This is a genomic window from Sinorhizobium kostiense, assembly GCF_017874595.1.
Classification (GTDB): Bacteria; Pseudomonadota; Alphaproteobacteria; order Rhizobiales; family Rhizobiaceae; genus Sinorhizobium; species Sinorhizobium kostiense.
In genome coordinates this window covers 283,470-339,456 of sequence record NZ_JAGILA010000005.1, presented here as the reverse complement: position 1 = coordinate 339,456, position 55,987 = coordinate 283,470, and the positions used below count along the sequence as shown (strand labels likewise).

The window sequence follows — 55,987 nt, the reverse complement described above, 5'->3', positions numbered from 1 at the left end:
TCGAAGCCTTTGCCGCACGAACCGGCGCGATCGACGTCATCTTTAATTGTGCCGGCTTCGTCCATGCGGGTTCTATCCTCGAGGCGAGCGAAAAGGACTACGACTTCGCCTTCGACCTCAACGTGAAATCGATGTACCGCATGATCCGCGCTTTCCTGCCGGGCATGATCGAGAAGGGCGGCGGCTCGATCATCAACATGTCCTCGGTTGCTGGCGTGCCGATGGGCGTGCCGAACCGCTTCGTCTATTCGGCCAGCAAGGCAGCGGTCATCGGACTTACCAAGTCTGTGGCGATCGATTTTATCGGCAAGGGCATCCGCTGCAACGCGATCGCCCCCGGCACCGTGCAGTCGCCGTCGCTCGAGGAACGGATGCGGGCGCAAGGCAATTACGAGGAGGCGCGCGCCGCCTTCATCGCCCGCCAGCCGATGGGCCGGCTCGGCACCCCCGAGGAGATCGCGGCGCTCGCCGTCTATCTCGCCAGCGACGTTTCGGCCTACACGACCGGCCATGTACACGTCGTCGATGGTGGCATGAGTCTCTAAGGTATTCGCAATTAGAGAAATGACCCGCGGCGCGAGCTGGTCCCCTGGTAAGCGCAAAACCACTGACGTTTTTCTGCGCGCCGCTCTATGCTCCGGCGCATGACGAAACCCGAGAACGAACTTCGCCCCGTCCTGCGCATCGATTTCCCGCCTGAGGATCGCCTCGGGCGGGGCAAGATCCTGCTATTGGAACTCATCCGCCAAACCGGGTCCATCTCCGCCGCCGGCAGGGCAATGAACATGTCTTACCGGCGCGCTTGGCTGCTCGTCGATGCACTAAACCGCATGTTCAGGGAACCGGCTGTCGAATCGCAGCGGGGCGGCAAACAGGGCGGCGGCGCCGCGCTCACCGCTTTCGGCGAAGAATTGGTCGAGCGCTTTCGGGCGATGGAGGCGAGAGCCCGCGCTGCGATCGCCGACGACCTCGATTGGCTGGAAACGGCGCGCGCCAGGGATGGCGCGCGCCGATGAAGGCCAACCGCCGGGGATGAGCGACGGCGCTCAGCGCGCCGGCCTCAGCGGGAATCAGTCGCTCACTTCACCGGGATCATCAAATGTTCATACGGGGTTCCCGCCCACATCACCCAGGGCCGCGCCATGTCCGGATTTTCGCCGGGTTTGGGGTAGTCGGCCGGCGGCTCGGGCAGGTTGAGAATCATTACGTGCGGAGGCTCCTGCGCCAATTCCTTGCCTTCCGGCGGTTTGTCGGCAAAGGGATCGACATTGCTCGGCGTGGCTCCGCCTGCCAGCATGTAGCCGAAACCAACCTTGTTCTTGGGCGGTTCGGTCTTGCCCATCCAGGCTGCCGCCCATTCCATGGCGTTCTTGTCGAGGCACATCGGATTGTTGCCCGGACCCGGATCGTCGGCGATGCAGGTGAAGTTGTTGGTGCCCTCTCTTAGGGTCCTCATCTTACCGTTTTCGTCCATGGCCATGATCGTGGCATCACGCGCCACCGCCTCGGGCGCGGCCGACATCGCATTCTTGATCAATTCCTCGTCGCCCATGTCCGCTGACAGGGCGGTCGCTGCGGCGCCGAGCCCGGAAAGGCCGGCAGCAAGGGCAATTATCCATAAGCGCATGTCATCCTCCCATCGAAGCCGTGGTCAGGCGCCAGCGCTTGCAATTCCACTGGCCGCCCGCACCAACGGACGCGCCAAAATGACATTATACCATATTCAGAGGTTCGCGACGGAGGGATCGCCAAAGGCGGGATATCCGGCACCGGCTCGTGACCCACCCTAATAGTCGAGAGCGACAGTCTTTATGATTGCGTGCACCGCTTTTCCCGGTTCGAGCTCGAGTGTCTCGCGCGACAGGGCTGTGATACGAGCGAGGACGAGGTTGCCGCCGCAGGCGATCCGGACGTCGACGCTGCCCTCGTGGGCTGGCGTTAGGTCGACGATCGTTCCCGGGAGAATATTGAGCGCGCTGATCCCCTGCGGCCGTGTCGTTGCCAGCATGACGTCGCGTGCTGCAATATAGAGTCGAAGGGGGTGTCCTGGCGGTGCGAACAGGTGCGGGACGTGCAGGAGGTATTCTCCAGCGCGCACGAGCGTCAGACCATGCGCGGAGTCATGGCGCTCGACGAGGCCCTCGATCAATGCGCCGGTCTCCCGTCGGGGCAGGTGTGCGGTTGCCTGGCCGAGGATGGCGGCTGCTGCTCCGGATGCTTTCACCCGGCCGTTGTCGATGACGATCACCTGCTCGGCAAGCCGCGCGACCTCCGCCACGCTGTGGCTGACATAGACGATCGGGATCCCCGTCTCGTCGCGAAGCCGTTCCAGATAGGGCAGGATCTCGGCCTTCCGCGCATCGTCGAGTGCCGCGAGCGGCTCGTCCATCAACAGCAGCCGTGGCGCGGCGAGCAGCGCCCGGCCGATGGCGACGCGCTGGCGCTCGCCGCCCGAGAGCGTCTCGGGGCGGCGGTCGAGCAAGTTTCCAACGCCGAGCATCTCGACGATTTTCGCGAATTCGGCTGGCGACGTGCCGATCCCGGCGAACCAGCGCCCATAGGCGAGATTCTTTCGAACGCTAAGATGCGGAAAGAGGCGAGGCTCCTGAAACACATAGCCGAAGCGGCGGCGGTGAACGGGGGTGAAGAGGCCTCGCCCGCTGTCGGCGATCACCTCGCCGTCAACCACGATGCGGCCGCTGTCGGGGCGGAGCAGCCCGGCGATGATGTTGATCAGCGACGTCTTGCCAGATCCGGAACGGCCGAAGAGTGCCGTCACGCCCCCGCCGGACTGGAAGGCGGCATCAATGGCGAAGGTGCCGATCCGGTGGCGCGCTTCGACTTCGAGGTTCATGCCGCCACCGTCCGCCTTGCCACCGCCGTGGCAAGAAGTTCCGAGAGCATCAAAGCGGCCATGGAGACAATGACCGAGATGACGGTGAGGCGCATGGCGCCGGCGTCACCGCCCGGCACCTGCGTCAGGCTGTAGATCGCCAGAGACAGCGTCTGCGTCTCGCCTGGAATGTTGGAGACGAAGGTTATCGTTGCACCGAATTCGCCCATCGCCTTGGCGAAGGACAGGACCATGCCGGCGACGATACCAGAAAGGATCAGGGGGAGTGTCACGGTCAGAAAGATCCACGCCGAGTTCGCACCCAAAGTCGCAGCGGCATCCTCGAGTTTGCGGTCGACCGCCTCGATCGACAGGCGGATGCTGCGCACCATCAGCGGAAAACCCATGATGGCCGCGGCAAGGGCTGCGCCGGTCCATCGGAAGGAAAAGACAAGCCCGAGATACTCGGCAAGGAAGGCGCCGATCGGTCCGCGCCGCCCGAAGACCAGCAGCAGCACGAAGCCGGTGACGACCGGGGGCAGGATCAAGGGCATATGGACAAGGCCGTTCAGAAACGACTTGCCCCAGAAGCGCCCGCGTGCCAGTGCCATGGCGACCGCCAGCGCGAGTGGCAGGCTGAAGATCATGGCAACGGTCGCCACCCTCAGACTCAATCGGACCGCTGTCCATTCCGCATCGCTGAGTGCCATCCAGTCCAAGGTACTGCCCCACGTTCACCGAAACATACGATCTTTGAATTCCCGCCCATCCGGGAGCAGGCTGGCCCAGCCTACTCCACCAGCACGGTGAAACCCTGCGCCTCGAACAGGGCCGCAGCCTCGGGCGATTTGATGAACTCGAGATAGGCAGCCGCTGCGGCGTTCCTGCTGTCGGCGGTCAAGGCGATCGGGTAGACGATCGGGGGGTGGCTGTTTTCCGGGAAGATGCCCACTACCTTGACGCCCGGGTCGGCTGCAGCATCGGTCTGGTAGACGATGCCGTAGGGCGCCTCGCCGCGCGAAACGAGCAGGAGGGCGGCGCGCACGCTTTCGGCGCCGGCGACCTTTTTGGCGACTTTTGGCCAGATGCCGAGGTTTTCCAGCGCGGCCTTGCCGTATCTGCCGGCGGGAACAGAATCCACAGCGCCCATCGCCAAGCGGCCATCGTTGAGCAGGCTGGCAAGATCGAGGCCGGGTTCGATATTGACCGGCGCGGCCACCGTCTCTGCGGAAACGAGGACGAGGCGATTGCCGAGCAGGTTCGTGCGACTAGCCTTGTCGATCAGATGCCGATCGGCAAGGTAATCCATCCAGGCGAGATCGGCGGAGATAAAGATGTCGGCCGGCGCGCCCTGCTCGATCTGCCTTGCGAGTGTGGAGCTTGCCGCATACGAGACGGTCGCCTCCTCGCCGGTCTGCCGCTGCCATTCGTCATTGACCGCATCGAGTGCGTCCTTGAGGCTCGCCGCAGCGAAGATCGTCACCTTCTCGGCGGCCCGGACCGGAGCGAAGGTCGCGCTCGATAGAAGAATGCCGAGCGCCAGCGCCAAGCCCTTCAGCCAATCTCTGCGTCCGAACGCCATCAGGATTGCCTCATGTCCTCGTAATATTTCAGAATATACAACGCACGTCCAATTCGTTAGCGCTATATCCAGAGAAATACAATGCCGTCGATGAAGGCAATCAAAACAGTGAACCGAACGGGCAAACACCGCGGGGAAGCTTGCGATGGGTGCCAAGGCGGCTAAATTCCCGAACCGGAACGAAGGAGGTTTGGGGCCCCATGGATGCGACGATAAGGCTTGAGGAAAGTTGGATGGCGGCATTGGCGCCGGAGTTTCGCCATGGTTACATGGCCGATCTCAAGCGCTTTCTTCTCGAACAGAAGCAGGAAGGCCGGCAGATTTTCCCGAGGGGCAGCGAGTATTTTCGGGCGCTCGACCTGACCCCGCTCGACGGGTTGCGAGTCGTTATTCTCGGCCAGGATCCCTATCATGGCGACGGGCAGGCGCATGGGCTCTGCTTCAGCGTGCGGCCGGGCGTGCGCATTCCGCCTTCGCTCGTCAACATCTACAAGGAACTCCAGGACGACTTAGGTATTCCGCCGGCGCGCCACGGATTTCTCGAAAGCTGGGCAGGGCAGGGCGTGCTTCTCCTGAACGCCGTGCTCACCGTCGAGCGGGGCCGCGCCGCCTCGCATCAGGGCCGGGGCTGGGAGCGCTTCACGGATGCGGTCATTCGCGCCGTCAACGAGCAGGAACAACCGGTTGTCTTCATGCTGTGGGGCTCCTATGCGCAGAGGAAAGCGGCATTCGTTGACCGATCAAGGCATCTGGTTCTGACCGCGCCGCATCCTTCGCCGCTTTCGGCGCATTCCGGCTTCTTCGGTTGCCGGCATTTTTCCAAGGCCAATGCCTTCCTCACGTCGAAGGGCCTCGATCCTATCGACTGGCGGCTCCCGGAAGATCCGCCCTTGCGGACTGACTACGCGTGACGCGCTCGTATCTTCTGCCGTCGCGGATGGGCCTTGCGTCCATCACCTCGATCCGCCAATGACGGGGCAGCGGCGCAGCACCGATGGAGAAACGGCATGCGGCATATCCTCGTCATCGGCATCGGCGCCGGCAATCCCGAACACATGACGATCCAGGCGATAAACGCGCTCAATCGCGCCGACGTGCTCTTCATTCCGACCAAGGGCGCGAAGAAGGCGGAACTTGCCGAGGTGCGGCGCGAGATCTGCGGCCGCTACGTGACACGCAGCGGCAGCCGAACGGTCGAGTTCGCCGTGCCGGTGCGCCGGACGGAAGGGCGGAGCTACGCCGGAAGCGTCGACGAATGGCATGCGAGCATAGCGGCCACCTATGAAAGGCTGCTCGAAGGCGAGCTCGGGGAAGACCAGACCGGCGCCTTCCTCGTCTGGGGCGACCCCATGCTCTATGACAGCACGATCCGCATCATCGAAAGGGTTCGGGCGCGCGGGCGCGTCTCCTTCGAGTTCGAAGTCATTCCCGGTATCACCAGTCTTCAGGCACTCTGCGCCAGCCATCGAATTCCCCTCAACCTCGTCGGCAAGCCGCTAGAGATCACCACCGGACGTCGCCTCGCGGAGAGCTTTCCGCATAGAACCGAAACCGCGGTCGTCATGCTCGACGGTGAACAGGCCTTCCAGCACATAGAGGATTCGGAAGCGGAAATTTATTGGGGCGCCTATCTCGGCACGCCCGACGAGATCGTCATTTCGGGACGTCTTGCGGAGGTGAAGGACGAGATTCTTAAGACACGTGCCGCAGTGCGAGAGCGCATGGGCTGGATCATGGACATTTATCTCTTGCGCAAGGGCGCCGATTTCGACGATTGAAATGGGTTCTGTGACAGGCGCGGCAATCGGTGCGCGGCCCCTTTGATCTCTCTCAAAGAAATCGCCTGTGATATAGGTCCATCTAGGCCGAGGGTTTTTTAGGTTGATCCAGAGCCTAGGGCACATTTACGGAGCATGACGGGGCGCAGCCCCGGCGGGAGTGACTGGAGCGATGACGAGCTGTGCCGAGGCCAAGCCGGACCCTTCGATGCGCCGTGGCGCCTGCCCTTCGCTGGCGAGCCCGATGCAGACCGGCGACGGGCTGCTCGTGCGCTTGCACCCCGCAGGACCGCTGACGCCGGCGGAACTGCGGCTTCTTGCGGCACTCGCCGAGCGCTTCGGCAATGGCCTCCTGGAAGTGACGGCCCGCGGCAACCTGCAGATTCGCGGTTTGACCGTGAGTACGGTCGGATCGCTCGGGGCGGCAATCGCCAATGCGGGAATCGCCATTGCCGAAGGGGTGGCGATCGAGACGCCGCCGCTAGCCGGGTTCGATCCGGGTGAAATCGTCGACCCTCGATCGCTCGCCGACGCACTGCGCGGCGCGATTGCAGGGCAGCCGGCGCTGACGCTCGCACCGAAATTGTCGATCGTCGTCGATGGCGGCGGGCGCTTCCATCTGAAGGATGTCGCCGCCGACCTGCGCCTCGATGCGCTCGACCGAGGCGATGGTGTCCGTTGGTTGCTGTCGCTCGGCGGTACGGCCCGTACGGCACGACCCGTTGCGCTGCTCTCATCGGAGCGGGCCGTGCCCGCGATGATGACGCTCCTTGTGGAGCTGAGCTCGCTTGGGCCGAGCGCGCGTGGCCGCGATCTCGACGCGGACCACATCCGGCGGCGATGGTCCGATGCCGCCCCGGCCGTGCCTGACGAGAGTCCCCGCTGGCTTCCGACCGGCATTCACGATTTCGGCAGCGGCCGCATCGTGCTCGGTCTCGGCTTGGCTTACGCTCAGACGGATGCCGGCAATCTCATCGCTTTCCTGGAGCAGGCGGAGGAAATGGGCGCGACGGAAGTGCGCCTGGCGTCGCGGCATGGACTGCTTCTCCTTGGGCTTGACCGCGAAGCCGCAGCGATTGCACGGCAGCTGGCGCTTTCGCACGGGTTTCTGGTTGCTCCCGACGATCCGCGTAACCACATCGCCAGTTGCGCCGGGCGAGCCTGCGCGTCGGCACTGTTGGACACCAAGGCGGTGGCAAGGCTCGCGGTGGAGGCGGGGCGCGAATTTCTCGATGGCTCGCTCATGCTTCACCTGTCTGGCTGTGCCAAGGGGTGCGCCAGGCCGATGGTCTCTCCGCTGACACTCGTCGGTGCGCCATCAGGATATGCGCTTGTCGTAAATGGCACCGCTTCCGTCGCGCCGAGCGCCTACACGGATGAAAGCGGAATAGGATCCGCGCTTGCGCGCCTCAATGCGCTGGTGCGGGAGAACAAAGACGCTGGCGAATCGGCACACTCCTGTCTTACACGGCTCGGGACCGGGCCGATCGCCGCAGCGTTTGAACAGGGATAGAAATGCCTGATTACGATTATATTCGCGATGGCAGCGCCATCTATGAGCGTTCCTTTGCGATCATCCGAGCCGAGGCCGATCTTTCCGCCTTCTCGGAAGAGGAAGCGGATCTCGCCGTGCGCATGGTGCATGCCTGCGGCTCCGTCGAGGCGGCGCGCCAGTTCGTTTTTTCGCCGGACTTCGTATCCGCCGCGCGCACGGCGCTGAAGAACGGCGCCCCGATCTTCTGCGATGCGGAGATGGTGGCGCATGGCGTGACGCGGGCGCGACTCCCGGCGGGCAATGAGGTGATCTGCACGCTTCGCGATCCGCGTACGGCCGAGATTGCCACCCAGATCGGCAATACGCGCTCGGCCGCGGCGCTGGAGCTCTGGGGCGAGCGGATGGCGGGATCGGTGGTCGCCATCGGGAACGCGCCGACGGCGCTCTTCTATCTGCTCGAAATGCTGCGAGATGGCGCGCCGAAGCCGGCGGCAATCCTCGGTATGCCGGTCGGTTTCGTCGGCGCGGCGGAATCGAAGGAAGCGCTGGCGGAGAATTCCTACGGTGTTCCATTCGCGATCGTCCGCGGCCGCCTGGGCGGCAGCGCGATCACCGCCGCGGCGCTGAATTCACTCGCGAGGCCTGGTCTGTGAGCGGGGCGGGCAAGCCCATCGGCGTCGGCAGGCTCATAGGTGTGGGCACCGGGCCGGGCGACCCTGAGCTGCTGACGGTGAAGGCGGTTCGGGCGCTCGGCGAGGCGGAGGTCGTCGCCTATTTCGCCAAGGCAGGGCGCAGCGGCAATGGCCGCGCGGTCGTTGAGGGCCTCATCAGGCCGGGGACGCAGGAGCTACCGCTCTACTATCCGGTGACGACCGAGATCGACAAGGACGATGAAGCCTACAAGCGCCAGATCACCGACTTCTATAACTCCTCGGCAGAGGTGGTCGCCGAACATCTTCAGGCGGGGCGAACAGTGGCGATCCTCAGCGAGGGGGACCCGCTTTTCTACGGATCTTACATGCACCTGCATGTACGGCTCGCCGGCCGTTTCCCCGTTGAGGTCATTCCGGGCATCACCGCCATGTCCGGCTGCTGGTCGCTCGCCGGGCTGCCGCTGGTGCAGGGTGACGATGTGCTCTCGGTTCTTCCCGGTACGATGGGGGAGGGCGAGCTCCAGCGCCGCCTTGCCGATACCGAGGCTGCGGTCATCATGAAGGTCGGACGCAACCTGCCGAAGATCCGCCGCGCGCTCGCCGCGGCAGGCCGGCTCGGTGCCGCCGTCTATGTCGAACGCGGCACCATGAAGAATGCGGCAATGATCCCGCTCTCTGACAAGCCGGACGACGCGGCGCCCTATTTCTCGCTAGTGCTGGTCCCCGGGTGGAAGGGCAGGCCGGCTCAAAATGACAGCGTCCGGGAGGTAAGGGCATGAGCGGCAGGCTTTTCATCGTCGGCACCGGCCCGGGCAACCCGGCGCAGATGACGCCTGAAAGCCGCGACGCGATTGCGGCTGCGACCGAGTTCTTCGGCTATGGACCCTATCTCGATCGCCTGGAGCTTCGTCCCGACCAGATCCGTATCGCCTCGGACAACCGCGAAGAGCTCGATCGGGCCGAGGCCGCGCTCGCACGCGCGGCTGCCGGAGCCGATGTCTGCGTGGTTTCCGGCGGCGATCCCGGCATTTTCGCGATGGCGGCTGCCGTCTGCGAGGCGATCGACAAGGGGCCGGAAGAGTGGCGGCGAGTCGATCTGCGGGTCACTCCCGGCGTTACGGCGATGCTGGCGGTGGCAGCCCGCATCGGTGCCCCGCTCGGACATGATTTCTGCGCCATGTCCCTGTCGGACAATCTGAAGCCTTGGGACGTCATTACCAAGCGCCTGAGACTTGCCGCCGAGGCGGGGCTGGTGATCGCCCTTTACAATCCCATCAGCAAGGCCCGCCCGTGGCAATTGGGCGAGGCGTTCTCGATCCTGCGTGAGGTTCTGCCGGCCTCTGTTCCGGTCATCTTCGGACGGGCTGCCGGCCGGCCGGACGAGCGCATCACCGTGATGCCGCTCGGCGATGCTGATCCGGATCACGCCGACATGGCGACCTGCGTCATCATCGGCTCGTCGGAGACGCGCGTCGTTTCGCGCGACGGCAGCCCGGATCTGGTCTATACGCCGCGATCCTTCACCGGGGCCAGCCATTGATGGATGCATTCGAGCGCCTCGCCGCAATCGTTGACCGTCGGCACATCGATGGGTTTGCGGCGCTCGACCATTACGACCTCGAGGCCGAGCTTGCGGGCGGCCGCGATCTTGGCGTAAGTCGCCGTTCCGCCGCTGTTCTTGGTGACGATCACGTCGATGCGGCGCTCTTTGAGCAGGTTCATCTCGTCGGTCTCGGCAAACGGGCCGGAGGAAAGGATAGCGGTGACGTCGGGGAGAGCGAGCGGTGGCGTCACCGGATCGACGCTGCGCACGACGTAGCTGTGTTGCGGCGCCCGCTCGAAATGGAAGGCTTCCTGCCGACCGATCGCCAGGAAGACGCGGCGCGGCCTTTCGCCGAGAGCCGTCACGGCCTCCGCCACGCTTTCGACGTGCGTCCAGCGATCGCCCGCCTTCGGCTCCCAAGCCGCTCGGCGCAAGGCAAGGAGCGGCGTTCCGGTCGCTGCCGCTGCGGCGGCCGCATTCTGCGAAATGCGGGCGGCAAAGGGATGTGTCGCATCGACGAGCAGCGAAACAGCTTCCTCCTCGAGAAAGGCAGCGAGACCCTCGGCACCGCCGAAGCCGCCGATTCGGGTCGGCAGGGGCTGCGGTCGCGGGTCGGCCGTGCGCCCTGCAAGCGACATCGCGGCATCGAAGCGGCGATTGGTCGCGAGGCGTTCGCCGAGCTGTCGCGCTTCTGTCGTTCCCCCCAGGATCAGTATGCGAGGTCTGCCGGTGGCTGATCTGTCGAACAACGGCTCGGCCATGGCTACTCCCTGGCTGACTATCATCGGAATCGGCGAGGACGGTGTAGCCGGTCTCGGCGACGAGGCCAAGCGCCTCATCGAGACGGCGCCGGTCGTTTTCGGCGGTAGCCGCCATATCGAGCTTGCAGCGCCGCTGATCAGCGGCGAGCGGCAAGTGTGGCAGAGCCCCTTCGAGAAGTCCGTCGAGGCGATCCTCGCGCGGCGCGGCGACGCCGTGGTCGTGCTCGCCTCCGGAGATCCGTTCCTGTTCGGCGTCGGCGCCACCCTCGCTCGCCGCATCGACAAGCGCGAGATGCGCACGATCCCCGCACCCTCCGCATTTAGCCTGGCGGCATCTCGGCTCGGCTGGGCTTTGCAGGAGGTCGCGACCATCTCGCTGCATGGCCGTCCGCTCGATCTCATCCGGCCGCACTTGCAACCCGGCACGCGCGTGCTCGCACTGACCTCTGACGAGGATGGCGCAAAGGCGATCGCCGGTCTCCTCACCGAAAACGGGTTCGGTCAGTCGCAGCTTACAGTTCTCGAAGCACTCGGAGGAGCACAAGAGCGCGTTTCGCGGCATGTTGCCGCCGGCTTTGCGCTCGAGAAAATTCATTCGTTGAACATCTGCGCCGTCGAGGTCGTCGCGGATGCCGATGCGCGCGTGCTGCCGTTGGCTTCCGGGCTCGATGACCGGCTTTTCGAGCATGATGGCCAGATCACCAAGCGGGAGGTGCGGGCGCTGACGGTTTCGACGCTGGCGCCCCGCAAAGGCGAACTTCTCTGGGACATAGGTGCCGGATCCGGCTCGATCGCCATCGAGTGGATGCTCCGAGACACGGCGATGAGGGCGATCGCCATCGAAGCCTCCCCCGAGCGCGCCGCACGCATCGGCCGCAATGCCGCACGCTTCGGCGTCCCTGGTCTCGCCATCGTTGAAGGGCAAGCACCGGACGCGTTGCGCGGACTTCTACAGCCGGACGCGATCTTCATCGGCGGCGGCGGCAGTGAGCTCGGGGTGATGGATGCGGCAATTGCTTCACTGCGACCGGGCGGCCGACTGGTTGCCAATGCCGTCACAGTGGAAATGGAAGCGGTGATCCTCGCTCATCACGCACGGCTTGGCGGCTCCCTGATCCGGATCGACATTGCACGGGCACTGCCTGTCGGCAGCATGACCGGCTGGCGTCCAGCAATGCCGGTCACGCAATGGTGCTGGATCAAGGCGGGTCTGGATCAGGTTCAAGAGGATAGATCATGACGGTTCATTTCATCGGCGCAGGTCCAGGCGCGGCAGACCTCATTACCGTTCGCGGCAGGGAACTGATTGGCCGGTGCCCGGTCTGCCTCTATGCCGGCTCGATCGTTTCGCCCGAGCTTCTTCAATATTGCCCACCCGGCGCCCGCATCATCGATACGGCGCCGATGTCGCTCGATGAGATCGAGGCGGAATATGTCCGCGCGGCGGAAGCGGGAGAGGACGTCGCGCGGCTGCATTCCGGCGACCTCTCCGTCTGGAGCGCGGTCGCCGAGCAGATCAGGCGGCTCGAGAAGCATCGGATCGCCTATACGATGACTCCGGGCGTGCCATCCTTTGCCGCGGCCGCCGCGGCGCTCGGCCGTGAGCTGACCATTCCGGCGATTGCGCAGAGCCTGGTTTTGACGCGCGTTTCCGGGCGCGCTTCGCCGATGCCGAACAGCGAAACGCTGTCCGCCTTCGGCGCTAGCGGCGCGACGCTTGCGATCCACCTTGCCATCCATGCCCTCGACAGCGTCGTCGAGGAGTTGATGCCGCTCTATGGTGCTGACTGCCCCGTGGCGATCGTCGTCAAGGCATCCTGGCCGGACGAGCGGGTGCTGCGCGGCAGGCTCGGCGACATTGTTGCCAGGGTCGCCGCAGAGCCAATCGAGCGCACGGCGCTGATCTTTGTCGGGCCGGGGCTCGAAGCCGCCGATTTCCGTGAAAGCTCGCTCTACGACCCTGCCTACCAGCGTCGCTTTCGTGGGCGCGAATAGACGAATTCACTGAGAATCCGCCATGGACAGCGGAACGGGCTTTTGCGGAACGTCCCGCGGCTTCTCCAACCGGTCGCGATAAAGGGCGGCCTGGCCGAGCAGCATCAGCATCACTGGCGTCGTTGCCGTGATGAAGAAGATGATCAGCAGTTCGTGGAAGATCCAGCGACTCTGCAATATCGCAAAGCAGAGGATCGAGGCGAGGCAGACGAGGAGCGTACCGCCGCTCGTCGTTATCGTGGGCGCATGCAGTCTGTCGTAGAAGCTCGGGAGGCGTATCAGGCCGAGGGAGCCGATCAGCGTCATCGCCGCTCCTAGAAGCAGGAGTGCGCAAACCAGGATCGCCGCCCACGACGGCAGGTCGGTCAGGTGGCTCATTCGATCACCTCGCCGCGCATCAGGAACTTAGCAAGTGCTATCGATGAAACGAAGCCGATCACTGCTACGATGAGGGCGGTTTCGAAATAGACGGTATTCGCGGTGCGGATGCCGAAGGCCACGAGCATCAGCATCGCGTTTATGTAGAGCGTATCCAGTCCGAGGATACGATCCTGTGCCCTTGGGCCCTTGACCATCCGGTAGAGTGCCAAGCCCATGGCAAGAGCGAGCATGACCTGCGCGAGCAGGATGGACCAGAGGATTGCAAGCTCGGTCATTGGAATATCTCCTTCAGCGATGCTTCGTAGCGCTCGAGCGTTCGCCGCCAGGCAGGCTCGTCCTCAAGGTCGAGAAGGTGAACGAGCAGCTTCTTCTGGCGACTGTCGTATTCGAGCCAGGCGGTGCCCGGTGTTGCGGTGAGAATGCAGGCGAGCACTGCGAGGGCATTCTCGTCCTGGAGGTCGCAATCGACGGACACGAAGCCTGACCTGACCGCCTGGCCTCGGGAGCGCAGGATGATCCCGGCAACCGCAATATTCGAGCGGAGGATGTCGACAGCAACAAGCAGCACAAACCCGGCGATCGTCCGCAAGCGATTGAGATGCGATCGCTTCGGCTGCAGCTTCACCGCGACCCAGGCGAGAACCGTGCTGAGAACGAGACCGACGAGCAGCGTGCCGGGCGCCACAGACTGGTTCAAGAGGAGCCAAATGCCAAGGAGGGCGGTGGAGAGCAGCGGATAGGGAAACCAGGCGCGCACGTCTATTGACCTCCCGCCCGCGGTGCGGTCAGCACCCGATCGCTGTAGCCGCCGGGGTTGAGCAGGTCATCGGCGGTCGCCTGCATGTAGCGCATTGCGGGCCCGGCCTGGAAGCTCAGGAAGATGCAGGCGGCGAGCAGCACCACGACAGGCGTGATCTCGATGACGACGACGCGGGGTACGGTGCCTTCGATCGAGGCCCAGAACGTGCGGATGCCGATGCGGTTCATTGCGATCATCGCCGCGAGGCCCGAAAGAATGATGAGGGCGACATAGGTCCAATCGGCGGCAGAGATCGTCCTTGCCTGGCCGGCCGCCGGCACGTCGAAGAGGCCGTGCAGAAGCGTGAACTTGGCGATGAAGCCTGAGAGCGGCGGAAGGCCGGAGAGGAGCACGGCGCAAACCAAGAAGCAAAGGCCGAGTACGGCCATGGTCCCCGGGATGGCGACGCCTACTTCCTCCTCCTCTTCGTTTTCGTCGAAGTCGCCAAAGGCCTCCATCGTCACCGCCAGCACGTCGGCGGCGGCATCGCGGCCGCGCTCGACGAGCTCGATCAAGAGGAAGAAGGCCGCAATCGTCAGCGTCGAGCTGACGAGATAGAAGAGCGCGCCGGCAATCATCTCGGGATGTCCGAGCCCGATTGCGGCAAGCAGCGTTCCCGAGGAGACGAGGACCGAATAGCCGGCGAGCCTGCCCATCGCCTGGGAAGCAAGGACGCCGATGGCGCCGAAGGCGATCGTCGCCATGCCACCTGCCAGCAGCCAGCTCTGGCCGAATCCTGCCGATGCGCCCGCGGCGGTGCCGAAGACAAGCAGACCGAGACGGATGATGACGTAAATCCCGACCTTCGTCAGCACCGCAAAGATCGCGGCGACCGGAGGAGTTGTCGCGGCATACGCTGTCGGTAGCCAAAAGCTCAGCGGCCACATTCCCGACTTCACCAGGAATGCTATCCCGAGGACGGCGGCGCCGGTCTCGACGAGCATCCTGCTTTCAGGCGCAAGCGCTGGGAGCTTCGTCGCGAGATCGGCCATGTTGAGCGTGCCTGTGGCGCCGTAGATCAGGCTGACCCCGACCAGGAAAAGCGAGGAGGCCGCAAGGTTGATGGCAACGTAATGAAGCCCGGCTTTTACGCGCAGAGGGCCGGAGCCGTGCAGCAGCAGCCCGTAGGAAGCGGCGAGCATCATCTCGAAGAAGACAAAGAGATTGAACAAATCCCCTGTCAGGACGGCGCCGTTGATCCCGGCGACGAGAAGCTGCAACAGCGAATGAAAATGGTGTCCGGCCGTGTGCCAGCGCGCCATCGAGTAGACTTGCGCGGCGAGCGCCAACCCGCTCGTCAGGCACAGCATCAGGGCCGAGAGACGGTCGACGACGAGAACGATGCCGAACGGCGCCGGCCAGTTACCGAGCTGATAGACGCCCGCCCCCGGTAAGGCTCCTTCGCCCGCAGCCGAAAGGCGCATGAGAATCATCGCGACCACGAAGACGGCGACCGTCGAAAGGAAGCTGATCGAACCTTTCAGCGTCCGCTCGCGCTCGTCGACCGGAATCAATGCGGCCGCAACCGCGAGCGGCACTATGACCGGCAGGACCGGAAGGTGTTGCAGCCAATCAGTCACCGCGCTGCTCCCTGCCGTCGACATGGTCCGTGCCGGTGAACCCACGCGAGGCGAGCAGCACGACCAGGAAAAGCGCGGTCATGGCGAAGCCGATGACGATCGCCGTCAGTACGAGCGCCTGCGCTAGCGGATCGGTGTGGCGCGCCAGGTCGCCGACGCCGCCGGGCTCGAGAATGGGTGGGGCGTTCACACGCAGCCGGCCCATGCCAAAGATGAAGAGATTAACCGCATAGGAGAGCAGGGAAAGTCCGATGACCACCTGATAGGTTCGCGGTCTCAGGAGTAGATAAACCCCCGATGCGGTCAGAGTTCCGATACCGGCCGAGAGGATGAGTTCCATTACTGTGCCGCCTCCTTCCCGGTGCGCGCCATCCTGACATGAGCGCGCGGAGCGCGGATCGACTGGTGCGCGATGGCGATCAGCATCAGCACCGTGGCGCCCAGCACGAGCGAGAAAACGCCGAAATCGAAAAGAATGGCGCTTGCGAGCGGCACCTCGCCGATGATCGGCAGCATTGCATATTGCGAATGCGAGGTCAGAAAGGGATAGCCGAAGAGCCAGGAGCCGATCCCCGTGGCCGCCGCAACCAGCAGACCGATGCTCATCCAGCGGAGCGGATGGATGCGCAGCCGCTCTTCGACCCAGCGGGTGCCGCCGGACATGTATTGCAGGATGAAGCCGATCGACATGGCAACGCCCGCGGCAAAGCCGCCACCTGGCAGGTCGTGGCCACGCAGGAAAAGATAGGCGGCGAGCATGGCGGTCACAGGGAACATCCAGCGCATGATCACCGACGGGATATGCAGGTATTCGGCAATGCTGTCGCCGGCGGTTCTCCCGGGGTGCCCGGCGTCGAAGGCGTTCTGCAGCCTCTGCTGTTCCGGAGCTTCGAGGCTGTCCGCCTGAGGGCGGAAACGCAAGAGGAGCGCGAACACCGTTAGTGCGACGATCGACAGAACGGCGATCTCGCCGAGCGTATCGAAGCCGCGGAAGTCGACGAGGATGACGTTGACGACGTTGGTGCCGCCGCCTTCGCTATAGGCGCGCTCAAGGAAGTAACTGGCGATTGTCTCGGATGCTGGTTGCGTCATCACGGTATAGGCAAGGAGGGTCATTGCGCCACCGGCGAGCGTCGCGAGCAGAAAGTCGCGCAGACGCCGGAAGCGTGTCTTCATCGGGATGTCTTCCCTCTCCGGTTCCTTGATGCGCTTCGGCAGCCAGCGCAAACCGAGCAGGATCAGGACGGTGGTGACGATCTCGACGAGAAGCTGCGTGACGGCTAGATCCGGCGCGGAAAGCCAGACGAAAGTGAGGCAGGTGACTAGCCCCGCGCCGCCGAGCAGAACCAGCGCTGCAAGGCGGTGGAATTTCGCCTGCAGAGCCGAGCCGACGGCGCAGGCAATGCCGATCGCCCAGAGCAGAGCAAAGGCCGGATCAATGCCGCGGATGACGAGAGGCGGCATTTCGAAGCCGCCGGCAAGGAGCGGGAGTGCCCCGGCCGCAAGCGCCAGGAAGACGAGGAGGCGCATCTGCGGCTGCAGCCGGCGCGTGCCGAGCCTTTGTTCGATCGAGCGAGCCCATTTCCACGAAAGTGTCACCAGCACGCGTTCGAAGATGCGTTGTCCCTCGAGTAACCGGAAGACGGGTGGTCCCTCGATGCCCGTGGCGAGGTAGGAGCGCATGAGGAAATAGAGCCCGATGCCACCCGAAAGCGCCACCAAGCTCATGATCATCGGGACGTTGAAACCGTGCCAGACGGCCAGGCTGTAATATGGCGTCCGGTCACCGAGCACGGAGGTTACGGCCGTATGCAGGAAAGGGCCGATCGTGCGACCCGGAAGGATACCGACGACGAGACAGGCTAGCACCAGGAATTCGATGGGCGCCCGCATCCAACGCGGAGGCTCATGCGGCTTCTTCGGCAGGTCCGAAGGCGGCGCGCCGTAAAAGACACTGTGAATGAAGCGCAGCGAATAGGTCACGGCGAACATGCCCGCTATCGTCGCGACATAGGGTGTCACCGTGTCGAGCGCGTTGACGAGGTGCGTTTCGATCGCCTCGGCGAAGAACATCTCCTTCGACAGGAAGCCATTGAGCAGCGGCACGCCGGCCATGGCGGCGCTGGCGACCATGGCGAGCGTCGCGGTGATCGGCATGTAGCGGAACAGGCCGCTTAGCCTCCGCATGTCGCGCGTGCCGCTTTCATGGTCGATAATTCCGGCCGCCATGAACAGCGAGGCCTTGAAGGTGGCGTGATTGACGATGTGGAAGATCGCGGCGACGGCCGCAAGCGGGCTTCCAAGGCTGAGCAGCGTCGTGATCAGCCCGAGATGGCTGATCGTCGAGTAGGCGAGCAGGCCTTTGAGGTCCTGCTGGAAGATGGCGAAATAGGCGCCGAGCACCAGCGTCGTCAGTCCGGCAAGGCCGACGAGCCAGAACCAGGCTTCCGTTCCGGCCATCACCGGCCAGAGCCGCGCAAGCAGGAAGACCCCGGCCTTCACCATCGTTGCCGAATGAAGGTAGGCGGAAACCGGCGTCGGCGCAGCCATGGCGTGCGGCAGCCAGAAATGAAACGGAAATTGGGCGCTCTTGGTCAGCGCTCCGAAGAGGACGAGGATGAGGATCGGCACGTAAAGAGGATCATTGCGGATCGCGTTGCCGGAGGCCAGTACCGCATCGAGTTCGTAGCTGCCGACGACCCGTCCGATGAGCAGCAGCCCGACGAAAAGCGCGAGACCGCCCATGCCCGTGATTGTCAGCGCCATACGCGCGCCGTCTCGAGCATGCGCGTTATGGTGCCAGTAGCCGATCAACAGGAAGGAGACGATGCTGGTCAATTCCCAGAAGACGGCAAGAAGGATCAGGTTGCCGGAAAGCACGACGCCGAGCATTGACCCCATGAAGGCAAGGAAGAGTGCGAAGAAGCGCGGCACGGGATCTTCCGCGTTCATGTAGTAGCGGGCGTAGAGCACCACGAGCACGCCAATCGCAGTAATCAAGGCGGAAAACAGCCAAGCGAAGCCGTCCATGCGCAGCGACACGCTCAAGCCCAGTTGGGGCGCCCACTCGAGTTCATAGCGAAGCACGCTCCCGGCATCGACGAAGGGATAGAGTCCGGCGGTGGCAAGGAAGCAGACGAGCGCGATCGCGCCCGCAAACCAGGCAGTGGCGCCGGGTTGATCGGACGGAAAGAAGATGGCAAGGAGGCTCCCGCCGAAAGGGGCGAGAATGAAGATGGGAAGCAAATTTTCCGCGTATTCGATCGTTCGGCTCCCCGTGCTTGCTTGAAGTGGAGATCGGTCTTGGCGTGTCGGTGACAATGGTCGCCGAAGCGACCTTCGAAGGCAATGCCCCGACGAGCCGTGAAGCCGCAGATCCATTGTTTTTACGGCATTTTCTAGCGCCGGATGAGGAAAACCCCGCGTGGTTTCCGCGCGTATCCCGCGCCAACTTCTTATAATAGATCACGTGTGATGATTTTAGGTCGATTCGGCCTAAAATCATCGTGATCTCGACCACTTCCAAGCCGGTTGGAAAGAAATTCAACCCGGGAGATCGTCGCTCCCCCCGGTCCAATGAAGAACGTCAAACGCCATCGCCCGCCGTCAGGCGGCGCGCCATCGCCGCTCGAAGACGAAGGCCGCGAGATCGTTGGCGCTCATGGGCCGAGCGAAGGCATAGCCCTGCAGCCCGTGGCAGCCGAGCTCCTTGAGAATGGCGGCATGCTGCAGCGTTTCCACGCCTTCGGCGATCACCTCGACGCCGAGCGACGTCCCGATATCGATGATCGATTCCACCAGCCGGCGCTGCGGGGCGGAATCGAGTATGGGCAGGACAAGTTGCCGATCTATCTTCAGGCGGCGCGGCGTCAGCTTCAAAAGGCTGATGATTGAGGCATAGCCGGTGCCGAAATCGTCGATTTCGATATCGATGCCGAGTTCCTTGATCCGCCGGATGTTCGACAAGACCGTCATATCGTTCTCGTCGAAGGAGATCGATTCGAGCAGTTCGAAGGAGAGCCGGCCTTCCGGGATCCGCATCTGCTCCAGCCGTTCGGTCAGCCGTTCGTCGCGCAGCCGCGAGTATGAGAGATTGACGGACACCTTGGGAATGCGGATACCGTTTGCCTCCCAGCGGCAGAGCTGGAAGAGGGCCTGCTCCAGGATCGTCTGATCGATTGCCGCGACGACATTGATGTCTTCCGCCGTCTTCAAGAAGGTGTGCGGACCAATGAGACCCTTGGTCGGATGATCCCAGCGCGCCAGCGCCTCGACGCCGATGACCTCCAGAGAGATCGGACAGAACTGCGGTTGGAAATGCGCGACGAACTCGTTCTGCTCGAGGCCGCGGAGGATTTCGTCGGCTGTCTGCTTGGTTTTGAAGACCTCGGTCTTGAGAGCGCCGGTGAAGGTCTCGTGCCGGTTGCGGCCGCGCCGCTTGGCCTCGTAAAGCGCGATGTCGGCGTTGACGAGGATCTGCGAAAGCTCGTCGGCCGCGGCGCTCTGGGCGGCAATGCCGATGCTGACGCCGATGCGGCATTCCTGCTCCTTGTAGCGAACGGGCGTGCTCATTGCCTCGATGATGCGCGATGCCAGTGCGGCATCCTCCTCCGGCCTGTCGCTAGCGCGGATGATGACGAATTCATCGCCGCCGATACGGGCGACGAAATCGCCATCGCGAGCACTTTCGCGCAAGAGTCTCGCAGCATGCCTGAGGATCTCGTCGCCGGCCGCATGGCCGAGAGTGTCGTTGATCTGTTTGAAGCGATCGAGATCGATGTGAAAGATGCTGAGCCTCGCGCCCGCATCGAACTGCCTGCTACGGTCGACAAGGATCTGGTCGAGGAAGCGGCGATTCGGCAGGCCGGTGAGCGGGTCGTGAAGCGCGTTGAATTCCATACGATGGCGCGCGGCTTCGAGCTCGGCACTGTGCGCCTCGGCGAGGCGCTTCGCCTCCGAAAGTCTTGCCCGGGTTTCTATGTCGGCCGTGACATCCCAATTGACGCCGACGATCTTGCGCGTGCCGTCCGCGGCGAGATAGGTCGAGCCGATGGCGCGGATGTGGCGGATGCGCCCCCTCGGCAGACAGATGCGGAATTCGGAATTATAAGCCCCGCCGGTGGAGATCGTCTCGGCAAATTCCGCCTCGGCACGTGTCCGGTCATCCGGATGCAGCCTGTCCTTCCACTCGGCGGTCGTCGTGCCCACGTGCGAACGGACCCCGTAGAGCTCCTTCATGCGGTTGTCCCAAAGCAGCCGCCCACTGTCGATATCGACTTCCCAGATGCCGATCCTGGATGCGTCGAGCGCGATCTTCAGGCGGTGCGAGAGTTCCTGAAGCTGGTCCTTACTTTCTTTCAGTGCGCGAACGTTCTCCTGGCGCTCTGTTGTCAGCCGGCCCGTCATGATCATTGGGACGACGATCACCAAGCCGCCGAGCACGATCAGCAGGCGCACCGTCCACGCATGCTCGGGCGTATCCGGCCATCCGCCCTTTGGAATTGCCGCCATGCGCCAGGAACCGCCCGGCAAGGCGACGTCCACTTGGACCGGCGCTTTGCGGAAGAGCGCCGGATCGCCAAAAAAAACCGATCCATGACGCCCAAGTCCATCACGACCGGCAATGGAAATCTCGATGCCGAGGCCGGGTGAATCGAGCCCGCTGTCGCGATAGAGCTCGTCTATGTCGATGACCGCCGAGAGAAGACCCCAAAAGCGCTTTACCCCGCCGGCGTCGGTCATCACCGGAAAGCGGGCGATCAGCCCGCGGCCGCCCTGTACGAGATCTACTGGACCGGCGAGCAGCAGCCTTCCCGTCTGCATTACCCGGACCGCGGTCATGCGCTGTTTCTCATTCTTGCGATAGTCGAGTCCGATCGCCTTCTCATTGCCCGCCAGCGGATAGACCATTGACACGACCAGGTCGGGAGCGGCGGCCAAGTTGCGCAGCTGAGAGCGCTCGCTGAAGAGGCTCCGCGCCAGCTCGGCAAAGCGCTGCTGCTGCATGTCCGGCTCCGTGGCGATCGTGCCGATCAGGCCGCGGACAAGCTGGATACTGCCATTGATGTTGTTCTCGAGCTTCGAGCGGATCGGGCCGAGCTCGTTGGCGACGTGTGACCGAATGCGCGCTTCGGAAATGATGCGGTTCTGGTGGTCGGCGAGCACGCCGGCAATGATGACGACGAATGTGGCGGTGATTGCCGGAAGGTAGTTGAGGGTCAGAAATCGCGAGAAGCGGGATCTTCCGACATTGGAGATGTTGTGTTCCGGCACAATGCTTACCCAGCGATAGGACGCGAAAGAAATCACCGGATGATTCCAGACTCTCCTTAACAATTCTCATTCGACTTCGCTGAAATAACTGAAACGGATGCGACGGAGATCATGCTCTCGCGCCGATCATCGCCTCGAGCGTTTCCAATCGATCCGCCTCGCGCGGCAGTTTGTCGGGCCGCAAACGGGCGATCCGGGGAAAACGCATGGCCACGCCCGACTTGTGCCGCGTCGAGCGGTTGATGCCCTCGAAGGCGACCTCGACAACGAAGCCGGCATCGGGCTCGGCCCGCACGGCGCGGACGGGCCCGAAGCGCTCGACCGTGTTATCGCGCACGAACCGGTCGAGAATTTCGAGCTCGGCATCCGTGAAGCCGAAATAGGCCTTGCCGACGGGAACGAGCATGGCTCCGCCTTCCCCCTCCGCCCAGACGCCAAAGGTGAAATCGGAATAGTAACTGGAGCGCTTGCCGTGGCCGCGCTGCGCATACATCAGCACGGCGTCTATATTGAACGGGGCGCGTTTCCATTTGAACCACGGCCCCTTCATCCTTCCGGAGAGATAGGGCGAGTCGAGTCGTTTCAGCATCACGCCTTCGATGACCGGATCGGGAGGGTCGGAGCGCAGCCGGTCCAGTTCCTCCCAGCTCGAAAAGGGCACGAGCGGCGACAGGTCGAAATGCTCCGGCGAGGCGGCGTCGATCAGATCCGCCAAAGCCTTCCGGCGGATGTGAAAAGGCTCCGGCCGGATGTCTCGCTCGCCCCAAAAGAGCATATCATATCCGCGGATGAAGGCTGGATAGTCCGCAAGCAGCTTGCGGTTTACGGTCTTGCGGTTCAGGCGTTGTTGAAGGTCGGCGAAGCTGCCGGTTGCGCGGTCCGTTCGCATCGTTCCGCCGACCAGCAATTCTCCATCGATGACGCCGGCGAAGTCCACCGCCTCCAGGATTTCCGGAAAGGCGCTGGATATCTCATCGCCGCTACGCGAATAGAGCCGCCTGAAGCCGCCGACATTGGCGAGTTGCACGCGGATTCCGTCCCATTTCCATTCCGCGGCGAAATCCGCAGGGTCGAGGCCCTGTAGATCGTTTTGTTCGACCGGCGTTGCCAGCATGACCGGATGGAAAACGGCGGGCGTCTTGAGCACCGGCATTTCCCCTTCACCGGTCAGCCAGAGGAAGAGGGGCAGGTAAGGTGGCGACAGGCCATGCCAGAGCCTCTCTATTTCGCCGATGTCCTTGCCCCCCATCTCCGCCAGCGCCTGCTTTGCAAGCCGGGCGGAGACGCCGATCCGTAAGCCCCCGGTGGCGAGCTTCAGAAAGGCGAAACGGCCGGACGAATCGAGCCGGTCAAGCATCTCGCGCACCAGCGAGCGCACCTCCGAACGCCCCGCCCTCTGCAGTTTTTCGACGACCTCGCCCAGGGGAATGTCGGCTGGTGCGACCTCCCGCGGTGGTTCCCACGCAAGTGAAACCGTTTCGGCGAGGTCGCCGACATAGTCGTAGGAATAATGGAAGAGCACCTCATCCATGCGCTCGAGCAGCAGGTCTCGAATCAAGGCGGGCTTTACCGTGTTGAGCGACAGCGTGCCGGCGATAGCCGCCAGTGCATATCCGCGGCTCGGATCCGGGGTCGTGCGGAAGTAGTCGACGAGCAGCCGTATCTTGGCGGTTCGCTGCGGAGTAAGGACGAGGCGGCCGAGGAGCTCGGCGAAGGCTCTCATCTCATTCTCCCTCGTCGTCGTAGCCGACGAGGTGCAGCGGACGCGCGGGGATGCCCTGCAATTGGCACCAGCGCACCAGGGCCTCCTCGCGGCCATGGGTCACCCAGACCTCCCCGGGCGCAATTTCCCTAATCGTCTCCGTCAGTTCCGCCCAGTCGCAATGGTCGGAGATGACAAGCGGCAGTTCGACGCCGCGTTGCTTGGCCCGCTGGCGGATGAGCATCCAGCCGGAGGCGAAGATGGCGAGCGGTTCTGCGAAGCGTCGTGCCCAACGCTCGGCGAAAGCGGAAGGCGGGCCGATGACAATAGCGCCGGCAAGGTCCTGCCGGCCGGCGCCTTCGATCGTCGCGTGGCGGAGGTCGCCGAGGTCGATGCCTGCACTCCGGTAGTAGTCGCAGAGCTTCGCGAGTGCGCCGTGAATGTGAATCGGCTCGAAATAGCCTTGTTGGCGGAGGAGGGCGATGAGGCGCTGCGCCTTGCCCAACGCATAGGCGCCGACCACATGGGCGCGCTCGGGAAATTGCCTCAGCGACATGAGAAGCCGCTGAACTTCCGCTGCGTCGTCCGGGTGATGAAACACCGGGAGTCCGAAGGTCGCCTCGGTGATGAAGACGTCGCAAGGGACGGGCTCGAAGCCGAGGCACGTCGGATCCGGCCGGCGCTTGTAATCGCCGGAGACGACGATTCGCGCCCCCTCCGCTTCGACGGAAATCTGGGCGGAACCGAGTACATGGCCGGCCGGGTGGAAAGTCACCCGAACGCCGTTGATGGCGATCGTTTCGCCGAGCCGCGCCACCTCGCTTGTGCCGCAGAAGCCGTCGCCATAGCGGATGGCCATGATGTCCAGCGTCTCGCGCGTCGCGAGTACATGGGCATGGCCGGCGCGAGCGTGATCCGAGTGACCATGGGTGATCAGCGCCCTTTCGACCGGCTGCACCGGATCGATGTAGAAATCCCCCGTTTGGCAGTAGAGGCCCTTGGGGGCGGGATAAAGCAGTGTCTCCGGCTTCATGCGGATTAAGATAGCCGGCGTGCGCGCGCTTGCCAGTTATCTGGGCGCAGTTTTACGTTTTTCGACGTGGACAGGGCCCCTCCCCAAACCCCTCCCGCACTTGTCTCGCGAGGGGGCGGGCTTGGCGCTCGCGACAACCTGCATTGGTACCATTGACGTCGCGTTCGCCGCCAGCGGCGGAAATCGGCTGCGAGAGTGCGGGGCAGCCCCCCGCCCTTGTGAGCAGCGTCCGCGCAGAGCAAAGCGGCGTCAGCCCTTCGCGAGCGTGTCGCCTATGAGCTTCAGGACGGCCTCGGCGTCAATGTCGATGCATGCCTTCTGGCTGGGCTGTCCGTCCCAGGCGTTCGGAGGAAAGATCCGTCCGTCCGGCTTCTGGATCGTCTGTCCGTCGGCAATGCCGCCGCAGAGGACGCGAATGGCGCCGCTGCGGGTCTTGAACAGTTCCGGCGCCACGACATAGGCGCAGGCGCAGCTATCGTGCACGACCATGCCGTCGACGACATGCTGCTCGTAAAAGGCGATGTAGAACCGCGAGATATCGGCAAGCAGCCGCGCCGCCTCCCCGCCGCGCTCGGCGATCTCCGCAAGCACGGCGCGCGTCATCACCGTCCGCGAGGTGACATCGAGACCGACGACGGTCACGGGCCACGGCGCCCGCATCACTATATCGGCTGCCTCCGGGTCGCCGTGAATGTTCGCCTCGGCCGCCGGCGTGATGTTGCCCGGCACGTCGAAGGCGCCGCCCATGATGACGACGCCCTTGACGAGAGTTGCGATCTCCGGATCGTCGCTGACCGCCCGCGCCAGATTGGTCATTCGGCCGACCGCGACGAGCGTGACCTCGCCCGGATTGGCGCGGATGATGTCGATGATGAAGCGGTGAGCGGGACGGGGGTCGAGCGGCAGGCCGATTTCGTCTGGCACGTCGATGTTGCCAAGTCCGTCATGGCCGTGGATGCCTGTCGGCCAGTCGATATGCGGCCGGCTGGTGTCGAAGGTCTCGCCGCTACCCTTGGCGACCGGTGCGGCAATGCCCCATGCCTTCTTCAGAAAGAGCGCATTGCGCGTCGTCGTTTCGATCGAGGCATTGCCGAAGACGGAGGTGATGCCGATGAGATCGATTTCCGCATGCCGGTGCAGGAAGAGAAGGGCCATGGCGTCGTCGACGCCCGGGTCCGTATCGAAAATAACCTTGTGCATGTCTTCTTCTCTTCTGGCGGATGGCCGTCGCCGTTGCCTAATCTTGATTTTGTGCCTGGCGGGAATGGCGAAGCCGGGCGCGAAAGTCAATCGGCAGTGGCACGCGCTTTGCCGATAGGGGCGCGTCGGCCTCTCCCATTTTGCAGCAGCCCGCTTAAACTTTCCGAAAGGTGGCTCGCCTATCTTGGCAGGAGTCTTTGGCTTTTCTTCTCAATTTTGCGCGTCAGCGGAGCCGAGCGTGAAGGTTATCCTGAGTAAATTGCGTCCTTCAAAGCGCCTTGTGCTTATCCTGTCGGCGGCGTTTGTCGTCTCCGCTGCGTCCGGCGGCGCGGCCGTCTATGTGGGGGGCGAACGGCTGATTGCGCGTATTGCGGAACCTTCGCCCTCGGGGCTTGCCTGCACGACGCTCAGGACTGTGAAGCTCGATCATAGCGGACAGCGTTGGATCCGCATGCATGTGAAGACAGATAGGGCGAACGGGCCGGACCGCATGCGCACTGCACTGCGCGTCGTCGGCGCCTTGGCAAGCAAGGAAAAGGCCGATCTCTACCAGGTTGTCGTCCTGGACGCGGCCGGCCCGGAGAAGCGTGCTGCTGTACGGGGCGCAGCAATCGGCGCGAAGGTGCTGTTCGCGCCCGGTCCGCGAAGCGTGAAAGGCATGGGCGAGCCGTTCCGGGCTTCCTACAACGACGGCAACGCAAATCAGATGGGCATGTTCCACGGCCAGGAGGTCAGTCTCGGGCTCGACGAGATCCGTGGCATGATGGCGAGGATGGAGGATCGCTCGCTGTGCGAGGATCCGGGCGCCGCCGGTGCCGAAGGCACGGAGGTCGCGCTGGCAGGTGAGCACGCGGCCAAAACGGTCGAGGTTGATGGCGGGCATTGAGCCAGCGTCATCAGGTTTCGACAGAAAGGGCCACCGCTCGCGCAACGGGCTCTGTTCGTGAGATTGCCTCGGCTCAGTCGGCCTTCTGGCGCCGCGCCGGGAAGAGAATGACGTCGCGGATCGACGGCGAATTGGTGAGCAGCATGATCAGCCGGTCGACGCCGATGCCGAGGCCACCCGCGGGCGGCATGCCCTGATCCATGGCATCGAGGAAATCTTCGTCGAGCGTCTTCTCCGTCTCGCCGCGGGCGTGCGACTGTTCCATCTGCTCGACCATGCGCGCCCGCTGCTCGACCGGGTCGTTGAGCTCGGAGAAGGCGTTGCCGATCTCCCAACCGTTACAATAGGTCTCGAAACGTTCCACAAGCCGCGGTTCGCCCGGCACCTCCTTGGCGAAGGGAGAGATGTCCTTGGGGAAGTGGATGACGTGCGCCGGCTGGATGAGCTTCGCTTCGACCTTTTCCTCGAAGATGGAGGCGAGCACCTCGCCCCAGGTCGCATCCTTCTCGACCTCGATGCCGGCGTTCCTGGCTGCCTCGCGCGCCTCCTCGTCGGTCCCGATGGCGAGGAAGTCGACTCCAATCGCATCCTTCACGGCTGCCGGCATCGAGACGCGGGGGAAGGGGCCCTTGAAGGACAACTGCTTCTCGCCGAATTCGAACTCGGTCTTGCCGTGCACCGCAAGGGCCAGCGCCTCGAACATGCGTTCGACGAGGCCCATCATGTCTTCATAATCCGCATAACCCCAATAGCACTCCATCATGGTGAATTCCGGATTATGCCGGGTGGAGACGCCTTCGTTGCGGAAATTGCGGTTGATCTCGAAAACCTTGTCTGTGAGGCCGGAAACCAGCACCCGCTTCAGGTAAAGCTCGGGCGCAATACGCAGATACATGTCGAGCTTCAGCGTGTTGTGGTGCGTCTTGAAGGGTTCGGCCGTCGCGCCGCCATAGATCGGCTGCAGCATCGGCGTCTCGACCTCCATGAAGCCCTCGTCCTCGAGAAAGCGCCGCAGGCTCGAGACGATGCGGCTCCGCTGCTGGAAGCGCAGCTTCGATTCCTCGTTGACCATGATGTCGAGATAGCGCTTGCGGTAGCGCGTCTCGATGTCGGCAAGGCCGTGATACTTCTCGGGCATCGGCAAGAGCGACTTGCAGAGCATGGTGATCTCTTTGGCATTCACCGTCAGCTCGCCGCGCTTGGTGCGGCGAACCTCGCCGGTCACGCCGACAATGTCGCCAAGATCGATCATCGGCAGCAGCGCACGCGCTTCTTCCGGCGTCGTGTCCTTGTGCGAGAAGATCTGGATCTTGCCGGAGGCGTCATGGATATCCATGAACATGCCGGAATTGCGCGAGGAGAAGACGCGGCCAGCGACCGTCACCGTTTCGCCGCTTTCGGTGTCCGGCTCGAGCCCGGCATATTTTTCCGCGAGCTCGGCATTGGTGATCGTGCGGTGGAAATGCGCCGGATAGACATCGCCGATCTGCTCGCGCAGGAGCTCGAGCTTTTGGGCGCGCACCTCGGTCGCATCGGAAGAAAGACCGTTTTCACTGTTCGGGTTCATCGTCTTGTCCTTACTTTCCGCTGCCGACCATCGCGGCGACCACTTGCGAGGCGGCCTTGAGGCGCTGGCGCACGACCGCGCGACCAAGCAGCTCCATCGAATCGAAGAGCGGCAGCGAGCGCTGCGAGCCCGAGACGGCAACGAAGAGCGGCGCGACGATCGCCTTCAGCTTCTTGCCCGTCGCATCGGCGACGGCGCGCAGTTCCGCTTCGATCGACTCCTTGTTCCACTCGAGGATCTTCTCCAGATGCGGCTGAACCGTGTTCAGGATGTCGAGCATCTCCTCAGGCGAGGCCTTGACGCCCGCAAAGGCAGATGGCTGCAGACCGAGATCCGACTTGAAGAGAAAGGCAGCGAGGTCCGGCAGTTCCCCGAGCTTCGAGATGCGCGATTGGGACAGCTTCAGTCCTTCCTTGAGGCGATCGTTTTCCGATGCCCAGGCAATCACACGTGCCGCGAATTCCTCTTCCGACAGTTTCTCGCGGATCCATCGGGCGTTCAGCCAATCGAGCTTCTGGATGTCGAAAATGGCGCCCGCCTTGGAGAGGTTTTCCGGGTCGAACTTCTCTGCCAGCTCCTCAATCGTCAGCAGCTCTTCGCCCTCGGCGATCTGGATAAAGAACAGGCCGAGGAAGTTCATCAACGCTTCGGGCAGGTAGCCGAGCGCCGTGTAGTAGGAGATCGAGGTCGGGTTCTTGCGCTTCGACAGCTTGGACTTATCGGCATTGCGCATCAGTGACAGATGCATGAACTTCGGCGGTTCGAGGCCGAGGTACTGGTAGATCAGGATGTGCTTCGGTACGGAGGCGAGCCATTCCTCGCCGCGTGCGACATGGGTGATCTTCATAAGGTGATCGTCGACGACGTTCGCCAGGTGGTAGGTCGGCATGCCGTCCGCCTTTAGCAGCACCTGCATGTCGACCGCATCCCACGGGATCTCGACGTCGCCATAGACGCCGTCGTGGAACTTGCAGGAGCCATCCGCCGGAATTTTCATCCGCACGACGTGCGGCTCGCCCGCGGCGACGCGCGAGGTCACTTCCTCCGCCGAGAGGCTCAGACACAGGCCGTCATATTTCGGCGGCTTGCCGGCGGCGCGCTGTGCCTCGCGCATGCCTTCCAGCCGCTCCGGCGTGCAGAAGCAGCGGAAGCCGTGGCCATTCTCGACGATCTTCTCGACGTAGGGCTTGTAGATGTCCTTACGGTCGCTCTGGCGATAGGGACCATAGGGGCCGCCGATATCGGGGCCCTCCGACCATTTCAGGCCGCACCATTTGAGCGCATCGAGCACCTTCTTCTCGAATTCCGGCGTCGAGCGCGTCGCATCCGTATCCTCGATGCGCAATATGAAATCGCCGCCGTGCTTCTTCGCGAAGAGATAGTTGAACAGCGCGATATAGGCGGTACCGACATGCGGTTCGCCGGTGGGGGAGGGCGCGATGCGCACTCGGACTGCTGAATCTGCCATGGTCTTGCCCGTCTTGACGTGCTTTGGGGCCCTTTGCCGGGGCATACCCCCGCGGGCGCACAATTTTTTGGGAAGGAAACGCCCGCAAGGGCGCCGCACCAGCGGTATCGGCGGGCAATTCCAGTCGGCAGGGGTGAGACCATAGAAAGCCCCCTATGTCAACGGAAACCCGAAGGCGACCGCTTCTGCGGGGATGATCGTTCCGCAGCGCGGCGGAACCAACCCATGTTCCACCCATGGAGGCCCGCCAATCGCGGGCCTCCCAGTGAGGCGATTAGTGGATTTTCTCGGCCCTTTGCTTCTTCAGCCGGGCGTTGCGGGCCATCATGTTGAGGCCCTCGACCAGCGCCGAGAAGGCCATTGCCGCATAGACATAGCCCTTCGGGACGTGGAAGCCCATGCCCTCGGCAATCAGCGTTGTACCGATCATCAGCAGGAAGGCGAGCGCCAGCATCACGATGGTCGGGTTCCGCTCGATGAAGTTGGCGAGCGGCGTTGCTGCAAAGAGCATGACGGCAACGGCGACGACGACCGCGACGATCATGATCGGCAGGTGCGGCGTCATGCCAACGGCGGTGATGATGCTGTCGACGGAGAAGACGAGGTCGAGCAGCAGGATCTGTCCTATTGCGGCGGCGAAGCTGTTGATGGCCGAGGTGGCGATGAAGTCCTCCGCGTGATCCTTCGGATCGACGCTGTGGTGGATTTCCTTCGTCGCCTTCCACACGAGGAAAAGCCCGCCGGCGATCAGGATCATGTCCTTCCAGGAGAAGCCGTGGCCGAAGGCTTCGAAGACCGGCTGGGTCAGTTGTACGATCCAGGCGATGGTGCCGAGCAGCGCCAAGCGCATGATCAGCGCAAGCCCGATACCGATGCGGCGGGCGCTGACGCGGTGAGCTGCCGGCAATTTGTTGGTGAGGATCGAGATGAAGATCAGGTTGTCGATGCCGAGCACGACCTCCATGACGACGAGCGTGATCAGGGCTACCCAAGCCTCGGGGCTTTGGACGAGCGTGAGAATTTCCTGCATCGGCGATCTTTTCCTTTCCTACCATTAAGCAAAGCGGACACCGCTTCCGGCGCGTCGACGCGCAAGATCGCCGCAGTATTTAAGGATACTTGTGAAAGTCGCAAGCACCGCCGCCTCTTTCGCGGCGGCGTTGCGGCGCTAAACGATCACTCTTTGCCCGATTGTGGTTGCACCCTTCTCCTCAGACCTCGATTTGCCGCGCCTCTGATATGACGCGCGGCGCTGGTAGGCGCAGCACGCGTCGACAGATTTCCCGCCGCCCTCAGCAGTCGTTCTGCTCGACGCAGCAAATTTCCTGATTTAGGTTGCAAGTATGTCCGCAACCGTCGCCTTGTTCCGCGGCATCAATGTCGTCTCGATCTCGGTGACCGACCTTGACCGAGCGCGGGACTTCTATGCGAACGTGCTTGGTTTCGGGAGGCCGGTCTACGACCTGCCCGAGGCGGGCTGGATCGAGTTCTCTCCTGGCGGAACCGGTGGAAACGTTTCGGTGACATTGGCCGAGAGCGGCTGGACGCCCTCGACAGGAACCACCATTGTCCTCAACGTCGAGGATTGCCATAGAGCGGTCGAGGAGTTGCGCCGCCGCGGCGTGCGGTGCGAGGACGCGCAGGTATTTCCCGGCTTCGTAACCTTCGCGAGCTTATACGATCCTTTCGGCAATCGCCTGCAGATGTGCAGTCCAGCGTAGGAGTATTTCTTCGTCTCGGGTCTCGCGAAGGTTCTCACCGCACCGATTGCGGGATTCCTCGCGAGCCGGTTCGATCTCAGTTTGCTGATGGGCATTGGCTTTGCCGGTTTTGCGGCGGGTACCTGGATGATGAGCCACCTGACGGGCGATTGGGACTTCTGGGAACTGCTCATGCCGCAGATCCTGCGCGGCTCCTCGCTGATGCTCTGCATGGTGCCGATCAACAATATCGCGCTCGGCACCCTACCGCCCGCACGCATCCGCAATGCCTCGGGATTCTTCAACCTGACACGCAATCTCGGCGGCGCCGTCGGCCTTGCGATCATCAATACGATTCTCACGCAGCGGCAGGATTTCCACTACGCGAGGCTCGCCGAGCACGTCCAATGGGGTAATCCCGAGGCGGTGGAGCGCTTAAAGAACATGACTTCGAATTTCGATGCCTACGGCCTCGACGGCGCGACCGCTGCGCTCAAGCAACTTGCCGCAATGGTGCAGCAGCAGGCGACGATCCTGTCCTTTAGCGACATCTTCCGGCTCTTGACCGTGCTGTTCCTGGCAATGATCTTTGGCGTCCTGATGATCAGCAAGCCAGGGGGCACCGGGGCTGGAGGCGGCGGGCACTAGCCTCAGTCTCAGACTGGCGCGCCAGACGAAAGCGATGCCACCAGCCGCATGCGCCCCCAAGAGACGGCCGGCTTGGCTGCCGCGATCGTTGCTCGCCGGCCTTCGCGTTACCACAGGGGGCGCTTTCGAAAGCGGCGCTGACAACGCTGCACCACTTCTCCGTATCCGCTGTTGTGCATGTTCGCGCGTTTTTGATTTACGTACATCAAATATTCCTCTAAGGGTTTTCCGAGGGGGAGAGGATGCGTCCAACCGTTCACGATATCGCCGCCGAAGCGGGTGTCAGTCTTGCGACCGTCGACCGGGTGTTGAACAACCGTCCGGGGGTCAGGGAGTTGACGCGCGACAAGGTCGAGCGGGCGATCGCCAGCCTCGGTTATGTGCGCGACGTGACTGCCGCCAATCTTGCGAAGGGCCGCAGCTATAAGCTGATTTTCATCCTTCCTGCCGGCGACAATTCGTTCATGCTCGGACTCGAGACTGAGGTCAGGGAAGCCATCGCGCGGTCTGCAGCCGAGCGGACGGAGATTGACATCCTTTTCGTGCCTGCTTTCGATCCGCAGGCACTGGCCAACGCGCTGGCGGAAGCGCATCGGCGCGGGCCCGCAGGGGTCGCGGTAGTCGCCATTGACGCGCCCGAGGTGACGGATGCTGTAAGGCGGCTTCGCGACGATGGGATTGCGGTCGTGACTCTCGTATCCGACCTGCCGGGATCCTCCCGCGACCACTTCGCCGGCATCGACAACATAGCCGCCGGGCGAACGGCCGGAACGCTGATCGGGCGATTCCTTGGCGACCGCGCGGGGCCCGTCGCTGTCCTGGCGGGCTCGATGCTGGTCCGCGACCACAGGGAGCGGCTCGAAGGTTTCCGGTCGGTCATGTGCGAAAGTTTCGGTAGCCGGTCGATCCTGCCGGTGATCGAGGGGCAGGACGACCCGGTTCTGGTCGAAAAACTCGTCGCGGCCCTGCTCGAACGCCATCCGGATATTGCCGGCATCTACAGTCTCGGTGCGGGCAATCGGGGTCTCGTCGCGGCGCTTGAGAAGGCAGGTCGGGCGCAGGTCTGCGTGATCGCACATGAATTGACGTCCTACAGCCGAGCCGCCCTGCTCTCCGGAACGATTGACGCCCTGCTCAATCAGGATGCCGGTCACGAGGTCAGGAGCGCAATCCGCGTACTGAAGGCCAAGGCGGACGGTTTGCCGGTCCTCGAGGCGCAGGAACGCATCCGGATCGACGTATTCCTGAAAGACAACCTGCCGAACGGGCAGGCTTAGGAGAACATCATGTATCTCGGATTGGATCTCGGCACGTCCGGTGTCAAGGCGATGTTGATCGACGAGGGGCAACGCATCATCGGCTCCGCATCGGCGGCTCTCGAAGTGTCGCGGCCGCTTCCCGGCTGGTCGGAGCAGGACCCGTCCGGTTGGACGAGGGCGACCGAGGACGCCGTCGGGACGCTCAGTGCGACCCATCCGCAAGCGCTTGCGGCCGTCCGCGGTATCGGCCTTTCCGGGCAGATGCACGGCGCGACGCTTCTCGACGCGCAGGACGCGGTCCTTCGTCCGTGCATTCTTTGGAACGATACGCGGAGCTTCCGCGAGGCGGCCGCGCTCGACAGCGATCCGCAGTTCCGCGCACTCACCGGTAACATCGTCTTTCCCGGCTTCACCGCGCCGAAGCTCGCCTGGGTGCGTGAGAACGAGCCTGAAATCTTCGCGAAGGTGCGCTGGGTGTTGTTGCCGAAGGACTATCTCCGCCTTTGGCTCACCGGCGAGCACATCTCGGAAATGTCGGATTCCGCCGGCACGGCCTGGCTCGATACGGGCCACCGCAAATGGTCGGAAAGCTTGCTTGCCGCCACTCGATTGGAGGAGCGGCACATGCCGACCCTCGTCGAAGGTACGGAGGGCGCGGGCATGCTCAGACCAGAACTCGCGAGCCGTTGGGGCATGGGCGCGAATGTCGTCGTCGCCGGTGGCGCCGGCGACAATGCGGCATCCGCCTGCGGGATGGGCACGGTCAGGGAAGGACAGGCCTTCGTCTCTCTCGGCACCTCCGGCGTGCTCTTCGCCGCAAACGCTCGTTACCTGCCTAATCCGGAAAGCGCCGTCCACGCCTTCTGCCACGCACTGCCGAACACCTGGCACCAGATGGGCGTCATCCTTTCGGCGACCGACGCTCTCAACTGGCATTCCGGCATCACCAACAGGAGCGCTGCCGAACTGACCGGCGAGCTTGGCGATATGCTCAGCTCACCGGGTTCGGTGACTTTTCTTCCCTACCTCTCCGGCGAACGCACGCCGCATAACGACGCGGCGATCCGCGGCGTCTTTGCCGGGCTCGGCCACGAAAGTTCCCGCGCGGCGTTGACCCAGGCGGTACTCGAAGGCGTTTCCTTCGCCATCCGCGACAGCCTAGAGGCGTTGAGTGCGGCCGGCACCTCTCTCGCGCGCGTCACCGCGATCGGCGGCGGCTCACGGTCGCGCTATTGGCTGAAGTCGATCGCGACTGCGCTCAACTTGCCGGTGGACCTTCCGGCAGACGGCGATTTCGGTGCGGCCTTCGGTGCGGCGCGACTCGGCCTGATTGCCGCCACCGGAGCCGATCCAATTGCGACCTGCACCGCGCCCGAAACCGCGGAGACGATCGAACCGGAGGTCTCGCTGGTCCCCGCCTATGAGGAGGCCTATCGGCGTTACCGCCGGCTTTATCCCGCGATCAAAGGAGCGACGATCCAATCAAGCCGAGGCGTTTAGCCCCCACCGGATGCGCCGCAGGAGCCAATGAAAACGATTACTTTCCCAGCAAACGCCGCGTTCCGGCAAACGGGCGCCGGCGTTCGAAGTCCACGAGAGGAGACAGCCGTGAGCACGGATTTTTTCGGCGATATCGCCAAGATCAGATATGAAGGGCCGGAAAGCAGCAATCCGCTCGCCTACCGCCACTACAATCCGGACGAGATCGTCCTCGGCAAACGCATGGAGGACCATCTGCGCTTTGCCGTCGCCTACTGGCACAGCTTCGTTTGGCCCGGCGGCGACCCTTTCGGCGGCCAGACTTTCGAGCGCCCCTGGTTCAAGGACACCATGGAAGCAGCGAAGCTGAAGGCCGACGTCGCCTTCGAATTCTTCCGGCTACTTGGCGTGCCCTTCTACTGCTTCCACGATGCCGACGTGCGTCCGGAGGGCCGGAACTTTGCAGAGAACACCAGCAATCTCAACGAGATCGTCGACTATTTCGCCCTCAAGCAGGCGGAGACCGGGGTCAAGCTGCTGTGGGGCACGGCGAATCTCTTCTCGAACCGGCGCTACATGGGGGGTGCCGCGACCAACCCCGACCCGGATGTCTTCGCCTTTGCCGCCGCTACGGTGAAGACCTGCATCGATGCGACTCATAGGCTCGGCGGCGAGAACTATGTGCTCTGGGGCGGTCGCGAGGGCTACGAGACGCTGCTCAATACCGACCTGAAGCGCGAACTCGACCAGCTGGGCCGTTTCGTCAGCCTCGTCGTCGAGTACAAGCACAAAATCGGCTTCAAGGGCACGATCCTGATCGAGCCGAAGCCGCAGGAGCCGACCAAGCACCAATATGATTTCGATGTCGCGACTGTCTACGGCTTTCTGAAAAAGTACGGCCTCGAGAACGAGGTGAAGGTGAACATCGAGCAGGGTCACGCGATCCTCGCCGGCCACTCCTTCGAGCACGAATTGGCGCTTGCCAATGCGCTCGGCATCTTCGGCTCGATCGACATGAACCGCAACGATTATCAATCCGGCTGGGATACGGACCAGTTCCCCAACAATGTCCCGGAGATGACGCTCGCCTACTATCAGGTGCTGTCCGGCGGCGGCTTCAAGACCGGTGGAACCAACTTCGACGCAAAACTGCGTCGCCAGTCGATCGATCCTGAAGACCTCCTGATCGGCCATATCGGCGGCATTGATTGCTGCGCGCGCGGTCTCAAGGCGGCAGCGAAGATGATTGAGGATAAGGCGCTTTCGAGCCCACTGGATGAGCGTTACGCCGGTTGGAACGTGCCCGAGGCAAGGAAAATGCTCGAGGGCGGCTTCTCGCTCGACGAAATCGAGGCTTGGGTCCGCAAGGCCGACCTCAATCCGCAGCCGAAATCCGGCAAGCAGGAGCTTCTGGAAAACATCGTCAATCGTTACGTCTGACAGGCACTGTTCGCCGGCAGGGCGCAATTGTCGCTCCTGCCGGCGACGGCAGGTCCTTCCGACGGCGACGGAAGCTTATTGCTCGTCGTGGAAAATCTGCTAGCTTCTGGTCCCTGCAACGTTGCAGGTGTTTCGGTTTACGCGAGATTGTAGAGCAGCGCGCTCAAAGGTCATCATTCGGCCGGAGCCGGTGTCTGAGACGACCAAAATCAACAGGGAGGAATTTTGCATGAGGACCATCAAGGGACCCGCGCTCTTTCTTGCGCAATTCGCCGGCGATGCGGCGCCGTTCAATTCCTGGGATGCGATCACCAAATGGGCAGCCGATTGCGGCTACAAGGGCGTGCAGGTCCCGAGTTGGGACGGGCGCCTCTTCGACGTGAAGAAAGCGGCCGAATCGAAAGCCTATTGCGACGAGATCGTCGGCAAGGCACGCGACAACGGCGTCGAGATCACCGAGCTTTCGACGCATTTGCAGGGGCAACTGGTGGCGGTGCACCCCGCCTATGACGAGGCTTTTGACGGTTTCGCCGCACCCGAGGTGCGCGGCAATCCGAAGGCGCGCCAGCAATGGGCGGTCGAGCAGGTGAAGCTGGCGCTGACCGCGTCCAAGAACCTCGGACTGAACGCAATGGCGAGCTTCTCCGGCGCGCTCGCCTGGCCTTTCGTCTATCCCTGGCCGCAGCGCCCGGCGGGTCTCGTTGAAACCGCCTTCGACGAGCTCGCCCGCCGCTGGGCACCGATCCTCGATCATGCGGAGGACTGCGGCGTCGACGTCTGCTACGAAATCCACCCGGGCGAGGATCTGCACGACGGCATCACGTATGAGATGTTCCTCGAGCGCACCGGCAACCACGCCCGCGCCTGCATGCTCTACGATCCCTCGCACTACGTGCTGCAGTGCCTCGACTATCTCGAGAACATCGACATCTACAAGGATCGCATCCGGATGTTCCACGTCAAGGATGCGGAGTTCAATCCGACCGGCCGGCAGGGTGTCTATGGCGGCTACCAGGGCTGGGTGAATCGAGCCGGGCGCTTCCGCTCGCTCGGCGACGGTCAGGTGGATTTCGGCGCGGTGTTCTCGAAAATGGCAGCGAACGACTTTTCCGGCTGGGCCGTGGTCGAGTGGGAGTGCTGCCTGAAGCATCCGGAAGACGGCGCGCGCGAGGGCGCGGAATTCGTCAAGGCACATATCATCCGCGTCACGGAGAAGGCTTTCGACGATTTCGCCGACAGCGGCGCAGATGAGGCGGCGAACCGCCGGATGTTGGGGCTCTAAGCGGAACCCCCAACCCCTCCCCACCAGGGGGAGGGGCTTTCCGAGTCCGTCGGCGTCAATCGCAAAATTTATGCTCAGGAAACCGTCAAGGATGAGTGGAGCGTGGGCGACAACATAAGCCCCTCCCTGTGTGGGGAGGGGCAGAGGCGGCAGTTTCACAAAACAGCTATTTTCAGAAGAGGTAGCACGCATGGCAATTGAGGGAAGCAGTACGGAAACTCGTCAGAAGCGGATTCGGCTCGGTATGGTGGGCGGCGGCTCCGGTGCCTTCATCGGCGCCGTGCATCGCATCGCCGCGAGACTCGACGACCATTTCGAACTCGTCGCCGGCGCGTTGTCTGCGACGCCGGAAAAGGCGCAAGCCTCGGGCCGCGAATTGGGTCTCGATCCGTCGCGGGTCTATTCTGATTTCAAGCAGATGGCGATCCGCGAAGCGAAGCTGAAAGACGGCATCGAGGCGGTGGCGATCGTCACCCCCAATCATGTCCACTATGCCGCGGCCAAGGAGTTCCTGAAGCGCGGCATTCACGTGATTTGCGACAAGCCGCTAACCTCTACGCTCTCCGATGCGAAAAGGCTCAAGCAGGCGTCAGACGAGAGCGATGCGCTTTTCGTGCTGACGCACAACTACACCGGCTACCCAATGGTCCGGCAGGCACGCGAGATGATCGCGAATGGCGACCTAGGCCCGGTCCGCCTTGTCCAGATGGAATATCCGCAGGATTGGCTGACCGAAAACATCGAGCAGTCCGGCCAGAAACAGGCCGCGTGGCGGACCGATCCGGCGCGCTCGGGAGCCGGCGGCTCGACTGGCGATATCGGCACGCACGCATACAATCTAGCCTGCTTCGTATCTGGACTGGAACTGGACGAACTTGCGGCCGATCTCGACAGTTTCGTTCCCGGTCGTCAGCTCGATGACAATGCGCATGTGATGTTGCGTTTCAAGGAGAAGGACGGCGCACGCGCCAAGGGCATGCTCTGGTGCAGCCAGGTGGCGCCCGGCAACGAGAACGGGCTGATGCTGCGCGTCTATGGCACCAAGGGTGGCCTCGAATGGACGCAGAAGGACCCGAACTACCTCTGGTACACGCCATTCGGCGAGCCGAAACGCCTGCTGACACGCGCCGGCGCCGGCGCGTCACCGGCGGCGGCCCGCGCCTCGCGCATACCTTCGGGCCACCCGGAAGGCTATCTCGAAGCGTTCGCCAACATCTATTCGGAAGCGGCACGGGCGATCTATGCCAAGCGCAATGGTGACAAGGTCGACCCCGCCGTCACTTATCCGACAATCGACGACGGTATGAAGGGCATGATCTTCGTCGATGCCTGCGTGCGCTCCTCCAAGCGCAACGGTGCTTGGGTGAAGGTCTAAGACCTGCTGGCGGTTGGGCCTCCCCGATCGCCGCGGTCGACAATTGCCCCCGGCGCACCACAGCGCCCGCGCGTCTTCAATTTAGGGAGATATGCAGTAGCCGAGGGTCCAAACATGGGTGTGCAGCGGCGCCAAGCGTGCCGCTGCCAGACGACGGGATGATAACGCATGATTGAAGCCAGGAAACTTGCAGAACGCCTGCCCGGCGACTTCGTCTTCGGCGTCGCCACCGCTTCCTTCCAGATCGAAGGTGCCAGCAAAGCAGACGGGCGCAAGCCGTCGATCTGGGACTCCTTTTCCAACATGCCCGGTCGGGTTTTCGGGCGCCATAACGGTGACGTCGCCTGCGACCATTACAATCGGCTGGAGCAGGATCTCGACCTGATCAAGAGCCTGGGCGTCGAGGCCTATCGCTTCTCGGTCGCCTGGCCCCGCATCATTCCGGAAGGCACGGGACCGGTGAACGAGAGGGGCATCGACTTCTACGACCGGCTCGTCGACGGGCTAAAGGCTCGCGGCATCAAGGCCTTTGCGACGCTTTACCACTGGGATTTGCCGCTGGCGCTGATGGGTGACGGCGGCTGGACGGCGCGGACCACCGCCTATGCTTACCAGCGCTATGCCAAGACGGTCATTGCCCGCATCGGTGATCGGCTGGATGCGGTGGCGACCTTCAACGAGCCCTGGTGCTCCGTCTGGCTCGGGCACCTCTACGGCGTGCATGCGCCGGGCGAGCGCAACATGGATGCGGCGCTTGCGGCACTCCATTTCACCAATCTTGCGCACGGTCTCGGCGTCGAGGCCATCCGCTCGGAACGGGCGGACCTGCCGGTCGGCATCGTCATCAATGCCCACTCGATCTACCCCGGAAGCACTACCGCCGAGGACAAGGCAGCGGCCGAGCGCGCTTTCGATTTCCACAACGGCGTCTTCTTCGATCCAGTGTTCAAAGGCGAATATCCGGAGGGATTCCTTGCGGAGCTCGGTTCCCGCATGCCGCAAATCGAAGACGGCGACATGGCGACGATCGCACAGCCGCTCGACTGGTGGGGCCTCAACTACTACACGCCGATGCGGGTCTCGAGCGATCCGACCCCGGACGCCGAATATCCGGCAACGACCAATGCGAAGCCGGTCAGCTCCGCGAAGACCGATATCGGCTGGGAGGTTTACGCACCGGCGCTCGGAGCGCTGGTCGAGACGCTCAACGCCCGTTACGCGCTTCCGGAGTGCTACATCACCGAGAACGGCGCCTGTTACAATATGGGCGTCGAAAACGGCATCGTCGACGACCAGCCGCGGCTCGACTATATCGCCGACCACCTCTCGGTGACGGCCGACTTGATTGCCAAGGGCTATCCAATGCGGGGCTATTTCGCCTGGAGCCTCATGGACAATTTCGAATGGGCGGAAGGCTACCGCATGCGCTTCGGCATTGTTCATGTCGACTACGAGACGCAGGTCCGCACGATCAAGAAGAGTGGTCACTGGTATAAGGAACTGGCGGAACAGTTCCCCAAGGGGAACCACAAGGCCGCGTGACACGAGAGCGCCGCGCGTCATATCGCATTGGGACCGGCTCGCGCTTCATCTGGCCGAGTGCGAGACGCTGCCTGACTGATCGACCGCGAAGCGGTATGAGGAGGGGTAGCCTAAGCCGAGCGGCAAAATGTCGGCTCAGCTTCCGAGATGCCGCTCGCCGCGCTTTTTCGCCAGCGTGATCTGCCGCTGCCGCTCGCGGTAGCGCTCGCGGTCTTCGTCAGTGCGCGCGCCATGGCAATGGACGCAGGAAACGCCCTCTTCGTGAAACGGAGAGAGCAACTCCTCCGGCGTCAGAGGTTGGCGGCAAGCATGGCAGAGCGTGTGCTCGCCCTCCTGAAGCCCCTGGGTGACGGAGACGCGCTCGTCGAAGACGAAGCAGGCGCCGTCCCAGAGGCTTTCCTCCGGCGGGACCTCCTCGAGATATTTGAGGATGCCGCCCTTGAGGTGGAAAACCTCCTCGAAGCCCTGTTCTTTCATGAAGGCGGTCGCCTTCTCGCAGCGAATGCCGCCGGTGCAGTACATGGCGATCTTCGGCTTGGTGTGCAGGCCCGTGTTGTTGCGCACCCAGTCGGGAAATTCGCGGAAGCTCTTCGTCTTCGGGTCGACGGCACCGCGGAAGACGCCAATCGCGGTTTCGTAGTCGTTGCGGGTATCTATAACGAGCGTGCCCGGATCGGAGATCAGCGCGTTCCAATCCTTGGGTTCCACATAAGTGCCGACGACACGGTTGGGGTCGATATTCTCGACGCCCATGGTGACGATTTCCTTCTTCAGCCGAACCTTCATGCGCAGGAAGGGCATGGAGGAGGCTCGGCTTTCCTTGTGCTCCAGTCGGCCGAATTCGGGCTGCGCGCGCAGATAGGCGAGCACCGCCGCAATTCCCTCATCGCTGCCGGCAATCGTGCCGTTGATGCCCTCATGGGCAAGCAGCAGGGTGCCTTTCACCCCGTTTTCATTGCAGACGAGCTGCAGCGGCTCGCGAAACTCGGCGAAGCGGGGGAAGGAAACGAAGTGATAGAGCGCGGCCACCAGAAACTGGCCTTGCGTCTCCGGGCACGGTGTCTCAAGCGTGTCGTTCATGGGAGGCAAATACAGCTTTTGGGCGCCTCGCGCAATTGCGGCGAATTGCACGTGTGAATGTCACATGAGGGTGAGGGCACGCCGGGGCAATCTGGCCCGATGAGGTCACACAGCTATCGTGCAGCCTCGAGCCAGAGCAATTCGACCGTCCGGCTTTCCCTCTCGGGCTCATCGAGGAAGACCGCTTGTGCGCGTTGCAATGCTTCCTGACGAAGCTCCTCCTGACGGGTGATGATCGCGGAAAGAAGATGCGTCTGGTCTTGGCTGTCGCCGGCGAGTTCCGGTTCTTCGTCGATGAGCGAAGTCAAGGCGGCCAGGTCGTTCAGATGGCCGAGTACATCCACCAGTTCCCCGGTTTCCGCCCGTTTCGCCTGCATGGCCGATGGCCATACCTCCCGCAGCAGCGCGAGATTCATCCGGTAATCCTGCGCGCGCTTGCGCAATTCGTGGAAGAGGCGCGCGTCGATGCCGGTTCCGCAGGCAGCCCGAGCGCGTGCGGCGCGCTCCAGCGCGCGCCGCCAGCCGTTTTCAAGTCGAGCAGCGGATTTTCGCCTGCCGTCATGGAAGGAGATATGTGCAAGCGCCGAATGCGCTTGTCCGCAGCCGGCGATCGTCACGCAGATTTTTTCGTCGAGATCGGTATCGCATGCGGCGATGCGGTCGCGGCGAGCGAGCAGGGCCGAGCAGACCTTGTCCAGCGCCACCCGCTGCTCTTTGCTGGCCGCATGCTCGCGCAGATGTTTGGCATTCTCGACAAGGGCTGCCGCATCACGGACGGTCGAGAGATTTTGCGCCATGTCGCGAATACGGGCGTTTTCCTGTTTCTGGAACAGGGCGGCATCGCATGCCACGAGCCGGTAGAGCGCACGAAGGCGCTTGAAACTCTTTCGCGCGTCGTGAATTGCCTCGTGCAGGCCGGCCGGTCGCTCTCTAAGCACGGCCACTGCGCGCTCGATCTGTTCGGCGGCGATGGCGCGGAAGTCTTCGGTGAAAGGCCGTCCCGGCGTGAAGGCGTAGGTCATGCTATGCGACCAGCAGCCCCGAGGTGGCAAGCGCCTGGTTGGAATAGCGTCGGTCGCCGGTGATCTCGCGCCCGAGCCAGGACGGCAAGGAAGGCAGGTCTGTCTCCCGCTTCATTTCCACTTCGGCGACGACGAGCCCCTCAAGCGCGCCCTCGTAAATGTCGATCTCCCAGGTGAAGCCTTTATGCGGCACGCGAAAGCGCCGCTTCTCGATAACGATGCCTACCGCCTGGGTCAGGAGCTCGCGGGCGTCATCCATCGGAAGGTCATATTCGTACTCGTTGCGAACGAGTGACGATTTGCCGATCTTTATGGTGAGGCGCGCCCATTTGTTGCCGTGGATGCGGACGCGAACCGAACGATCCTCCATGGTCACGATATAGGCCTGCCTGAGCCTGATGCCCTTATCGGCATGTTGCCGCCAGGCGTCTGAAGCAACGAGGAACTTGCGCTCAATCTCCTTCGCCATGGAATCCTGCCATCTCGAGAGGTCGACTACCGGCAGAGACTAACGTTAAATTGCTCATGCTCAAGCCCATGTCGTTGGGTCCGATAATATTTTGCCGTCTGCTGTTATGCGACGGATTGGAGCAGCGCCTTTCGGGCTCGACAATGACAGGCGGGCGGAGTATGCGAAGGGCAACATTCAATCGTTTTAAAAGGGACGGCAAGCATGAGCGTGAAGACCGACAAGCTTCTTTCCATCCTCAAGCTGCAACCAGTGGTGCCGGTGCTGATGATCGATGATGCAGCGACCGCCGTACTGCTCGCGCGGGCACTGGTTGCCGGCGGCCTCAACGCGATCGAGATCACGCTACGTACCCCGGCAGCGCTCGAGGCGATCCGCGCGGTAGCAGACGAGGTCGAAGGCGCGGTTGCTGGGGCAGGCACGATCCTCAACGCAGCTCAGTTCGAAGCGGCCATAGAGGCAGGATCGCAATTCATCGTCAGCCCCGGCACGACCCAGGAACTGATCGACGTCGCCAATGAGCACGAGGTGCCGCTGCTGCCTGGGGCGGCAACGGCGAGCGAAGTGATGGGCCTGCGCGAGGAAGGCTATGAGGTGATGAAGTTCTTCCCGGCCGAGCAGGCCGGCGGCGCTGCCTATCTGAAGGCGCTCTCATCGCCGCTTGCGGGATCCCTGTTCTGCCCGACCGGCGGTATTTCGCTCGCCAACGCCCGCGACTATCTCTCTTTGCCGAACGTCGTCTGCGTCGGGGGCTCCTGGGTGGCGCCGAAGGAACTCGTCGCCAAGGGGGACTGGGCAGGCATCACCAAGCTCGCCGCGGAGGCGGCCGCGCTGAAGGCTTGAGGCAAAGTTCTCTCGAGAAAGGCCGGGTCGTCAGGCCTTTTTTCGTCTCTGCGTCGCGTTTGTATTTCGCCGGCAAGGTTCCTATGTCTCTGTTCGCCGACAGCAGCGGGATGGAAGACGTCAGAAGCGTCCCTGTGGCCCGCCAAACCGACAAGGAGCGAAGCCGATGTTCGACGCAAAGAAATTGCTGGATCAGTTTCTGGGATCGCAGGTGCCCGGTGCTGGCGGCTCGGTTCGCGACCGCGCAGACCAGGTGACGAAACTCGCCAAGGACAATCCCTTGGCAACGGGCGCGATCGCGGCCGTCCTCCTTGGCAGCAAGTCCGGCCGCAAGCTGGCCGGCAATGCGGCGGTTCTCGGCGGCCTGGCGGCGATCGCCGGCCTCGGCTACCAGGCCTACAAGAAATATCAGGCGGGCCAGGCGCCCGCGGCCGAGCCCGCGACCTCGGCGCCGGCCCAGTTGCCGGCACCTCCAGCCAATTCCGGTTTCGCTGCCCCGGAGGCCATGAGCGACGATTTCGCGCTCGTGCTCGTCCGTGCGATGATCGCGGCGGCGCGGGCCGACGGCCATATCGATGAGTCCGAGCGTCGCCATATCATGGACAAGCTCGCCGTCTCTGGACTGTCGGCAGATGCCACCGCCTTCCTCGAAACCGAACTCGCGAACCCCACGGATCTCGACGCGATCATCGCCGCAGGCAAAACTGAAGAGGAGCGGGTCGAAATCTACACGGCCTCGCGTTTGGCAATCGAGCCGGAAAGTCGCGCTGAACGCGGCTATCTCGACCTTCTTGCCGGCCGACTTGGTCTTGCAGATGCGCTCGTCGACCATATCGAGGCGACCGTTTCTGCAGCGAAGGTCCCGGCCTGACGGCAGCGATCGCGCAAAGGACGGTTCCAGGAGCGACCTGGCACCATCCTGCGCTGATCGGATGCATCACGAGTTTTAATTTGTCCTCGGCCGACTTCCGTCCTATTGCGAGGCAAACGTCAGCGCGGGGTGAGAAAAAGCGTGCGCGGTTTTCCGCCAGCATCCCGCGTCATCTTCTTAGAATCGATCACAACGTGATCTGCGCGCGGAGAACTCGATGCGTGACCTTGCCAATTGGACGGGCTGCCCGGTGCCGCAACCGGTACTGATCGAGGGGCGCTACGTGCGCCTGGAGCCTTATGAGCGAAAGGTTCATCTCGAGGCGCTCTGGAATGACGCCTTTGGCGGCATGGCGATCAATCCTCTGCTCAAATATTTCACCCAGGACGACTTTTCCGGCATCGAGGACTTCGATGCCTGGCTCTCCGCGGTGGCGGCGAAGTCCGGCTGGATTACCGAGGTATTTCGCGACAGGGCAACGGGCAATATCACCGGCATGGCAAACTACATGCGTGCCGATCCGGCCAACGGCGTCGTGGAGGTCGGCGGGGTGGCGCACGGTCCGGCAATGGCACGTTCGCCGCTCTCGACGGAAGCCCATTACCTGATGGCGCGGCACGTGTTCGAAGATCTCGGCTATCGGCGTTACGAATGGAAATGCCACAGCGAGAACCAACCGAGCCGCAGCGCGGCATTGCGGCTCGGCTTCACCTTCGAAGGCATTTTCCGTCAACACATGATTTCGAAGCACGCCAACCGTGATACGGCCTGGTATTCCATGATCGACCGAGAATGGCCGCTTCTCAAGACCGCTTTCGAAACCTGGCTTTCGCCGGAGAACTTCGATAGCGAAGGGCGCCAGAAGCGGCGCCTGGAAGACGTCCGGGCAGAATATGCGGCAAAGGAGCAAGCGTGAATACGCCCGAGAAGAAGGAAAAAACCCCCGCCATCGCGGCGGCGATCATCCTGGCCGCGGTCGCTTTCGGCTTTCTCGCCTTGCCGTCGATCATGCTCTGGCTCGGCGAAGTTTCGCCCTGGCTCGCAGCCGGCTTCGGTACTCTCTTCGTGCTCGGCTTCTTCCTGATCTTCTGGCTGCGCGCCCGCCATCAGCGCCGCCGCGGGCGGTGAGTTGCGCTTAATTCTCATCGATTGGGCACACCCCCTTCTCCCCGCCTGCGGGGAGAAGGTCGCGGCAGGGGGATGAGGGGGCTGCCTCGGCGGATATGTATCCCGCGTCAACCCTGCAGGGCAGCACCCAACAGAACAAGCCCTAAAACCAGAACCAGCAGCGCGCCGGCGATCTCGATGGCGTTGGAGATGCGCGCCGCCGCCGAGTGGGTCGAGGCGTAGCGGACCGCAATGCCCTTGGCGGTGACGGCCATGGTGGCGAGGACAGAGACGGTGATGGCGGTGCCGATCGACATGGCAAAGACCGACAGAACGCCCCCGAGATAGAGACCGTTCAGGAGCGCGAAGGAAAGCACGATCAGCGCGCCTGAGCAGGGGCGCAAGCCCACGGCGACGATCGCCGACCAGGCTTCGGTGAGGGCGAAGCGGTCGCCCTTCAGCATTTGCGGATCGGGGGCATGGGCGTGTCCGCAGGTTGCGCAGACTTCGCCGTGGCCATGCGTGTGGTCATGGACATGATGGTGGCGATGATCATGGCGATGCTGACCGTGGTCATGCCCCGCATGTGCATGGGCGTCGGCAGGCGCCGGCCGGGCCATCGAGCGCAGCTTGCGGAACATCAACCAGCCGCCGAAAGCAGCGATCAGCGCATAGCTTGCGACTTCGAGCGAATGGGTCGCACGCGTCATGTTGATCGACGAGCCGCGCAACAGGAGATAGACGGCGCCGATCAGCAGGATGGCGACGACGCCCTGCAGCATCGAGGAGAGAAAGGAAAGGAGTACGCCGCGCCTGAGCTCCGTCTCGTTGGCGATCATGTAGGAGGATATGACGGCCTTGCCATGGCCCGGGCCGGCCGCATGGAAGACGCCGTAGGCGAAGGAGAGGCCGATCAGCGACCAGAGCTGCCATGGGTTTTCGCGCATGTCCTTCAGCGCCCCCGTCAGCAGGCGATAGAAGTTCTGCTGCTCCATATTCACCCAGGCGAGCAAGCCGCCGAACATCCCGGTCGTCTGGAAGGAAGGCTCGGCAGAGCCGATGCCGAGCGGCGATCGGGCCATGGCCGTGGTCACGCAAATGGCCGTCAAAAAAAGCGCGGCCAAAAGCGGACTGCCGATCCTGCGGACGTTCAGCATGTGATCTCGATCCTGGTCGCGAACAGTTTCGACATGTCGGTGCCCGTCGGGTCGCTCCAGAACGCGTCCGTAAGGGTGTCCTTGTTCTCGGCGAGCACTTCATCCGGGTCCGGCCGTACCACCTGACGTTTGCAGGCTTCGATCTTCTCACCGACGACCGCGAGATCGTCGTCCGTCGCAAAATCCATCGCCGTGTACATGGTCGGATCATAGACCCCGAAGGAAAGCTTCCCCTTGAGCGGCATCGCTTCTGCGGGCTTGACAGCGAACATCATCAAGAGCTGGTTGTCCTTGTAGTCGACCGTGATGCCGGCGGGTCGGTTCACTTTCACCGATTTCCCATTGTCGAGTATGGTCGTGTAGTAATTGTACTCCGCGAGCGATTCGAGCACCGTCTGGCCGACTTCCTTCAGTTCTTCCGGATCGAGGGTAGCGTTCGAGTTCTTGTCGAAGTCGAGCACCACGCTTGCCGAGAACATCTCGTCGAAACGCCAGACGTTGCGCAACTCGCCGATGCCGCCCGTTTCGTCGGAAACGATCTCGAGCCGCGCTTCGGCGAAGATGTGCGGATGGGCACTAGCCAGCGTGGGCGCAAGGAGCGTCGCAAGGCCGGCCATGACGAGGCGTTTTGTTTGCATCGGGTGGAATCCTTTCGGCCGAAACCGTACGAATCGCCACCGAATGTATCGCAAATGGGACGGAATTGGGACGCGGGCGCCGTCTTCACCGCGCGCAACAGGTGCGTTCGGCTTCATCAGTTGCGGAACCAGCCATGCAGGAAATCGACGAATGAACGGACCTTCGCCGGCAGGTATCGCCGGTGCGGGTAAATTGCGTAGATGCCGCGGTCCTTCGGCAGGAACTCCTCGAACAGGGTGACTAGTTCGCCGCTCGCGATCTTCGGCCGGGCGATGAAGTCCGGCACGGGTGCAACTCCGAGGCCGGCCACCGCCGCGCGCACAGAGGCGAGCGGGCTGTTGACTTCGATCGGACCGCTTACCGGAACGGTGAAGGGCGAACCGTCCACCTCGATGAAACGCCAGTTCGAGTAGGAGCGGCCGTTGGTGTCGAGAATGCAGGCGGCCTTCGAAAGCTCGCTCGGATGGTTGAGCGGGCCATTCCTAGCCATGAATTCGGGCGAGGCGCAGACGAGGATTTGAAAATCGTCGAGCTTGCGCGCGATGAGCGTCGAATCCTCGAGACGGGTGATGCGAATTGCGACGTCGAAACCCTCCTCGACGAGATCGACGAAACGGTCGTCGCAGACGATCTCGAGCGACAGTTCCGGATGCTGCTTGCCGAAATCGATCAGCGATTGGCCAATCTCCGCATCGACGAAAGTCCTCGGCACGGTGATTCGGAGGCGCCCGCGCAGGTCGGCATTGTTGGCGCGCACGAGATCGGCGAGGTTATCGATCTCCCTCAGGATCTCGGACGCGGTGCGATAATAGGTGTGGCCGGCTTCGGTCAGCGAGAATTGCCGCGTCGTACGATTGAGGAGGAGAGCCCCGAGTTCGTCCTCGAGTTCACGGACATATTTCGACAGCAGCGCCTTGGACTTGCCGACCCGCCGGGCTGCGGCCGAGAAACCCTCCGCGTCCACGACGTCGATAAAGGCGCGGATGCGAGTCAGGGTGTCCATGGCTAGTCGTTCCTATCCTTCTTCGCGGGCGGTGAGTAAGAGGCGCCTGTTTCTGGCGTCCTGCGGTGCACGCCGACAGCGGGAAAATCGTTCATTCAAGGTGAACACTGACGCAGTTGTCCGGTCCAGAAAAAATTACCGGGCAGGCGGAAAAAGCTCTTGATTACGACAGTGATTTTTCTTACCTACGCCCTTGCCCAAAGTCGCACGTGCCTGTGGGTGTCCGCCGACCCTCGATTAGGTGAGGATCTCGGTAAGGTACCTGGAACTAACCCCTCCAGTCGCTATTCCGGCCAACCGGGAAATGCGAGGACATCTTGAAGCAACGACGGTGCGGGCCTTTCTGGTGTCTGCCGGCTCTCCAACAGCCGGGGTTACTGAAGAGGCACACCTTCATTGCCGGAAGTGCGGTTGGGATATTCCCTCCAATCCATGGCAGACAAAGCCGAGTCTTAGCCTTCACGGGCTTCGATTCACCGTATCGCGCATAGAGCGCATGCATGGTTCCGGGGTCTCCACCGGCTGGTGCCAGTGCAAGCGCGTATGCCCTTTGTCCTCCACAGCTGTGGAGTTTAATGGATTAGGGGAATACAGCCATGACCACGGCACGCATCATCGACTTTCTCAACACCCGGCGTCCGGAAGGCCCTTGCCTCGTCGTCGACCTTGACGTCGTGCGCGATAACTTCAAGGCATTCCGCCACGCTCTGCCGGACAGCGCGATCTATTACGCCGTGAAGGCAAACCCGGCGCCGGAAATCCTGCGCCTGCTGGCCGGTCTCGGCTCCAATTTCGATTGCGCGTCCGTCGCCGAAATCGAAATGGCCCTTGATGCCGGCGCGACCCCCGCCCGCATCTCCTATGGGAACACGATAAAGAAGGAGCGGGACGTCGCTCGCGCGCATTCGCTGGGTATTGATCTTTTCGCGGTCGACAGCCACGAAGAGGTCGAGAAGATCGCACACGCCGCTCCGGGCGCCCGTGTCTTCTGCCGCGTGCTGACGGATGGCGAAGGAGCGGAATGGCCGCTGTCGCGCAAGTTCGGCTGCGTGCCGCAGATGGCCGTCGACGTGCTCGTCTATGCCCATCAGCTCGGCCTCGTCTCCTACGGCGTGTCGTTCCATGTCGGTTCGCAGATGACAAAGCTCGATGCCTGGGACTCGGCGCTTGCCGATGCCAAGCGCGTCTTCGTGCAGCTTGCCAAGCAGGGCATCGAGCTCAAGATGGTCAATATGGGCGGTGGCTTCCCGACGAAGTACCTCAGGGACGTCCCGTCGGCCGAAGCCTATGGCCAGGCGATCTTCGGTGCGCTGAAGAAGCACTTCGGCAACAACATTCCGGAGACCATCATCGAGCCGGGCCGCGGCATGGTCGGCAATGCGGGCGTGATCAAGGCGGAAGTTGTTCTCGTCTCGAAGAAATCGGACAACGACAGCCATCGCTGGGTCTTCCTGGACATCGGCAAGTTCGGCGGTCTCGCCGAAACGATGGACGAGGCGATCCGCTATCCGATCCGCACGGCGCGCGACGACGACGCGATGGAGCCTTGCGTGCTCGCCGGTCCGACCTGCGATTCGGCCGACGTGCTCTACGAAAAGAACATGTATCCGCTTCCGATCTCGCTGACGATCGGCGACGAGGTTCTGATCGAGGGCACCGGCGCCTACACCACCACCTACTCGGCCGTCGCCTTTAATGGCTTCGAGCCGTTGAAGGCTTACGTGATCTGATCCGGCTCGCTCCCGCCTCCAAAGCGGGAGCGGCCACTTCACAACTCTCTTCGGTCCGCCTGAAGCGGTTTTGATGACGGGAGGCCCCGATGGCCGCTGTTGTTGACACCCTGCGCGCGTTCTTCGCGCCGTCCACCTTTGTGATTGATTCGGAAAATCCGGGCGACGTCGTCGCGCGCGAGAACCTCCTCGACCGGGCGATGGGTCCCGGCCGCCGCAGGAAGTCGTCAGAAAAGCTGCGGCGCGGTCGCCTGCCGGCCGAAGGGCTCGGCCTCGTGGCGCGTGACCTCGACGGCCATGTGATTGGCACCGTCCGCCTCTGGAATGTCGAGGCCGGCGTCGACCGCGAAGGGCAGGCGGTGCCTGCGCTGCTTCTCGGCCCGCTGGCCGTCGATCCGGCGCATGAGGGGAAGGGTATCGGCGGCATGCTGATGCGCGCGGCGATAGAGGAGGCGAAGAAGCGCGGCCACGGTGCAATCCTGCTGGTCGGCGACGCGCCCTATTACGAGCGCTTCGGGTTCTTCGCCGAGCGCGCGCAGCATCTCGTCATGCCCGGTCCTTTCGAGCGGAGCCGTTTCCTGGCTCTTGAGCTTAAGGAAGGTTGGCTCGACGGTGCGGCCGGTATGCTTGTCGCGAGCGGCCGCAAGCTCTCGCTGCCGCCCGTCAAGCGCGCCGCCTGACGCTCTCTCGTCTCTCACCCTGCGGAGGCGATCATCAACGGTGCTCCTGTGTCTGGTCAGGCGCAGGAGCGCCGTTTCCAACTTTGGTCGCCGTTCACGAGGCAGCGCGCCGATAGAGGGCCAGCGATCCGGCAAGAGCCAGCAATGCGCCGCCGCACATCCGGTCGAGCCAGACGGCGCCGGAGTGTTTCAGGAATCGGACGGCTTGCGAACCGGCAAGGGCGTAGCCGAACATCACCAGGAAATCGATCGAGGCGAAGACGAAGGCAAGCACGGCATATTGCGGGATCTGCGGCATTCCGGGATCGATGAACTGCGGCAGGAAGGCTGAAAAGAAGAGATAGCCTTTGGGATTGGTCACGGCGACCAGGAAGCTCTTCAGGAAAATCGCGCGCGGCGTGCTCGCCGATACGTCCTCTGTCGCGGCCCCAACATTGAGCGAGCCTTTGGAGCGCAGCAACATCACCCCCAGGAAAGCGAGATAGGCGGCGCCCAGCCACTTGACCGCTGTGAACCAGAATTCGGAGGTGGCGAGCACCGCGCCAAGCCCAAGCGCCACGGCGCCGATCAACACGAAATCGGAGAAAACGGCGCCGAGCATGCCAGCCGCCGCGCGCTTTACGCCATAGCGCGAACCGTTGGTGAGGGCGAGAAGCACGGTCGGTCCGGGTGTCGCGATGCCGATAAAGGCGACCAGTGCGAATGCGAAAAGGGTGATGTCGTCCATCACGTCCTCCCTTCAATCGCCGAGTCGTCTCACAGCTTTGACTTGCATGCAAGCGCCGGTGCCCCTTCGATAGTCTCGGTGGCTCCGCCGCATCATGCCGGCACCTTCCTCCCGCAGGCGCCCGCAGGCGGGGAGAAGGTAATCGCAGCTTAGCCTTCACGCGCCAGGCTCTGCCATTCGGTTCAATTGCCGAGGCGGATTGCTGGCACGTCCCCTCGCTCCGCTTGCGGGGAGAGGGTCAGGGTGAGGGGCTTTTAGCGCCGACGCGAACCGCCATCGCAGCAGCGACAGAAGGGCTATCCCCCAATATCCACCACCCCACAGTCACCCGCCGCCGAACCGAAGGCGAGCTGGCGGCCGGTCTTGTTCCAGGCCATTGCGGTGATCGCGCCCTTGCCGGGGCGGCGCAGTAGAACTTCCTTGCTGTCGGCAAAGCGTGCGGCGATGATCATGCCGTCCTCATAGCCGATTGCGACGATGTCCTCTGCCGGATGACAGGCGACCGCCGTCACCATGGTGTTGCCGCGAGTCCCGAGCTCGAGCGGCGCCTTGCCCATCGGGCCCTCCTTGCCCTGGAAGGGCCAGACGATCGCCGCCGGCGCACCGGACGAGGCGAGCCACTTGCCCTTGGCGGACCAGGAGAGCGATTTGACCTTGGCCGGATAGCCGGTCATGCGCATGTGTCGTGTCTCGGCGCCGGGCTTGGCGTCGAGCTTCCAGCCGTGAAGCGCGTTTTCCTGCATCGTGGTGACGACGAAATGTCCGTCCGGGGAGAAAGTGACGTCCGTATGGGCGCCCTTCCATTCGAGATCCACGGGGCTTCCTGCCATCGCCACCCAATGGAGCGATACGCCGTTATAGCGCGCGACCGCGATGCGCAGTCCCTTCGGAGCAAAGGCAATGCCCTCGATGGTGCGCTCTTCTTTAAATTCCTTAGTCGTCCCGTCGGCAAGGCGGACGAAGGCGGTCTTGCCATAGGCATAGGCCACCGCCCCTTGCGGACCGGCCGCAACCTCCGAAATCCACTTGCGCGAGGTCTCGGCGACGAGGGTCGCCGCCCCGTCGGCCGATATGCGCATCACCTTGCCGTCCTCGCCGCCAGTCAGGAGCGTGTCGCTCGCTTCGTCATAGGCGAGCGAGAGCAGTCCGTCGTGGGCTTCGGTCGTCTTGTGACCGTGGTCGAGTCGGTGAACGGTGCCGGCGGCCCCGGCGAAGAAGGGGACGTCCTTCAGAAAGGCCACGCCGACGACATGGCCTTCGAGATCGAGCGGAGCGACGGTCGGCATCAGTGGGCTCGTTTTCCTTATTCTTTGTTTCAGCGTCTCATCCGAAAGTCGGTGACACGTTCAGTCACGCCTGGGCTTCGCATGCCTTGAACGTGCGCTCCAGCTTCTCGCGGTCGAGATCGCGGCCGATGAAGACGAGGCGAGTCTCGCGCTTCTCACCCTTCTTCCAGGGGCGTTGGTGGTCGCCCTCGATGATCATGTGCACGCCCTGGACCACATAGCGCTCGGCGTCGCCGGCGAAGGCGATGATGCCCTTGAGGCGCAGGATGTTCGGGCCGTCCGTCTGGGTGATCCTCTGTATCCAGGGAAAGAAGCGCTCCGGATTCATCTCGCCGCCGCGCAGCGAGATCGACTGCACCGTCACGTCATGGATCGGCGAAGGCCCATGATCGTGGTGATGGTGGTGACCGTGGTCGTGATGATGATCATGATCGTGATCATGGTGGTGGTGATCGTGATCACAGTCGGGGCCGCAGACATGTTCGTCGTGCTGCTCCTGATCGAGGAAGTGGGGGTCGTTCTCCAGCGCCTTTTCGAGGTTGAAGGCCCCCTGGTCGAGCACCCTGGTCAGGTCGATCTCCGAGCGTTGTGTCCGGTAGATGCGGGCGGACGGATTGATCACGCGCACCGTCGCCTCGATTCGGTCGAGTTCCTCGGGCGTCACAAGGTCCGTCTTGTTGAGCAGCACGACATCGGCAAAGGCGATCTGGTCTTCCGCCTCTCGGCTGTCCTTGAGCCTGAGCGGCAGATGCTTGGCATCGACCAGCGCGACGACCGCGTCGAGTTCGGTCTTGGCGCGAACGTCGTCGTCCATGAAAAAGGTCTGGGCAACGGGCACAGGATCGGCAAGGCCGGTCGTCTCGACGATGATCGCGTCGAAGCGGCCGGGGCGCCGCATCAGACCTTCGACGACACGGATCAGGTCGCCGCGCACGGTGCAGCAGACGCAACCGTTGTTCATCTCGTAGATTTCCTCATCGGACTCGACGATCAGGTCGTTGTCGATGCCGATCTCGCCGAATTCGTTGACGATCACTGCATAGCGGCGGCCATGGTTCTCGCTGAGGATGCGGTTGAGGAGCGTCGTCTTGCCGGCGCCGAGATAGCCGGTGAGCACGGTGACGGGAATCGGCTTCTGCGTCGATGTTTCGGTCATGGGAGCCTCGAGGATTGGCGATGCGCCGCAGGCATCTTAACGTTGGCGTCTCATATAGGAGATGACGGTGCGAAGCGCAAATGCGCCGGCTGCGCTTCCTCCGCTTCGGATCAGCGCGGAATGAGGGAAATTGCAAGCGGCTTTCCGCCCCGATCCGACCCAGGCTACTTAGGATCGGCCGGTATGGCCTAGGTAAAATCTCCAAGGTCGAAGGCATTCACGTCCTCGAGCAATTCGACGATGCCGCTTACCACATGGGTGAGCAGGGCTTCGCCGCGCTCGGCGGTGGCGACGGCGGCATTGCCGGCGACACCTTGTGGATTGATATCGGACATCTTCCAGCCGAACGCATGCGGACCGTAGGCACGCAGATGCTTGAAGCGGTCGGCAAATTCGCTCTGGCGGGAAAGGAAGTGCCCCGCCTTTGCCATATTCACCCTTTCCGGGCAAAGGGCGAGCATTACCGAGGTCTCTATGTCCCCGCCATGGATGTCGATCGCCTTGTCCTCTCCATTCATCCAGCCTTCCGGCTGACCGAAGCGGGTCCAACTCGTTGCGACGGCAAGCATGCGGAAGCGCACGCGCGCTTCCGTCGCGACGATCGTCATCAGCGGAGAATTGCCGCCATGGGCGTTCAGCAGCACAAATTTGCGGATACCGCGCTGGGAGAGGTCTTCGGCGATGCCGAGCCAGCGCGCGATCGCCTCGTCATAGGCTAGTGTGCGGGTGCCTGCGACTTCCATATGTTCGATCGAGTAGCCGACCGGCTCAACCGGCAGGAAGGTCGCGGGCAGCCCCTCGGGAAGAGCCGCTATGACGCGCTCGACGATGCCTTCGGCGATCAGCCGATCGGTTTCGAAGGGCAGATGGGGCCCGTGCTGCTCATGCGCGCCGAGCGGCAGGACGGCGATCCAGTCCCGTCGCAGAGAGGATGCCAGATCGGCGGGATTTTCCTCCCAACGGGGCTTCGGCATCGGCATTTCTCTTCGGACCTCCGCGTCGATTGTCTCAAAATTGTTATTTGAGTCATACACTTCGTAATCGCAAGTACTATTATTATAAGTCAGTGTGAGGGATTCGGCGGAGGTTCAATGGGTAAGAAGAGCAAAGCCGAAAAGAAGGCCAAGAACGGCAGGAAAAAGGAGGAATTCACCGCCGAACCGCACGAGCAGGAGCTTGCTTCGTTGCTCGTCCAGGCTGCACGCTCTATGCGAACCGTGCTTTCCCGAAATCTTGTCGAGAGCGGCCTCTATGCCGGACAGGACGGCGTTATGCTCGCCCTTGCCGAGACGGACGGCCTGACGGCCGGGGCGCTTGCCGCCAAGCTTGGCGTCAAGGCACCGACGATGACGCGTACCATCGGCCGCATGGAAGCGCAGGGGTTCCTCGAACGCCGACCGGACGAGGACGACGCGCGGCTGACCAAGGTCTACCTCACCGCTCCCGGGCGCGACCGGCTGCAGACGATTGCCGAAGCCGGCCAGCATTCGGAGAAACTTGCCACCCGCGGCCTGACCGAAAAGCAAGTGCGTACCCTCATGAAACTCTTGCGCGTGGTCGACAGCAACCTGCAGGCGGCGCGTGCCGCAGATTAAGTGCGCACTTCTCGATTGCAGCGACGATTTAAACAGTTTAAACAAGATTTAAATCCGAGGGCGCAAGGCGCTGCGAAAAGCATCAATGGCACGGGGGGTATTGTGGCGCAAAAGGTCAAGCTTTCGACAATAGCGGAAACACTCGGCCTTTCGACGGCGACAGTATCCCTGGCATTGCGAGATAGCCCGCTGGTGGCGACCACCACCCGCGAAAAGATCAAGGAGCAGGCACGGGCGCTCGGCTATATCTATAATCGTCGGGCGGCAAGCCTCAGGACGTCCCGCTCGGGCATCGTCGGCGTCGTCGTGCACGACATCATGAACCCTTTTTACGGCGAGATCCTGAAGGCGATCGAGGCGGAACTCGA

The 55,987-nt window shown here is 63.0% G+C and carries 54 protein-coding genes and 1 pseudogene (2 of these 55 only partly in view); 27 read left to right on the top strand and 28 right to left on the bottom strand.

Annotated features, from left to right (window positions below):
• A protein-coding gene (locus tag J2Z31_RS19450) for an SDR family oxidoreductase (protein WP_209603581.1) crosses the window boundary here: on the top strand, positions 1-545 show its 3' portion. The gene continues 193 nt to the left of window position 1, outside the view; 545 of the gene's 738 nt are visible here — the last part of the coding sequence; the start codon falls outside the window, past its left edge; its stop codon occupies positions 543-545.
• A gap of 99 nt (positions 546-644) precedes the next feature.
• Entirely contained in the window at positions 645-1,016 is a 372-nt protein-coding gene (locus J2Z31_RS19445) for a winged helix-turn-helix domain-containing protein (RefSeq protein WP_209603579.1), read from the top strand.
• Positions 1,017-1,078: 62 nt separating this feature from the next.
• Here J2Z31_RS19445 and J2Z31_RS19440 read toward each other — a convergent pair whose 3' ends face one another.
• The 4 genes from J2Z31_RS19440 to modA form a co-directional block, all read right to left on the bottom strand.
• Complete coding sequence (locus J2Z31_RS19440; protein ID WP_209603577.1) at positions 1,079-1,627, bottom strand: hypothetical protein; 549 nt, start codon at positions 1,625-1,627, stop codon at positions 1,079-1,081.
• Between the two features lie 159 nt (positions 1,628-1,786).
• On the bottom strand, positions 1,787-2,854 hold the full coding sequence (modC, locus tag J2Z31_RS19435) for a molybdenum ABC transporter ATP-binding protein (protein WP_209603575.1): 1,068 nt from the start codon (positions 2,852-2,854) through the stop codon (positions 1,787-1,789).
• The gene (gene modB / locus J2Z31_RS19430; RefSeq protein WP_209603767.1) at positions 2,851-3,543 is read right to left on the bottom strand and encodes a molybdate ABC transporter permease subunit; all 693 of its coding nucleotides are present in this window, start codon (positions 3,541-3,543) and stop codon (positions 2,851-2,853) included. The genes modC and modB overlap by 4 nt, the downstream gene beginning before the upstream one ends.
• Before the next feature lie 80 nt (positions 3,544-3,623).
• Entirely contained in the window at positions 3,624-4,415 is a 792-nt protein-coding gene (gene modA, locus J2Z31_RS19425) for a molybdate ABC transporter substrate-binding protein (protein WP_209603573.1), read from the bottom strand.
• A gap of 200 nt (positions 4,416-4,615) precedes the next feature.
• Here modA and ung point away from each other — a divergent pair, with 200 nt between their 5' ends.
• The 6 genes from ung to J2Z31_RS19395 all read left to right on the top strand — a co-directional run bounded on the left by ung (position 4,616) and on the right by J2Z31_RS19395 (position 9,881).
• Positions 4,616-5,326 carry a uracil-DNA glycosylase gene (gene ung, locus J2Z31_RS19420; RefSeq protein ID WP_209603571.1) on the top strand — a complete coding sequence of 237 codons (711 nt, stop codon included), beginning with the start codon at positions 4,616-4,618 and terminating at the stop codon, positions 5,324-5,326.
• A gap of 96 nt (positions 5,327-5,422) precedes the next feature.
• A complete protein-coding gene (gene cobF, locus J2Z31_RS19415; protein ID WP_209603569.1) occupies positions 5,423-6,193 on the top strand; it encodes a precorrin-6A synthase (deacetylating) in 771 nt (256 codons plus the stop codon).
• Positions 6,194-6,365: 172 nt separating this feature from the next.
• A complete protein-coding gene (gene cobG, locus J2Z31_RS19410; RefSeq protein ID WP_209603567.1) occupies positions 6,366-7,706 on the top strand; it encodes a precorrin-3B synthase in 1,341 nt (446 codons plus the stop codon).
• Positions 7,707-7,708: 2 nt separating this feature from the next.
• Complete coding sequence (locus J2Z31_RS19405; RefSeq protein WP_209603565.1) at positions 7,709-8,341, top strand: precorrin-8X methylmutase; 633 nt, start codon at positions 7,709-7,711, stop codon at positions 8,339-8,341.
• The gene (locus tag J2Z31_RS19400; protein WP_328243617.1) at positions 8,338-9,120 is read left to right on the top strand and encodes a precorrin-2 C(20)-methyltransferase; all 783 of its coding nucleotides are present in this window, start codon (positions 8,338-8,340) and stop codon (positions 9,118-9,120) included. Before J2Z31_RS19405 ends, J2Z31_RS19400 begins: the two co-directional genes overlap by 4 nt.
• The gene (locus J2Z31_RS19395; RefSeq protein WP_209603563.1) at positions 9,117-9,881 is read left to right on the top strand and encodes a precorrin-3B C(17)-methyltransferase; all 765 of its coding nucleotides are present in this window, start codon (positions 9,117-9,119) and stop codon (positions 9,879-9,881) included. Before J2Z31_RS19400 ends, J2Z31_RS19395 begins: the two co-directional genes overlap by 4 nt.
• Here J2Z31_RS19395 and J2Z31_RS19390 read toward each other — a convergent pair.
• Positions 9,845-10,645 carry a cobalt-precorrin-6A reductase gene (locus tag J2Z31_RS19390; RefSeq protein WP_209603561.1) on the bottom strand — a complete coding sequence of 267 codons (801 nt, stop codon included), beginning with the start codon at positions 10,643-10,645 and terminating at the stop codon, positions 9,845-9,847. The two genes, J2Z31_RS19395 and J2Z31_RS19390, sit on opposite strands and share 37 nt — an antisense overlap.
• Here J2Z31_RS19390 and cbiE point away from each other — a divergent pair.
• A complete protein-coding gene (gene cbiE, locus J2Z31_RS19385; RefSeq protein WP_209603559.1) occupies positions 10,599-11,885 on the top strand; it encodes a precorrin-6y C5,15-methyltransferase (decarboxylating) subunit CbiE in 1,287 nt (428 codons plus the stop codon). The genes J2Z31_RS19390 and cbiE overlap by 47 nt on opposite strands.
• Complete coding sequence (gene cobM, locus J2Z31_RS19380) at positions 11,882-12,640, top strand: precorrin-4 C(11)-methyltransferase (protein WP_209603557.1); 759 nt, start codon at positions 11,882-11,884, stop codon at positions 12,638-12,640. The genes cbiE and cobM overlap by 4 nt, the downstream gene beginning before the upstream one ends.
• Positions 12,641-12,646: 6 nt before the next feature.
• Here cobM and mnhG read toward each other — a convergent pair whose 3' ends face one another.
• From mnhG to J2Z31_RS19330, 10 genes are all read right to left on the bottom strand, one after another.
• Positions 12,647-13,018 (bottom strand): monovalent cation/H(+) antiporter subunit G, encoded by a 372-nt coding sequence (mnhG, locus tag J2Z31_RS19375; RefSeq protein WP_209603555.1) that lies wholly within the window; start codon positions 13,016-13,018, stop codon positions 12,647-12,649.
• The gene (locus J2Z31_RS19370) at positions 13,015-13,296 is read right to left on the bottom strand and encodes a K+/H+ antiporter subunit F (RefSeq protein ID WP_209603553.1); all 282 of its coding nucleotides are present in this window, start codon (positions 13,294-13,296) and stop codon (positions 13,015-13,017) included. Before J2Z31_RS19370 ends, mnhG begins: the two co-directional genes overlap by 4 nt.
• On the bottom strand, positions 13,293-13,778 hold the full coding sequence (locus tag J2Z31_RS19365; RefSeq protein ID WP_209603551.1) for a Na+/H+ antiporter subunit E: 486 nt from the start codon (positions 13,776-13,778) through the stop codon (positions 13,293-13,295). Before J2Z31_RS19365 ends, J2Z31_RS19370 begins: the two co-directional genes overlap by 4 nt.
• Before the next feature lie 2 nt (positions 13,779-13,780).
• A complete protein-coding gene (locus J2Z31_RS19360) occupies positions 13,781-15,424 on the bottom strand; it encodes a monovalent cation/H+ antiporter subunit D (protein WP_209603549.1) in 1,644 nt (547 codons plus the stop codon).
• Positions 15,393-15,740, bottom strand: coding sequence for a Na+/H+ antiporter subunit C (locus tag J2Z31_RS19355; RefSeq protein ID WP_209603547.1), 348 nt, complete (start codon positions 15,738-15,740; stop codon positions 15,393-15,395). Before J2Z31_RS19355 ends, J2Z31_RS19360 begins: the two co-directional genes overlap by 32 nt.
• Positions 15,740-18,646 carry a monovalent cation/H+ antiporter subunit A gene (locus J2Z31_RS19350; RefSeq protein ID WP_234939525.1) on the bottom strand — a complete coding sequence of 969 codons (2,907 nt, stop codon included), beginning with the start codon at positions 18,644-18,646 and terminating at the stop codon, positions 15,740-15,742. The genes J2Z31_RS19355 and J2Z31_RS19350 overlap by 1 nt, the downstream gene beginning before the upstream one ends.
• Positions 18,647-19,006: 360 nt before the next feature.
• Positions 19,007-21,658, bottom strand: coding sequence for a bifunctional diguanylate cyclase/phosphodiesterase (locus tag J2Z31_RS19345; RefSeq protein WP_209603763.1), 2,652 nt, complete (start codon positions 21,656-21,658; stop codon positions 19,007-19,009).
• Positions 21,659-21,782: 124 nt separating this feature from the next.
• Positions 21,783-23,396 carry a cisplatin damage response ATP-dependent DNA ligase gene (locus J2Z31_RS19340; protein ID WP_209603543.1) on the bottom strand — a complete coding sequence of 538 codons (1,614 nt, stop codon included), beginning with the start codon at positions 23,394-23,396 and terminating at the stop codon, positions 21,783-21,785.
• 1 nt (position 23,397) lies between these two features.
• Positions 23,398-24,408, bottom strand: a complete 1,011-nt coding sequence (locus J2Z31_RS19335; protein ID WP_209603542.1) for a ligase-associated DNA damage response exonuclease — start codon at positions 24,406-24,408, stop codon at positions 23,398-23,400.
• Between the two features lie 249 nt (positions 24,409-24,657).
• On the bottom strand, positions 24,658-25,608 hold the full coding sequence (locus J2Z31_RS19330; RefSeq protein ID WP_209603540.1) for a nucleoside hydrolase: 951 nt from the start codon (positions 25,606-25,608) through the stop codon (positions 24,658-24,660).
• A gap of 238 nt (positions 25,609-25,846) precedes the next feature.
• On the opposite strand from J2Z31_RS19330, the gene J2Z31_RS19325 reads away from it, so the two are divergent.
• Entirely contained in the window at positions 25,847-26,494 is a 648-nt protein-coding gene (locus tag J2Z31_RS19325; protein WP_209603538.1) for a hypothetical protein, read from the top strand.
• A gap of 73 nt (positions 26,495-26,567) precedes the next feature.
• Here the strand turns inward: J2Z31_RS19325 and lysS are convergent, their stop codons facing one another.
• The 3 genes from lysS to J2Z31_RS19310 form a co-directional block, all read right to left on the bottom strand.
• Complete coding sequence (gene lysS, locus J2Z31_RS19320) at positions 26,568-28,061, bottom strand: lysine--tRNA ligase (protein WP_209603536.1); 1,494 nt, start codon at positions 28,059-28,061, stop codon at positions 26,568-26,570.
• A 10-nt stretch (positions 28,062-28,071) separates the two neighbouring features.
• Complete coding sequence (gene gltX, locus J2Z31_RS19315) at positions 28,072-29,529, bottom strand: glutamate--tRNA ligase (protein WP_209603534.1); 1,458 nt, start codon at positions 29,527-29,529, stop codon at positions 28,072-28,074.
• A gap of 274 nt (positions 29,530-29,803) precedes the next feature.
• Complete coding sequence (locus J2Z31_RS19310; RefSeq protein ID WP_209603532.1) at positions 29,804-30,559, bottom strand: TerC family protein; 756 nt, start codon at positions 30,557-30,559, stop codon at positions 29,804-29,806.
• Between the two features lie 313 nt (positions 30,560-30,872).
• Here J2Z31_RS19310 and J2Z31_RS19305 point away from each other — a divergent pair, with 313 nt between their 5' ends.
• The 8 genes and pseudogenes from J2Z31_RS19305 to J2Z31_RS19270 all read left to right on the top strand — a co-directional run bounded on the left by J2Z31_RS19305 (position 30,873) and on the right by J2Z31_RS19270 (position 40,254).
• Positions 30,873-31,250: a VOC family protein gene (locus J2Z31_RS19305; protein WP_209603530.1), complete on the top strand. Its 378-nt coding sequence runs from the start codon at positions 30,873-30,875 to the stop codon at positions 31,248-31,250.
• Positions 31,251-31,877, top strand: a pseudogene (locus tag J2Z31_RS19300) (MFS transporter); the annotation flags it as partial.
• A gap of 242 nt (positions 31,878-32,119) precedes the next feature.
• Entirely contained in the window at positions 32,120-33,154 is a 1,035-nt protein-coding gene (locus J2Z31_RS19295) for a LacI family DNA-binding transcriptional regulator (RefSeq protein ID WP_209603528.1), read from the top strand.
• Positions 33,155-33,163: 9 nt separating this feature from the next.
• Entirely contained in the window at positions 33,164-34,636 is a 1,473-nt protein-coding gene (gene xylB / locus J2Z31_RS19290) for a xylulokinase (protein WP_209603527.1), read from the top strand.
• 108 nt (positions 34,637-34,744) lie between these two features.
• Positions 34,745-36,055 (top strand): xylose isomerase, encoded by a 1,311-nt coding sequence (xylA, locus tag J2Z31_RS19285; protein WP_209603525.1) that lies wholly within the window; start codon positions 34,745-34,747, stop codon positions 36,053-36,055.
• Between the two features lie 229 nt (positions 36,056-36,284).
• Positions 36,285-37,337, top strand: a complete 1,053-nt coding sequence (locus tag J2Z31_RS19280; RefSeq protein WP_209603523.1) for a sugar phosphate isomerase/epimerase family protein — start codon at positions 36,285-36,287, stop codon at positions 37,335-37,337.
• A 190-nt stretch (positions 37,338-37,527) separates the two neighbouring features.
• Positions 37,528-38,712, top strand: a complete 1,185-nt coding sequence (locus J2Z31_RS19275) for a Gfo/Idh/MocA family protein (protein ID WP_209603521.1) — start codon at positions 37,528-37,530, stop codon at positions 38,710-38,712.
• Between the two features lie 168 nt (positions 38,713-38,880).
• Complete coding sequence (locus tag J2Z31_RS19270) at positions 38,881-40,254, top strand: GH1 family beta-glucosidase (RefSeq protein WP_209603518.1); 1,374 nt, start codon at positions 38,881-38,883, stop codon at positions 40,252-40,254.
• Between the two features lie 135 nt (positions 40,255-40,389).
• Here J2Z31_RS19270 and trhO read toward each other — a convergent pair whose 3' ends face one another.
• From trhO to J2Z31_RS19255, 3 genes are all read right to left on the bottom strand, one after another.
• Positions 40,390-41,334 carry an oxygen-dependent tRNA uridine(34) hydroxylase TrhO gene (trhO, locus tag J2Z31_RS19265; RefSeq protein WP_209603516.1) on the bottom strand — a complete coding sequence of 315 codons (945 nt, stop codon included), beginning with the start codon at positions 41,332-41,334 and terminating at the stop codon, positions 40,390-40,392.
• Between the two features lie 113 nt (positions 41,335-41,447).
• Positions 41,448-42,356, bottom strand: coding sequence for a CHAD domain-containing protein (locus J2Z31_RS19260; RefSeq protein ID WP_209603514.1), 909 nt, complete (start codon positions 42,354-42,356; stop codon positions 41,448-41,450).
• A 1-nt stretch (position 42,357) separates the two neighbouring features.
• The gene (locus J2Z31_RS19255) at positions 42,358-42,825 is read right to left on the bottom strand and encodes a CYTH domain-containing protein (RefSeq protein WP_209603512.1); all 468 of its coding nucleotides are present in this window, start codon (positions 42,823-42,825) and stop codon (positions 42,358-42,360) included.
• A 204-nt stretch (positions 42,826-43,029) separates the two neighbouring features.
• Between J2Z31_RS19255 and J2Z31_RS19250 the strand changes: the two genes are divergently transcribed.
• The 4 genes from J2Z31_RS19250 (at position 43,030) to J2Z31_RS19235 (ending at position 45,667) form a co-directional block, all read left to right on the top strand.
• Complete coding sequence (locus J2Z31_RS19250) at positions 43,030-43,668, top strand: 2-dehydro-3-deoxy-phosphogluconate aldolase (protein WP_209603510.1); 639 nt, start codon at positions 43,030-43,032, stop codon at positions 43,666-43,668.
• A gap of 166 nt (positions 43,669-43,834) precedes the next feature.
• On the top strand, positions 43,835-44,539 hold the full coding sequence (locus tag J2Z31_RS19245; protein ID WP_209603508.1) for a tellurite resistance TerB family protein: 705 nt from the start codon (positions 43,835-43,837) through the stop codon (positions 44,537-44,539).
• Positions 44,540-44,756: 217 nt separating this feature from the next.
• Positions 44,757-45,455 (top strand): GNAT family N-acetyltransferase, encoded by a 699-nt coding sequence (locus J2Z31_RS19240; protein WP_209603506.1) that lies wholly within the window; start codon positions 44,757-44,759, stop codon positions 45,453-45,455.
• Positions 45,452-45,667 (top strand): hypothetical protein, encoded by a 216-nt coding sequence (locus J2Z31_RS19235; RefSeq protein ID WP_209603504.1) that lies wholly within the window; start codon positions 45,452-45,454, stop codon positions 45,665-45,667. Before J2Z31_RS19240 ends, J2Z31_RS19235 begins: the two co-directional genes overlap by 4 nt.
• Before the next feature lie 107 nt (positions 45,668-45,774).
• On the opposite strand, the gene J2Z31_RS19230 is transcribed toward J2Z31_RS19235, so the two are convergent.
• The 3 genes from J2Z31_RS19230 to J2Z31_RS19220 form a co-directional block, all read right to left on the bottom strand.
• Positions 45,775-46,803, bottom strand: a complete 1,029-nt coding sequence (locus tag J2Z31_RS19230) for a nickel/cobalt transporter (RefSeq protein ID WP_209603502.1) — start codon at positions 46,801-46,803, stop codon at positions 45,775-45,777.
• Positions 46,797-47,441 carry a DUF1007 family protein gene (locus J2Z31_RS19225; RefSeq protein WP_209603500.1) on the bottom strand — a complete coding sequence of 215 codons (645 nt, stop codon included), beginning with the start codon at positions 47,439-47,441 and terminating at the stop codon, positions 46,797-46,799. Before J2Z31_RS19225 ends, J2Z31_RS19230 begins: the two co-directional genes overlap by 7 nt.
• Before the next feature lie 116 nt (positions 47,442-47,557).
• Positions 47,558-48,445: a LysR family transcriptional regulator gene (locus tag J2Z31_RS19220; RefSeq protein ID WP_209603498.1), complete on the bottom strand. Its 888-nt coding sequence runs from the start codon at positions 48,443-48,445 to the stop codon at positions 47,558-47,560.
• Positions 48,446-49,041: 596 nt separating this feature from the next.
• Between J2Z31_RS19220 and odc2 the strand changes: the two genes are divergently transcribed.
• Positions 49,042-50,175, top strand: a complete 1,134-nt coding sequence (gene odc2, locus J2Z31_RS19215; protein ID WP_209603496.1) for an ornithine/lysine decarboxylase — start codon at positions 49,042-49,044, stop codon at positions 50,173-50,175.
• An 89-nt stretch (positions 50,176-50,264) separates the two neighbouring features.
• The gene (locus J2Z31_RS19210) at positions 50,265-50,855 is read left to right on the top strand and encodes a GNAT family N-acetyltransferase (RefSeq protein WP_209603494.1); all 591 of its coding nucleotides are present in this window, start codon (positions 50,265-50,267) and stop codon (positions 50,853-50,855) included.
• 94 nt (positions 50,856-50,949) lie between these two features.
• Here the strand turns inward: J2Z31_RS19210 and J2Z31_RS19205 are convergent, their stop codons facing one another.
• The 4 genes from J2Z31_RS19205 to J2Z31_RS19190 form a co-directional block, all read right to left on the bottom strand.
• The gene (locus tag J2Z31_RS19205) at positions 50,950-51,582 is read right to left on the bottom strand and encodes a LysE family translocator (RefSeq protein WP_209603492.1); all 633 of its coding nucleotides are present in this window, start codon (positions 51,580-51,582) and stop codon (positions 50,950-50,952) included.
• A 296-nt stretch (positions 51,583-51,878) separates the two neighbouring features.
• Positions 51,879-52,868, bottom strand: coding sequence for a WD40 repeat domain-containing protein (locus J2Z31_RS19200; RefSeq protein ID WP_209603490.1), 990 nt, complete (start codon positions 52,866-52,868; stop codon positions 51,879-51,881).
• A 64-nt stretch (positions 52,869-52,932) separates the two neighbouring features.
• The gene (locus J2Z31_RS19195) at positions 52,933-54,024 is read right to left on the bottom strand and encodes a CobW family GTP-binding protein (RefSeq protein WP_209603488.1); all 1,092 of its coding nucleotides are present in this window, start codon (positions 54,022-54,024) and stop codon (positions 52,933-52,935) included.
• A 188-nt stretch (positions 54,025-54,212) separates the two neighbouring features.
• On the bottom strand, positions 54,213-55,004 hold the full coding sequence (locus J2Z31_RS19190; protein WP_209603486.1) for a creatininase family protein: 792 nt from the start codon (positions 55,002-55,004) through the stop codon (positions 54,213-54,215).
• A gap of 111 nt (positions 55,005-55,115) precedes the next feature.
• On the opposite strand from J2Z31_RS19190, the gene J2Z31_RS19185 reads away from it, so the two are divergent.
• Together J2Z31_RS19185 and J2Z31_RS19180 are read left to right on the top strand one after the other, a co-directional pair.
• Positions 55,116-55,619, top strand: a complete 504-nt coding sequence (locus tag J2Z31_RS19185; RefSeq protein ID WP_209603484.1) for a MarR family winged helix-turn-helix transcriptional regulator — start codon at positions 55,116-55,118, stop codon at positions 55,617-55,619.
• Between the two features lie 102 nt (positions 55,620-55,721).
• Positions 55,722-55,987 carry the 5' end (the start) of a LacI family DNA-binding transcriptional regulator gene (locus tag J2Z31_RS19180; RefSeq protein ID WP_209603482.1) on the top strand. The gene runs 757 nt beyond the window's last position, so the window shows 266 of its 1,023 coding nt (coding positions 1-266); it begins with the start codon at positions 55,722-55,724; the stop codon falls past the right edge of the window.

What these genes read in the sequence shown, in the direction of transcription:
- odc2 (WP_209603496.1), top strand. Translation starts at nt 49,042, where the DNA reads ATGACCACGGCACGCATCATCGACTTTCTCAACACCCGGCGTCCGGAA.
- cobG (WP_209603567.1), top strand. Translation starts at nt 6,366, where the DNA reads ATGACGAGCTGTGCCGAGGCCAAGCCGGACCCTTCGATGCGCCGTGGC.
- J2Z31_RS19245 (WP_209603508.1), top strand. Translation starts at nt 43,835, where the DNA reads ATGTTCGACGCAAAGAAATTGCTGGATCAGTTTCTGGGATCGCAGGTG.
- J2Z31_RS19280 (WP_209603523.1), top strand. Translation starts at nt 36,285, where the DNA reads ATGAGGACCATCAAGGGACCCGCGCTCTTTCTTGCGCAATTCGCCGGC.
- J2Z31_RS19440 (WP_209603577.1), bottom strand. Translation starts at nt 1,627, where the DNA reads ATGCGCTTATGGATAATTGCCCTTGCTGCCGGCCTTTCCGGGCTCGGC.
- mnhG (WP_209603555.1), bottom strand. Translation starts at nt 13,018, where the DNA reads ATGAGCCACCTGACCGACCTGCCGTCGTGGGCGGCGATCCTGGTTTGC.
- J2Z31_RS19330 (WP_209603540.1), bottom strand. Translation starts at nt 25,608, where the DNA reads ATGCACAAGGTTATTTTCGATACGGACCCGGGCGTCGACGACGCCATG.
- modB (WP_209603767.1), bottom strand. Translation starts at nt 3,543, where the DNA reads ATGGCACTCAGCGATGCGGAATGGACAGCGGTCCGATTGAGTCTGAGG.
- cbiE (WP_209603559.1), top strand. Translation starts at nt 10,599, where the DNA reads ATGCGAGGTCTGCCGGTGGCTGATCTGTCGAACAACGGCTCGGCCATG.
- J2Z31_RS19390 (WP_209603561.1), bottom strand. Translation starts at nt 10,645, where the DNA reads ATGGCCGAGCCGTTGTTCGACAGATCAGCCACCGGCAGACCTCGCATA.
- xylB (WP_209603527.1), top strand. Translation starts at nt 33,164, where the DNA reads ATGTATCTCGGATTGGATCTCGGCACGTCCGGTGTCAAGGCGATGTTG.
- J2Z31_RS19220 (WP_209603498.1), bottom strand. Translation starts at nt 48,445, where the DNA reads ATGGACACCCTGACTCGCATCCGCGCCTTTATCGACGTCGTGGACGCG.
- ung (WP_209603571.1), top strand. Translation starts at nt 4,616, where the DNA reads ATGGATGCGACGATAAGGCTTGAGGAAAGTTGGATGGCGGCATTGGCG.
- J2Z31_RS19260 (WP_209603514.1), bottom strand. Translation starts at nt 42,356, where the DNA reads ATGACCTACGCCTTCACGCCGGGACGGCCTTTCACCGAAGACTTCCGC.
- J2Z31_RS19310 (WP_209603532.1), bottom strand. Translation starts at nt 30,559, where the DNA reads ATGCAGGAAATTCTCACGCTCGTCCAAAGCCCCGAGGCTTGGGTAGCC.
- J2Z31_RS19185 (WP_209603484.1), top strand. Translation starts at nt 55,116, where the DNA reads ATGGGTAAGAAGAGCAAAGCCGAAAAGAAGGCCAAGAACGGCAGGAAA.
- J2Z31_RS19340 (WP_209603543.1), bottom strand. Translation starts at nt 23,396, where the DNA reads ATGAGAGCCTTCGCCGAGCTCCTCGGCCGCCTCGTCCTTACTCCGCAG.
- J2Z31_RS19395 (WP_209603563.1), top strand. Translation starts at nt 9,117, where the DNA reads ATGAGCGGCAGGCTTTTCATCGTCGGCACCGGCCCGGGCAACCCGGCG.
- J2Z31_RS19190 (WP_209603486.1), bottom strand. Translation starts at nt 55,004, where the DNA reads ATGCCGATGCCGAAGCCCCGTTGGGAGGAAAATCCCGCCGATCTGGCA.
- J2Z31_RS19200 (WP_209603490.1), bottom strand. Translation starts at nt 52,868, where the DNA reads ATGCCGACCGTCGCTCCGCTCGATCTCGAAGGCCATGTCGTCGGCGTG.
- J2Z31_RS19225 (WP_209603500.1), bottom strand. Translation starts at nt 47,441, where the DNA reads ATGCAAACAAAACGCCTCGTCATGGCCGGCCTTGCGACGCTCCTTGCG.
- J2Z31_RS19335 (WP_209603542.1), bottom strand. Translation starts at nt 24,408, where the DNA reads ATGAAGCCGGAGACACTGCTTTATCCCGCCCCCAAGGGCCTCTACTGC.
- J2Z31_RS19205 (WP_209603492.1), bottom strand. Translation starts at nt 51,582, where the DNA reads ATGGACGACATCACCCTTTTCGCATTCGCACTGGTCGCCTTTATCGGC.
- J2Z31_RS19355 (WP_209603547.1), bottom strand. Translation starts at nt 15,740, where the DNA reads ATGGAACTCATCCTCTCGGCCGGTATCGGAACTCTGACCGCATCGGGG.
- J2Z31_RS19230 (WP_209603502.1), bottom strand. Translation starts at nt 46,803, where the DNA reads ATGCTGAACGTCCGCAGGATCGGCAGTCCGCTTTTGGCCGCGCTTTTT.
- J2Z31_RS19240 (WP_209603506.1), top strand. Translation starts at nt 44,757, where the DNA reads ATGCGTGACCTTGCCAATTGGACGGGCTGCCCGGTGCCGCAACCGGTA.
- modC (WP_209603575.1), bottom strand. Translation starts at nt 2,854, where the DNA reads ATGAACCTCGAAGTCGAAGCGCGCCACCGGATCGGCACCTTCGCCATT.
- J2Z31_RS19305 (WP_209603530.1), top strand. Translation starts at nt 30,873, where the DNA reads ATGTCCGCAACCGTCGCCTTGTTCCGCGGCATCAATGTCGTCTCGATC.
- J2Z31_RS19370 (WP_209603553.1), bottom strand. Translation starts at nt 13,296, where the DNA reads ATGACCGAGCTTGCAATCCTCTGGTCCATCCTGCTCGCGCAGGTCATG.
- J2Z31_RS19255 (WP_209603512.1), bottom strand. Translation starts at nt 42,825, where the DNA reads ATGGCGAAGGAGATTGAGCGCAAGTTCCTCGTTGCTTCAGACGCCTGG.
- J2Z31_RS19445 (WP_209603579.1), top strand. Translation starts at nt 645, where the DNA reads ATGACGAAACCCGAGAACGAACTTCGCCCCGTCCTGCGCATCGATTTC.
- J2Z31_RS19195 (WP_209603488.1), bottom strand. Translation starts at nt 54,024, where the DNA reads ATGACCGAAACATCGACGCAGAAGCCGATTCCCGTCACCGTGCTCACC.
- J2Z31_RS19295 (WP_209603528.1), top strand. Translation starts at nt 32,120, where the DNA reads ATGCGTCCAACCGTTCACGATATCGCCGCCGAAGCGGGTGTCAGTCTT.
- J2Z31_RS19270 (WP_209603518.1), top strand. Translation starts at nt 38,881, where the DNA reads ATGATTGAAGCCAGGAAACTTGCAGAACGCCTGCCCGGCGACTTCGTC.
- J2Z31_RS19405 (WP_209603565.1), top strand. Translation starts at nt 7,709, where the DNA reads ATGCCTGATTACGATTATATTCGCGATGGCAGCGCCATCTATGAGCGT.
- cobF (WP_209603569.1), top strand. Translation starts at nt 5,423, where the DNA reads ATGCGGCATATCCTCGTCATCGGCATCGGCGCCGGCAATCCCGAACAC.
- J2Z31_RS19250 (WP_209603510.1), top strand. Translation starts at nt 43,030, where the DNA reads ATGAGCGTGAAGACCGACAAGCTTCTTTCCATCCTCAAGCTGCAACCA.
- J2Z31_RS19210 (WP_209603494.1), top strand. Translation starts at nt 50,265, where the DNA reads ATGGCCGCTGTTGTTGACACCCTGCGCGCGTTCTTCGCGCCGTCCACC.
- J2Z31_RS19275 (WP_209603521.1), top strand. Translation starts at nt 37,528, where the DNA reads ATGGCAATTGAGGGAAGCAGTACGGAAACTCGTCAGAAGCGGATTCGG.
- cobM (WP_209603557.1), top strand. Translation starts at nt 11,882, where the DNA reads ATGACGGTTCATTTCATCGGCGCAGGTCCAGGCGCGGCAGACCTCATT.
- J2Z31_RS19360 (WP_209603549.1), bottom strand. Translation starts at nt 15,424, where the DNA reads ATGTCGACGGCAGGGAGCAGCGCGGTGACTGATTGGCTGCAACACCTT.
- gltX (WP_209603534.1), bottom strand. Translation starts at nt 29,529, where the DNA reads ATGGCAGATTCAGCAGTCCGAGTGCGCATCGCGCCCTCCCCCACCGGC.
- trhO (WP_209603516.1), bottom strand. Translation starts at nt 41,334, where the DNA reads ATGAACGACACGCTTGAGACACCGTGCCCGGAGACGCAAGGCCAGTTT.
- modA (WP_209603573.1), bottom strand. Translation starts at nt 4,415, where the DNA reads ATGGCGTTCGGACGCAGAGATTGGCTGAAGGGCTTGGCGCTGGCGCTC.
- lysS (WP_209603536.1), bottom strand. Translation starts at nt 28,061, where the DNA reads ATGAACCCGAACAGTGAAAACGGTCTTTCTTCCGATGCGACCGAGGTG.